The organism is Bifidobacterium phasiani, from assembly GCF_019331775.1.
GTDB classification, from domain to species: Bacteria; Actinomycetota; Actinomycetes; order Actinomycetales; family Bifidobacteriaceae; genus Bifidobacterium; species Bifidobacterium phasiani.
Genome location: NZ_JAHBBD010000006.1, coordinates 1 through 57,671 on the forward strand (window position 1 = coordinate 1; position 57,671 = coordinate 57,671).

The 57,671-nt window shown below is 69.7% G+C and carries 43 protein-coding genes and 2 tRNA genes (1 of these 45 running past the window's edge); 31 read left to right on the forward strand and 14 right to left on the reverse strand.

Annotated features, from left to right (window positions below; translation table 11 throughout):
* On the forward strand, window positions 1–81 hold an 81-nt coding region (locus tag KIH73_RS11090), incomplete at its 5' end, for an IS3 family transposase (RefSeq protein WP_338023950.1).
* A gap of 53 nt (window positions 82–134) precedes the next feature.
* On the opposite strand, the gene crgA is transcribed toward KIH73_RS11090, so the two are convergent.
* Window positions 135–563, reverse strand: coding sequence for a cell division protein CrgA (gene crgA, locus KIH73_RS03690; RefSeq protein WP_219080674.1), 429 nt, complete (start codon window positions 561–563; stop codon window positions 135–137).
* 96 nt (window positions 564–659) lie between these two features.
* Between crgA and KIH73_RS03695 the strand changes: the two genes are divergently transcribed.
* From KIH73_RS03695 to KIH73_RS03705, 3 genes are all read left to right on the forward strand, one after another.
* A complete protein-coding gene (locus tag KIH73_RS03695; protein ID WP_219080676.1) occupies window positions 660–1,418 on the forward strand; it encodes a DUF881 domain-containing protein in 759 nt (252 codons plus the stop codon).
* Complete coding sequence (locus KIH73_RS03700) at window positions 1,415–2,542, forward strand: class E sortase (protein WP_219080678.1); 1,128 nt, start codon at window positions 1,415–1,417, stop codon at window positions 2,540–2,542. Before KIH73_RS03695 ends, KIH73_RS03700 begins: the two co-directional genes overlap by 4 nt.
* 69 nt (window positions 2,543–2,611) lie before the next feature.
* Window positions 2,612–3,256, forward strand: a complete 645-nt coding sequence (locus tag KIH73_RS03705; protein ID WP_219080680.1) for an anthranilate synthase component II — start codon at window positions 2,612–2,614, stop codon at window positions 3,254–3,256.
* Window positions 3,257–3,535: 279 nt separating this feature from the next.
* On the opposite strand, the gene pknB is transcribed toward KIH73_RS03705, so the two are convergent.
* The 7 genes from pknB to KIH73_RS03740 are packed head-to-tail and all read right to left on the reverse strand — an operon-like array spanning window position 3,536 to window position 12,475.
* The gene (gene pknB / locus KIH73_RS03710; protein ID WP_219080682.1) at window positions 3,536–5,614 is read right to left on the reverse strand and encodes a Stk1 family PASTA domain-containing Ser/Thr kinase; all 2,079 of its coding nucleotides are present in this window, start codon (window positions 5,612–5,614) and stop codon (window positions 3,536–3,538) included.
* A complete protein-coding gene (locus tag KIH73_RS03715; RefSeq protein ID WP_219080684.1) occupies window positions 5,611–6,642 on the reverse strand; it encodes a serine/threonine-protein kinase in 1,032 nt (343 codons plus the stop codon). Before KIH73_RS03715 ends, pknB begins: the two co-directional genes overlap by 4 nt.
* Window positions 6,639–8,105, reverse strand: a complete 1,467-nt coding sequence (locus KIH73_RS03720) for a peptidoglycan D,D-transpeptidase FtsI family protein (protein ID WP_219080686.1) — start codon at window positions 8,103–8,105, stop codon at window positions 6,639–6,641. The genes KIH73_RS03715 and KIH73_RS03720 overlap by 4 nt, the downstream gene beginning before the upstream one ends.
* A complete protein-coding gene (locus tag KIH73_RS03725; RefSeq protein ID WP_219080688.1) occupies window positions 8,102–9,529 on the reverse strand; it encodes an FtsW/RodA/SpoVE family cell cycle protein in 1,428 nt (475 codons plus the stop codon). Before KIH73_RS03725 ends, KIH73_RS03720 begins: the two co-directional genes overlap by 4 nt.
* Complete coding sequence (locus KIH73_RS03730; RefSeq protein ID WP_219080690.1) at window positions 9,526–11,157, reverse strand: protein phosphatase 2C domain-containing protein; 1,632 nt, start codon at window positions 11,155–11,157, stop codon at window positions 9,526–9,528. The genes KIH73_RS03725 and KIH73_RS03730 overlap by 4 nt, the downstream gene beginning before the upstream one ends.
* A gap of 4 nt (window positions 11,158–11,161) precedes the next feature.
* The gene (locus KIH73_RS03735) at window positions 11,162–11,704 is read right to left on the reverse strand and encodes an FHA domain-containing protein FhaB/FipA (protein WP_219080692.1); all 543 of its coding nucleotides are present in this window, start codon (window positions 11,702–11,704) and stop codon (window positions 11,162–11,164) included.
* A gap of 27 nt (window positions 11,705–11,731) precedes the next feature.
* A complete protein-coding gene (locus KIH73_RS03740) occupies window positions 11,732–12,475 on the reverse strand; it encodes an FhaA domain-containing protein (RefSeq protein ID WP_219080694.1) in 744 nt (247 codons plus the stop codon).
* 318 nt (window positions 12,476–12,793) lie between these two features.
* Here KIH73_RS03740 and KIH73_RS03745 point away from each other — a divergent pair, with 318 nt between their 5' ends.
* Both KIH73_RS03745 and KIH73_RS03750 read left to right on the forward strand, forming a co-directional pair.
* Window positions 12,794–15,355, forward strand: coding sequence for a S9 family peptidase (locus KIH73_RS03745; RefSeq protein WP_219080696.1), 2,562 nt, complete (start codon window positions 12,794–12,796; stop codon window positions 15,353–15,355).
* Window positions 15,356–15,832: 477 nt separating this feature from the next.
* Complete coding sequence (locus KIH73_RS03750; RefSeq protein ID WP_219080698.1) at window positions 15,833–16,909, forward strand: alpha/beta fold hydrolase; 1,077 nt, start codon at window positions 15,833–15,835, stop codon at window positions 16,907–16,909.
* Here the strand turns inward: KIH73_RS03750 and KIH73_RS03755 are convergent.
* Window positions 16,906–18,129, reverse strand: coding sequence for an MFS transporter (locus KIH73_RS03755; RefSeq protein ID WP_219080700.1), 1,224 nt, complete (start codon window positions 18,127–18,129; stop codon window positions 16,906–16,908). The genes KIH73_RS03750 and KIH73_RS03755 overlap by 4 nt on opposite strands.
* Before the next feature lie 344 nt (window positions 18,130–18,473).
* Between KIH73_RS03755 and KIH73_RS03760 the strand changes: the two genes are divergently transcribed.
* The 13 genes from KIH73_RS03760 (at window position 18,474) to KIH73_RS03820 (ending at window position 31,522) form a co-directional block, all read left to right on the forward strand.
* On the forward strand, window positions 18,474–20,081 hold the full coding sequence (locus tag KIH73_RS03760; RefSeq protein ID WP_219080702.1) for a family 43 glycosylhydrolase: 1,608 nt from the start codon (window positions 18,474–18,476) through the stop codon (window positions 20,079–20,081).
* 94 nt (window positions 20,082–20,175) lie between these two features.
* Window positions 20,176–20,742, forward strand: a complete 567-nt coding sequence (gene mscL, locus KIH73_RS03765; protein ID WP_219080704.1) for a large conductance mechanosensitive channel protein MscL — start codon at window positions 20,176–20,178, stop codon at window positions 20,740–20,742.
* A 113-nt stretch (window positions 20,743–20,855) separates the two neighbouring features.
* Complete coding sequence (locus tag KIH73_RS03770) at window positions 20,856–21,233, forward strand: hypothetical protein (RefSeq protein WP_219080706.1); 378 nt, start codon at window positions 20,856–20,858, stop codon at window positions 21,231–21,233.
* A 162-nt stretch (window positions 21,234–21,395) separates the two neighbouring features.
* Window positions 21,396–22,487, forward strand: a complete 1,092-nt coding sequence (locus KIH73_RS03775; RefSeq protein WP_219080708.1) for a HAMP domain-containing sensor histidine kinase — start codon at window positions 21,396–21,398, stop codon at window positions 22,485–22,487.
* Between the two features lie 44 nt (window positions 22,488–22,531).
* Window positions 22,532–23,533, forward strand: a complete 1,002-nt coding sequence (locus KIH73_RS03780) for a hypothetical protein (RefSeq protein WP_219080710.1) — start codon at window positions 22,532–22,534, stop codon at window positions 23,531–23,533.
* A gap of 109 nt (window positions 23,534–23,642) precedes the next feature.
* Complete coding sequence (locus tag KIH73_RS03785; RefSeq protein WP_219080712.1) at window positions 23,643–24,023, forward strand: hypothetical protein; 381 nt, start codon at window positions 23,643–23,645, stop codon at window positions 24,021–24,023.
* Window positions 24,024–24,059: 36 nt separating this feature from the next.
* Window positions 24,060–24,731 (forward strand): response regulator transcription factor, encoded by a 672-nt coding sequence (locus tag KIH73_RS03790; RefSeq protein ID WP_219080714.1) that lies wholly within the window; start codon window positions 24,060–24,062, stop codon window positions 24,729–24,731.
* Window positions 24,732–24,879: 148 nt separating this feature from the next.
* Entirely contained in the window at window positions 24,880–25,596 is a 717-nt protein-coding gene (locus KIH73_RS03795; RefSeq protein ID WP_219080716.1) for a hypothetical protein, read from the forward strand.
* A 126-nt stretch (window positions 25,597–25,722) separates the two neighbouring features.
* Window positions 25,723–26,475, forward strand: a complete 753-nt coding sequence (locus KIH73_RS03800) for a class I SAM-dependent methyltransferase (protein ID WP_219080718.1) — start codon at window positions 25,723–25,725, stop codon at window positions 26,473–26,475.
* A gap of 149 nt (window positions 26,476–26,624) precedes the next feature.
* Window positions 26,625–27,527: a DMT family transporter gene (locus KIH73_RS03805; RefSeq protein ID WP_219080720.1), complete on the forward strand. Its 903-nt coding sequence runs from the start codon at window positions 26,625–26,627 to the stop codon at window positions 27,525–27,527.
* Window positions 27,528–27,808: 281 nt separating this feature from the next.
* Window positions 27,809–28,384 carry an isopentenyl transferase family protein gene (locus KIH73_RS03810; RefSeq protein WP_219080722.1) on the forward strand — a complete coding sequence of 192 codons (576 nt, stop codon included), beginning with the start codon at window positions 27,809–27,811 and terminating at the stop codon, window positions 28,382–28,384.
* Between the two features lie 93 nt (window positions 28,385–28,477).
* Window positions 28,478–31,087 (forward strand): MscL family protein, encoded by a 2,610-nt coding sequence (locus KIH73_RS03815; RefSeq protein WP_219080724.1) that lies wholly within the window; start codon window positions 28,478–28,480, stop codon window positions 31,085–31,087.
* A gap of 96 nt (window positions 31,088–31,183) precedes the next feature.
* Window positions 31,184–31,522, forward strand: coding sequence for an inorganic diphosphatase (locus KIH73_RS03820; protein WP_219080726.1), 339 nt, complete (start codon window positions 31,184–31,186; stop codon window positions 31,520–31,522).
* A 481-nt stretch (window positions 31,523–32,003) separates the two neighbouring features.
* Here KIH73_RS03820 and KIH73_RS03825 read toward each other — a convergent pair whose 3' ends face one another.
* From KIH73_RS03825 to tgt, 4 genes are all read right to left on the reverse strand, one after another.
* Entirely contained in the window at window positions 32,004–32,834 is an 831-nt protein-coding gene (locus KIH73_RS03825; RefSeq protein WP_219080728.1) for a Fic/DOC family protein, read from the reverse strand.
* A gap of 650 nt (window positions 32,835–33,484) precedes the next feature.
* A tRNA-Leu gene (locus KIH73_RS03830) sits at window positions 33,485–33,570 on the reverse strand.
* Window positions 33,571–33,646: 76 nt separating this feature from the next.
* Window positions 33,647–34,585, reverse strand: coding sequence for a nitroreductase family protein (locus tag KIH73_RS03835; RefSeq protein WP_219080730.1), 939 nt, complete (start codon window positions 34,583–34,585; stop codon window positions 33,647–33,649).
* 212 nt (window positions 34,586–34,797) lie between these two features.
* Window positions 34,798–36,099 (reverse strand): tRNA guanosine(34) transglycosylase Tgt, encoded by a 1,302-nt coding sequence (gene tgt / locus KIH73_RS03840; RefSeq protein ID WP_219080732.1) that lies wholly within the window; start codon window positions 36,097–36,099, stop codon window positions 34,798–34,800.
* Window positions 36,100–36,551: 452 nt separating this feature from the next.
* On the opposite strand from tgt, the gene KIH73_RS03845 reads away from it, so the two are divergent.
* The 8 genes from KIH73_RS03845 to KIH73_RS03880 all read left to right on the forward strand — a co-directional run bounded on the left by KIH73_RS03845 (window position 36,552) and on the right by KIH73_RS03880 (window position 51,039).
* The gene (locus KIH73_RS03845; RefSeq protein ID WP_219080734.1) at window positions 36,552–38,402 is read left to right on the forward strand and encodes a trypsin-like peptidase domain-containing protein; all 1,851 of its coding nucleotides are present in this window, start codon (window positions 36,552–36,554) and stop codon (window positions 38,400–38,402) included.
* Window positions 38,403–38,867: 465 nt separating this feature from the next.
* Complete coding sequence (locus KIH73_RS03850) at window positions 38,868–41,162, forward strand: heavy metal translocating P-type ATPase (protein WP_219080736.1); 2,295 nt, start codon at window positions 38,868–38,870, stop codon at window positions 41,160–41,162.
* 140 nt (window positions 41,163–41,302) lie between these two features.
* Window positions 41,303–42,754: an FAD-dependent oxidoreductase gene (locus KIH73_RS03855; RefSeq protein ID WP_219080786.1), complete on the forward strand. Its 1,452-nt coding sequence runs from the start codon at window positions 41,303–41,305 to the stop codon at window positions 42,752–42,754.
* 233 nt (window positions 42,755–42,987) lie between these two features.
* Window positions 42,988–43,932: a zinc metalloprotease HtpX gene (gene htpX, locus KIH73_RS03860; protein ID WP_219080788.1), complete on the forward strand. Its 945-nt coding sequence runs from the start codon at window positions 42,988–42,990 to the stop codon at window positions 43,930–43,932.
* Window positions 43,933–44,381: 449 nt separating this feature from the next.
* Window positions 44,382–44,455 (forward strand) — tRNA-Gly (locus KIH73_RS03865).
* Between the two features lie 496 nt (window positions 44,456–44,951).
* On the forward strand, window positions 44,952–47,882 hold the full coding sequence (locus KIH73_RS03870; RefSeq protein ID WP_219080790.1) for a right-handed parallel beta-helix repeat-containing protein: 2,931 nt from the start codon (window positions 44,952–44,954) through the stop codon (window positions 47,880–47,882).
* Window positions 47,883–48,550: 668 nt separating this feature from the next.
* Window positions 48,551–49,639, forward strand: a complete 1,089-nt coding sequence (fbaA, locus tag KIH73_RS03875) for a class II fructose-bisphosphate aldolase (RefSeq protein ID WP_219080792.1) — start codon at window positions 48,551–48,553, stop codon at window positions 49,637–49,639.
* 410 nt (window positions 49,640–50,049) lie between these two features.
* The gene (locus tag KIH73_RS03880) at window positions 50,050–51,039 is read left to right on the forward strand and encodes an alpha/beta hydrolase (RefSeq protein ID WP_219080794.1); all 990 of its coding nucleotides are present in this window, start codon (window positions 50,050–50,052) and stop codon (window positions 51,037–51,039) included.
* Window positions 51,040–51,442: 403 nt separating this feature from the next.
* Here KIH73_RS03880 and KIH73_RS03885 read toward each other — a convergent pair whose 3' ends face one another.
* A complete protein-coding gene (locus KIH73_RS03885) occupies window positions 51,443–52,411 on the reverse strand; it encodes a hypothetical protein (protein WP_219080796.1) in 969 nt (322 codons plus the stop codon).
* A 637-nt stretch (window positions 52,412–53,048) separates the two neighbouring features.
* Between KIH73_RS03885 and KIH73_RS03890 the strand changes: the two genes are divergently transcribed.
* The 4 genes from KIH73_RS03890 to KIH73_RS03905 all read left to right on the forward strand — a co-directional run.
* Window positions 53,049–54,350: an adenylosuccinate synthase gene (locus tag KIH73_RS03890; RefSeq protein WP_219080798.1), complete on the forward strand. Its 1,302-nt coding sequence runs from the start codon at window positions 53,049–53,051 to the stop codon at window positions 54,348–54,350.
* Between the two features lie 54 nt (window positions 54,351–54,404).
* Window positions 54,405–56,540 carry a CrcB family protein gene (locus KIH73_RS03895; RefSeq protein WP_219080800.1) on the forward strand — a complete coding sequence of 712 codons (2,136 nt, stop codon included), beginning with the start codon at window positions 54,405–54,407 and terminating at the stop codon, window positions 56,538–56,540.
* On the forward strand, window positions 56,540–56,935 hold the full coding sequence (locus KIH73_RS03900; protein ID WP_219080802.1) for a fluoride efflux transporter FluC: 396 nt from the start codon (window positions 56,540–56,542) through the stop codon (window positions 56,933–56,935). Before KIH73_RS03895 ends, KIH73_RS03900 begins: the two co-directional genes overlap by 1 nt.
* Window positions 56,936–57,178: 243 nt before the next feature.
* Window positions 57,179–57,671, forward strand: partial view of a LacI family DNA-binding transcriptional regulator gene (locus KIH73_RS03905; RefSeq protein ID WP_219080804.1) — the beginning only. The gene runs 704 nt beyond the window's last position; the window shows 493 of its 1,197 coding nt (coding positions 1–493); it begins with the start codon at window positions 57,179–57,181; its stop codon lies off the right edge, out of view.

Here is a 57,671-nt window from a genome sequence, read left to right on the forward strand (position 1 = left end):
CACTGGAACACCAAACGGCGCCAGATACGACTGGAGGGACACACCCCGGAGGAATACCGGAGCATGTCCCTCACAGCCTAGACCCTGTATCCTAATAAACAACGTCCAACAAACGGGACGCAGTTCAGACCGGCTCAGCGCCACCACATCGTCATGATGAAGCCCACCATGATGATGCCGAATGCGATGAGCAGGTTCCACGCGCCGATGCCCGGGATCGGGTAGTCGGAGGTGAGGTAGTACACCACCGCCCAGACCAGGCCGATGATCATCAGGACGCAGAACAGCGGCACGAACCAGCGCGGGTTCGACTTGGTGCCCTTGATGGACTCCTCCACGCGCTTGGTGTTCTCCGCCTGGCGCTGCATCATGCGCTGCATCTGCGGGGTCAGCATCGTCTTGTCGGCGGTGGCGTTGAGTACGGCCTCGACCTTGTCCATCGGCACGCCGTAGTCCTCGGCCTGCGGATCCGCGTCGCCGCCGGCGGCCTGGGCTTCGCCGTCGACGGCGGCCTGCCAGTCCTTCTGGTCTTCGTCGGTTTCGTGCAGCTCTTCGTCAGCCATCAGCATAGTCTCCATTCAATAGGCTAAAAGTCATCATAGTGGCTAGAATCGAAGACAGCTAACAGAGGGTCGAAAACATCCCGCTCCGGAGGAGATATGGCAAGACACACCGGCAAGCACGGCGTGCGTCGCACCTGGGTCGGCAGTGTCGCGGTCGTGGTCGTCGTGGCGTTGACCGTCTATCTGATGATGACGAACTTCCGTGTGAACCGCACCACGACGGTCTCCTCCGACACGGCCGACCTGATCGAGCAGCGCGTGGACCGCGCCGCCGAGCTGCAGGACGAGGTCAACGACCTCAGCTCGCGGATCGACACGCTCAACGAATTCGTCACCAAGGACACCGACAACGCCTCCGAGGACGCCGGTTCGGGCACGATGCTGCCGGAGGTGTGGGGCCCCGGCGTCACCGTCACGCTCGACGACTCCCCGCTGTGGGAGACGATGGTGGACGACTCCGGCTCGACCGCGAACATCAACGACTACGTGGTCCACCAGCAGGACGTGGAGGCCGTGGTCAACGCGCTGTGGGCGGGCGGCGCCGAGGCGATGATGATCCAGGACCAGCGCGTGCTGTTCAGCTCCGCGGTGATCTGCTCCGGCAACGTGCTGATGCTGCAGGGCCGCCAGTACTCGCCGCCGTTCACGGTGACGGCGATCGGCCCGGTCGATGGGCTGCTCGACGCGCTGGACGAATCCCAGGCCGTGAACACCTACAAGGAATATGTCAGTGCGTTCGGTCTAGGCTGGGACGTTGAGACATCCGACGACCTGCATTTCGAGGAGTCGGCCATGCTGCTCCAGCCGCTGCGCTATGCGTCGGCGAAGAGCCAGGACGAGGGGACGCAGGAATGAAACATGCTTCCAGCACCGGGCCCAGGAGCGCCGCCGGGCGCGCGCTCGCGACCTCCGAGCGCGGCGTCATGCGTTCGGTGCTCGGCGTCGTCATCGAGCTGCTGTTCACGCTGGCGGCCGTGTGCGCGCTGTACATCGTGTGGCAGATGTGGTGGACCGGCGTCGAGGCCGAGCACGCGCAGGTCGAGACCCGCCAGTCCGCCGACTGGGTGGATCCGGCGGCCGGCGGCGACGAGGTCGCGATCGCCCAGCCGCAGGAGGGCGATCCGCCGGTGCAGCCGGAAGGCGCCGCCGAGGGCGACCTGGTCGCGGAGATCTACATCCCGCGGTTCGGCGACCAGTGGGTGCGCAACATCGTGGAGGGCACGAGCCAGGAGCAGCTCAACCGCCACGGCATGGGCCACTATGAGACCTCGCAGATGCCCGGCGAGCTCGGCAACTTCGCGGTGGCCGGCCACCGCAACGGCTACGGGCAGCCGCTCGCCGACGTCGACCTGCTGCAGGAGGGCGACGCCATCGTCGTGCGCACGCAGGACTACTGGTACGTGTACCGCTACACTACTTTCACGATCGTCACGCCCGACCAGGTCGAGGTCGTGGCGGCGAACCCGGAGAATCCGGGCGCGGCGCCGACCAAGCGCATGATCACGCTGACCACCTGCGAGCCGAAGTACACGACCGCGACGAAGCGATGGATCAGCTACGGCGAGCTGGAGTACTGGGCCAGGGTCTCCGACGGCGTGCCCGCGGAGCTGACCAGCGTCGACGAGACGGGCGCCGTGCGCTTCATCAACAACGAACAGCCCTCGGTGGTCTCGCGGCTGGGGTCGTTGCAGCCGGTGGTGGTCGTCGCGCTGCTCGCCTACCTGGTGATCTTCATCGCGGCCGCGATCGTGTGGCGCTGGCCGGTGCTGCGCGAGATCCGCGAGGGTGCCCGCCCGAAGCCCGACGTGAGCATCTACGGCGGGCTGCTGCGCCACCAGCCCGGCGTGCTGCCGGTGCGCGTGCTGTTGCTGGCGCTGCTGCTGGTGGCCGCCGCCGCGGCGCTGCTGCAGTGGGGCTATCCGTGGCTGGCCGCGAACATACCGTTCCTGCAGGCCATGTCCAATTACGTGACCGTATAGCGGCTCAGACCGCGGCGGCGGGCGCCCGGAGCCGGCGCGCCCGCGGAACGATACGACAGGAGGACCGTGATGACCGATTCGGCGCGCATTCTGGTGGTGGACAACTACGATTCGTTCGTCTACACGATCGTCGGCTATCTGCAGACGCTCGGCGCGACGGTGGAGGTGGTGCGCAACGACGCCATCGACCCGTCCCGGCCGGGGCTGCTGGACGGCTACGACGGCGTGCTCGTCTCCCCCGGCCCGGGCGCCCCGGCGGACTCCGGCGCCAGCGAGGACGTGATCCGCCGCTGCGCCGCCGGGCGCACGCCGATGTTCGGCGTGTGCCTGGGCATGCAGGCGCTGGCGGAGGTGTACGGCTGCACGGTCGGCCATGCGCCGACGATCATGCACGGCAAGACCAGCCAGGTGGAGCATGTCGATGACGAGATCTTCGCCGGCGTGCCCAACCCGATGACCGCGACCCGCTACCACTCGCTGGCCGTGGATCCGGACTCCGTGCCGGACGAGATCGTGGTCACCGCCTGGACGCAGGGCGACCACATCGTGCAGGGCATCCGGCACCGCGACCTGCCGCTGTATGCGGTGCAGTTCCACCCGGAGTCGGTGATGACCGAGGGCGGCTACCGCCTGCTGGCGAACTGGCTGGCGGTGTGCGGCCAGACGAACGCCGTCGAGCGCTCGCTGGGATTGCGGCCCAAGGTGGCCGCGTAGGTCCGGTCCTGGGCGCTGTGCTGCCGGCGCCGGCAGCGGCGCCGGTGTTCTCATGACCGCCGTCGTGCGCGGCCGGAACGATGCCCGGCGGCGGTTTGCGGGCGCATGCGTTCGGTTCGCGGCCCACGCGGGGGCGTCGGGCCCGGGGCCCGGCAGGCGCGGGGTCGACCGGCCGGAACGCGATGGCGGGCCGCGGAATGGTTCCGCGGCCCGCCATCGTCATGCATGGGCATTGCCCGCGTGGCCGGGACCGGCCCGGATCCCGGCCACGCGGACCCGCTACTGCGAGTCGTCCGCCTTGTTGCCGTTCCCGTTGCCGTTGCCGGTGCCGGTGGTGCCGCCGTCGTCATCGCCCGAGCCCGGCGTCGTCGCCGCCTGCGTGGTGACGGTGATCGTCGAGCCGGCGTCGACCTGCTCGCCCATCGACGAGACGTCGGTGACGGTGGCGTAGTCGTCGTCCGGGCCGCTGACCGTGACGTTCAGCCCCAGCGCCGTCAGCTGCTGGCGCACGTACGACAGCGTCGTCGCACCGAGCGTGAAGCTCGGCACGGTCACCTGCTCGGGGCCGGTGGACACCCACACGGTCACCGAGGAGCCCCAGGCCACCACCTCGCCGGAGCCCGGCTCGATGCGCGTGACCGACCCCTCGGGCACGGTGCTGGAGGACTCGGTGCGCGTGTTGGTCAGCAGGCTGTTCTGGTTGAGCGTGCTGATGACGGCGTCCTGCGCCTGTCCGACCAGACCGTCCGGGATCTGCACCATGCCGGTGGCCACGATCAGCGTGACCAGCGTGCCCTCCTCGGCGGTCTCGCCGGCGGCCGGGTTGGTGCCGATGACCTGGTCGCGCTCGACGGTGCCGCTGTTCTGGCTGGTCACCGAGGTGTTGACCTTGAAGCCGGCGTCCTCGAGCATCTGCCGCGCCTCGTCCTGCGAACGGTTCGACACGTCGGGGATCGTCGTCGTGTCGGGGCCGTCGGAGAAGTAGCAGGTCACGGTCGAGCCGACCTCGACGGTCTCGCCGCTGTCCGGGTCGGAGCGCGTGAACGTGCCCTCCGGCTCGATCGACTCGGTGTCGGTCTCGCGTTCGAAGACGAGCCCGGCGTCCTCGATGGTCTTCCGGATCTGCGTCTCCGTCCACGACGCGTTGAGCTCGGGGACCGTGGTGGTCTGCGCGGCCGGCGTGCGCAGCACGAACCACCACACGCAGAACGCGGCCGCGGCCAGCACGATGACGGTCACGACCGAGGCGATGACGGTGTTGCGCTTGCGGCGCGCCTTGGCGGCCTCGGCGCGCTGCTCGGCGCGCGACTTGAGCTCGGCGCCCTGCGTGTTGGCGGGGATCTGCTCGAACTGGCCGGTCACCGGGTTGAACGCCTGCGTGGCGCCGGTCTCCGTCGGGTTCATCGCCACGGTGGCGGCGTCCTGCTCGGCCTGCTTGCGGGCCTTCATGTTCGTCAGGTCGGTGAGCGGGTTGAACGCGGCCGCCACCGGCACGCCGCCGTTCATGTACGTCAGGATGTCGTTCTTGAACTCCGCGGCCGTCGCGTAGCGGTTCTGGCGGTCCTTGGCCATCGCCTTCGCGCAGATCGAGTCCCACATCTTCGGCAGGCCGGGCACCACGGCGCTCGGCGGCGTGGCCACCTCGGAGACGTGCTGGTAGGCGATCGCCACGGCGGAGTCGCCGGTGAACGGCGGACGGCCCGTGAGCATCTCGTACAGCACGCAGCCGGCCGAGTACAGGTCGGAGCGCATGTCGACGGTCTCGCCGCGCGCCTGCTCCGGGGACAGGTACTGCGCGGTGCCGACCACGCCCTGCGACTGGGTCATCGTCGCGGCGGAGTCGTCGAGCGCGCGGGCGATGCCGAAGTCCATGACCTTGACCACGCCCTGCTCGGAGATCATGATGTTGCCGGGCTTGATGTCGCGGTGGATCACGCCCATGCGGTGCGAGTACTCGAGCGCGTTGAGCACGCCGAGCATCACCTGCTCGGCGTCGCGCTGGCTGAGCGCGCCGTTCGCCTTGATGATGTCGCGCAGCGTCTGGCCCTTGACGTACTCCATCACCAGGTACGGCAGGTGCTCGGTGACGCCGTTCTCGCGGGTGAACGCCTCCTCGCCCGAATCGTAGATGTTCACGATGTTCGGGTTGTTCATCTGCGCGACCGAATGCGCCTCGCGGCGGAAGCGGGACAGGAAGATCTGGTCGTTGGACAGCTCGGCGCGCATGATCTTGATCGCGACGGTGCGGCCAAGGCGCGTGTCGAGCCCCACGTAGACCTCGGCCATGCCCCCATGGCCGATGGACTGGCCCAGCTGGTAACGTCCGCCTGCCAGCGAGGTGGGCATGCTGCTGCTCATTGTTGTTCCCTCCCATTTCCCTGGGTCGGCGGGGTGGCGTTGCCGCCGACGGTGGAGCCATTGATGTGCGTCACATGCGGGCGCGGCGCCATCAGCGCCGAAAGCCGCACCACGGATTCGTTGACGTGCGGGGCGCTCATCACCCTGCGCGGCATGCGGCCCCCCGGCGCGACCGTGATCGTCTCGGCCTGCTGCGTCTGCTGGTCGAGCAGGCGGCGCTCGATCCTGGTCAGCGTGCGCGCGACCACGAGCGCGTCCTTCGGGCGGTCCAGCGGGTCCTTCTGCAGCATCGACATGACGAACTGCGACAGCTGCAGGTCCACCGTGTCGGGCAGCGGCGGCACCGGGTTGTTCACGTGCGCCGCGGCGATGTCGACCGGCGTGGCGCCGGTGAACGGGCGGTGGCCGCACAGGCCCTCGTAGGCGACGACGCCGAGCGAGTAGATGTCGGACTGCGGCGTGGCGTGCTTGCCCTGCGCCTGCTCGGGCGAGATGTACTGCGCGGTGCCGACGACCATGCCGTCCTGCGTGATCTGCTCCTGGTTGGTCGAGTAGGAGACGCCGAAGTCGGTGATCTTGACCTCGCCGGTGTCGGACACCATGATGTTGGCCGGCTTCACGTCGCGGTGGATGACCCCGTGCGAATGCGCGACGTACAGCCCGCGGGCCGTCTGCGCCAGGATCGGCAGCAGCTCGATCGGGTCCATCGCGCCCTTCTCGTGGTAGCGGTCGGCCAGCGACTTGCTGGGCACGTACTCCATGATGAGGAACCCGATGCCGTCGTGCTCGTAGTACTCGAACAGCGCGGCGATGTTCGGGTGCGCGAGGTTCGCCGAGTTGTGCGCCTCGGCGCGCAGCCGGCGCAGCTTGGCCTCGGAGTCGCCGGCGTCGCTGCGCAGCGCCTTGATGGCGACCGGGCGGCCGAGCTGGATGTCGTAGCCCTTCCAGACCTCGCCCATGCCGCCCTGGGCCAGCCTGCTGTCGAGGCGGTAGCGGCGGTGGATGAGCTGTCCCGCGATGAGTCTCATTGCTGCAACGCCTCCCTCATGATCTGGTTCATGATCGGCCCCGCCGCCGAAGCGCCGTAGGTGTTGACATTGTGGACCACGACGGAGACGGCGATCTGCGGGTCGTCGGCCGGGGCGAACCCGATCACCCAGGCGTCGTTGGCCTCGTTGTTCTCGCCGATCTGCGCGGTGCCGGTCTTCGCGGCCACGGACACGCCGTCGATCTGCAGGTTCGGCGCGTCGTAGGTGACCACCGACTCCATCATCTGCGTGAGCTTGTCGGCCGTGTCCTCGCCGAACACGCGGGTCAGCGTCTGCGGGCGCGTCTCGGCGATCACCGACAGGTCGCTGGCGCGCACGCGGTCCACCAGCGTCGGCTGCATGATCGTGCCGTCGTTGGCGACCGCCATCGCGACCAGCAGGTTCTGCAGCGGGGTGGACAGCACGTCGCCCTGGCCGATCGAGGCCAGCGCCAGCCGGTCGTCGCCGAGCGACCCGGGGAACTGCGAGGCCACCGCCTCGGTCGGCGTGCCGGTCGCCGTCGTGCCGTCGACGCGGATCGGCGAGCCGTAGCCGAACTTCTCGGCCATCTCGCGCAGCGTGTCGGCGCCCAGCGCGACGCCGAGCTGCGCGAACGCGGTGTTCGACGAGTAGGTGAGCGCGTCGTTCAGCGTCATCGTCCCGTTGGTGCCGTCGCCGGCGGAGGTGGCGTTGGTCAGCGCGGTCTCGGTGCCGGGCAGCGTGTAGCTGGCGCCGGCGGGGATCTGGGTGTCGATGTCGTAGTCGCCGCTTTCCAGCGCGGCGGCGGCCACGATGACCTTGAACGTCGATCCGGGCGGGTACAGCTGCGAGGTCGCGCGGTTCAGCATCGGGTTCGACTCGTCGGTCGCCAGCTGGGTGTAGGCGTCGTTGGCCTGCGTGCCGTCGTGCGTCGCCAGCTGGTTCGGGTCGTAGCTCGGGGTGCTGACCATCGCCAGGATGCGGCCGGTGGACGGCTCGCTGACGACCACCGAACCCTCGTAGCCGTCGAGCAGCTGGTAGGCGAGCGTCTGCAGCCCGGTGTCGATCGAGGTCTCGATCGAGGCGCCCTGGTTCTCCGAGCCGGTGAGCAGCGAGCGGAACTGCTGCCAGATCATCGAGCTGGCCTGGCCGTTGAGCTGCTCGTTGCGCGACGCCTCGATGCCGCGGTCCGCCGTGTGCGTGATCGAGAAGAAGCCGGTCACCGGCGCGTACACCGGACCGTTGCTGTAGGAGCGCTGGTAGGAGAACGAGTCGTTGACCGGGTCGGACTGCGCGAGCACCGTGCCGTCCGAGGCCAGGATCGCGCCGCGCGGCGCGCCGAGCGCCTGGTACAGCGCGCGGGAGTTGCGCGAGTCGGCGTTGAGCCGGTCGGCGAACACCGCCGAGATCGCGCTGGACGACAGCGCGAGGACCACGAACAGCACGACGACGGCGGTGAAGACCTGACGCAGGGACTTGTTCATGCCGCACCTCCCGTCACCGAACGGGGCCTGGCGATGGCCTGGGTCCTGGCCTCGCGCTCCTTGAGCTCGCGCTCGCGCAGCACCGCCAGCGCCTCGTACTGGAAGGTGTCGGTGCTGATCTCCGGTTCGGGCTTGTTCGCCGCGTTCGAGATGACGATGAGCAGCGCCGCGAGCAGGTAGTTCGCGATCAGCGAGGAGCCGCCGGCCGCCATGTAGGGCATCGTCAGGCCGGTCAGCGGGATGACCAGCGTGTTGCCGCCGGCGACCGTGAACACCTGGAAGGCCATCGTGAACACCAGGCCGCAGGCGAGCAGCTTGCCGAAGCCGTCCTTGATCTTCAGGGCCGTGAGCAGGCCCGAGCCGATGACCAGCAGGTACAGCATCAGCACCGCCAGGACGCCGACCAGGCCCATCTCCTCGCCGACCGAGTCGAAGATGAAGTCGGAGTTCGCGAACGGCGTGATGGTCGGGTGGCCCTGGCCCAGGCCGGTGCCGACCATGCCGCCCGAGGCCATGCCGAACACGCCGTTCACCGGCTGGTACGAGCCGCCGTAGTCGGCGTAGTACACGTCGTCGTCGAAGGCGTGCAGCCAGGCGTCGAGGCGCGCGTTGGCGTGGCCGAAGATGCCGAACAGCGCCACCGCGCCGACGGCGCCGGCGATGCCGCCGATCACCAGCCAGCTGGTGCGGCCGGTGGCCACGTACAGCATCGAGACGAACATCGCGAAGAACATCAGGCCGGTGCCCAGGTCGCGCTGCACGATGAGCACGAGCATCGACACGGCCCAGATCACCGCGATCGGCCCGAGGTCGCGGATGCGCGGCAGCTGCAGGCCGAGCACCTTCCTGCCGCCGACCGCGAGCTGGTCGCGGTGGTCGAACAGGTACGCGGCGAAGAAGAACGCGAGGAACAGCTTGGCGAACTCGCTGGGCTGGATCGTGCCCAGGCCGAAGACGTTGAGCCAGATGCGCGCGCCGTACTGCTCCACGCCGAGGCCCGGGATCATCGGCGACAGCAGCAGCGCCAGGCCGATCACCATGCTCACGTACGAGAAGCGGCGCAGAATGCGGTAGTCCTGCAGGAACACGACGATCAGCCCGCACGCCACCAGCGCCAGGCACAGCCAGACCAGCTGGCGGAACCCGACCGAGGTGTCCATCGACTGGTCGATGCGTGAGATCATCACGGTGCCGATGGAGGTGAGCATGAGCACGCACGGCAGGATCGACTGGCCGGCGTAGGGCTGGAACCTGACGATCAGGCCCCACAGCGCCAGGTAGAGCACGCCCGTCAGCGCGAGCATGCCCGCGTACTGCATCGGGAATCCGCCGGTGGTGCGCTCGAACATCTGGAAGAACGCGAGGAAGCTGATCGCCATCGCGAGCAGCAGCAGGCCGATCTGGCGCAGGCGTGTCCGCATCATCGCGCGTCACCGCCCTCCGCGTCCGACTGCCGGGCGTCCGACTGCTGGGCGTCCGCGTCGGACTGCCGCGCGTCGGACGCGTCGCCGTCGTCGGCCCCGTCGGAGCCCGTCGACCGGTCGGAGCCGGAGTCCGCGCCGGAACCCGAGCCGGACGACGAGCCGGAGGATCCGTGCGCGCCGCCCTCCAGCTCGAGCATCTGCTCCTCGATCAGCGTGGCGTGCTCGCGGGCCTGGTCCAGGCTGTCCACCAGGATGCCCTGCTCCACCTGCGTCCGCCAGGATTCCGGCAGATCGTCGAGGCGGATGTCGGTCTGCTCGACCTCGTGCGAGAGCTCGAAGCCGAACAGGTTCGTGGGCACGCCCTGGTAGATGGCGACCACGTCGCCGCTTTCGCCCAGATAGTACTTGCTTTGGCTCCAGGCGTACGCGAGGAACGTGCCGCAGGCCAGCGCGACCAGCAGGGCGACGACCCCGCACACGATGGCGATGAACGCTCGGCGGCTCTTCTTGCGCGACGCCTGCTGCTGCTCGGCCTGCTCGTCGCGGATGGCCCTGGCGACCTCGGGGTCGTTCGGATCGGCCGAAAGCCGGCCGTCCTGCTTCTGCACGATCGGGATCTCGCCGGTGTCCGGCTCCTTCAGGTCGCCGTTCTCCTCGCGGACCGCCGAGGGCTGCGCGACGCGCGGCGCCTCCTGGGGGCGGGTCTCCTGCGTCAGCGCCGCCGCGCGCTGCGCCGGCGAGTCCTTGCCGTCGCGCAGGGCGGGCGCCGACGAGACCGGCTCGTGGACGATGTCGGCGATCGGCTCCAGGCTGGCGCTCGCCGCGCCGCCGACCAGCGGGGTCTGGTGCGGCAGGTCGAACGCGTTCGCGTCCAGCGCGAGCGTGGCGTCGGCGACGACCACGGTGACGTTGTCGGTGCTGCCGGCGTTCAGCGCCATCGCCACCAGCCGCTGGGCGCACTCCCCCTGGTCGGTGACGCCCGACAGCGTCTCCTCCAGCGTGGAGTCCTCCAGCACGCCGCTCAGGCCGTCCGAGCACAGCAGCCAGCGGTCCGTCGGGTGCGCGGCGCAGATGGCGATGTCCGGGCGCGGGTCGATGTCGAAGTCGCCCAGCACGCGCATCACGACGTTGCGCTGCGGGTGGTTGCGCGCCTCGGCCTCGCTGATGCGGCCCGTGTCGATGAGGTGCTGCACGTAGCTATGGTCCTGCGTCATGCGCGTGAGCTTGCCGTCGCGCAGCAGGTACGCGCGCGAGTCGCCGATGTGGGCCAGCACCCACCAGCTGCCGACCAGCGCGACGGCCGTCACCGTCGTGCCCATGCCGGCGAGCTTGCGCTCGCGCTTGGCCTTGCCGACGATCGCGTCGTGCGCGGCCATGACCGAGGTCTCCAGCATGGTCGAGACGGTGCGGACGTCCGCATCCGCGTCGTCTCGCTCGATGTGGGCCAGCGAGCGGATCGCGATCGTCGAGGCGGTGTCGCCGCCGGCGTGGCCGCCCATGCCGTCGCAGATGGCGACCAGGCGCTCGCCCGCGAAGGACGAGTCCTGGTTGTTGCTGCGCACGGTGCCCACGTCGGAGACCGTCGTGGAGTACATGAACAGGGGTTGTGAGGATTCGGAGCCGGACATGGCGTCACCTCAACTCGAACGTGGTGGCTCCGATGCGGACCGGGACCCTGGGCGCCAGGATCGTCGGCGTGCCGATGCGCTGCTGGTTGACCACGGTGCCGTTCGTGCTGCCCAGATCCTCGATGGCCCACTGGCGGGACGCGGGGTCGGGGTAGACGCGGGCATGGTGCGAGGAGACGAACTCGTCGTCGAGCACCACCGAGTTCGACGCGGCGCGCCCCAGGGTGATCGAATCGTTGCCAAGTGGAATGGATGTGCCCGCCAGGGGGCCGTCGATGATGACGAGCAGCGAGGGGCCGGCCTTCGGCGTGCTCGGCATCTCGTGCGTCGGCGGCGGCGTGGCGGGTGTGCTTGGGCTCGCGGCCGGAGTCGGCGACTCCACGGCCTTGCGCGCCAGACGTTCCTTGCGACGGTGGGCCCGCGACTTGCGCGGGCTGAAGGTCTCGATGTCCTTGCGCAGCGAGCGCACCGTCAGGAAGACGAATACCCACAGCAGGATCAGGAACCCGTACTTGAGTATCGCGAAGGTAAGTTCGGTGAGCGTCATGTCGGAACTTCGGTTTCCGTGCTGGGGCTACTCCTGATCCTGCGAGGAAGCCCAGTACAGGATGCGGGTGCGGCCGATCGTGATCGTGTTGCCGTCGAGCAGCGTGGCGGCGGGCACCTGGTGGCCCTCCACGTACGTGCCGTTCGTGGAGCCGAGGTCGCGCGCGATCACGCCGTTGTCGGTGATGTCGATTTCCAGGTGCTTGCGGGAGATGCCCGGGTCGTCGATGACGATGTCGCAGCCGGATCCGCGCCCGATGACCGTCTTGTCCTTGGTCAGCAGGTACTGGCTGTTGTTGATCTCCAGCATCGGGCTGTCCTCGGTCTGGTCGTCGGTGGTGACGGGCACGGCGTTGCCCTGGACCGACTCGGACGAGAGGTTGAAGCTGCCCTTGTTCAGGTCGAGGTCCTCCTCGAAGATGACCACCACGGGGCCGACGAACGCGTAGTGCTGGCTCTTGGCGTACTGCGTCAGGTTGTCGGCGAGCTCGTTGGCCAGGGCCTCGGAGCCCCACTGTTCGATGCGATCAAAGTCAGGGGTGCTCAGCTTGAAGCGGTATTCGTTCGGCGCCACGGTACGGTCGCGCCCCACGGGCATGGCTTCGGCGTCGATCTCGCGCTCAAGCGCGCTGGAGAGGTCGACGGGCTGCAGGTCCTTGGACCCGATTTTGGCGAAGAGGCCGTTGACCTTGCTCTCCAGACCCTTTTCGAAGCGGTCGAGAAAGCTGCCATTCCTCTCTTCGTCCTTCCCGGAACGGTCGAGAACGCTCATGGTGATCCCTTTCTATTCTTCCCCTATCCTACGCAAGGTGGCGAACTGTGCCCAAACACGGCGGCAATACTTGCAAAACATGCTCACGAAAATCGGCCGCTGTGGGGAAGCGGTGCAGAGTAAAACGTTGTACTTGCGCGGCGCGCCCCATGTGCTCTCCCTGCGGCCGCGTCGTGCCCTCCCGCGGACGCCCCGTTCGCGCCCCTCCCCCGCCATCGGCGGCGGATGCTCGTGCCCCCCTTTCCCGGACGTCCGGTTCCGATGCCGGCGGCGGCGCGGGGCGGCCTCTCCCCCGTGTTTTCCTGATGGGTGGGTAGCGTGGGACGCATGAACGATATGACTGCATCACAGGCGATTGCCGAGTTCCCGCGCCGCAAGGCGCGCACGCTGCGTTTCACCTCCGGCGCCCCGCGTTCCGCGCAGGTCGTCGGCGACGGCTCGCGGGCGCTGTTCCTGCGCTCCGACGGCCCCGACGACCTGGTCACCGCGCTGTGGATGAGCGTGTGGGCCGCCGACGGCTCCGACCACCGCGAGGTGCCGCTCGCCGACCCGCGCGAGCTGCTCGCCGACGCCGACAACGAGGACGTCTCCGAGGAGGAGAAGGCCCGCCGCGAGCGCGCCCGCGAAGGCGGCCAGGGCATCGTCTCGTACTCGACGGACGCCGCCGGCCGCCGCGTCGTGTTCGTCATCAACGGCCAGCTGTTCCTCACCGAGATCGCCGGCGAGGGCCTCGACGTGACCGCGCGGACCCGCGAGGTCGGGCTGGCCGACCCGACGGCCTCCGTCATCATGCCGCGCATCTCCCCCGACGGCGAGCTCATCGCCTACACCACCGGCAGCGAGGTCCACGTCGTCGCGCTCGGCGCGTCCGCCGAGGAGGACGAGGACTGGCTGGTGATCGGCATCGACGAGGACGAGTGCACCTACCCCGACCAGTCGGTCGGCCTGGCCGAGTTCGTCGCCGGCGAGGAGATGGACCGGTACGAGGGCTTCTGGTGGTCGCCCGACTCGCGCGCGCTGCTCGTGCAGTCCACCGACGAGGAGCCGGAGCCCGTGTGGCACATCTGCGACCCGGCCGACCCGGAGAAGCCGGCCGCGGCGCGCCGCTACGCCCGCGCGCTGACGAGGAACGCCATCGTGTCGCTGGCCTACGTCGACTTCACCGTGCGCCCGGCCGGCGAGCCGGCCGCCGCGCCCGCCGACTCGGACGAGTACGGCGACTACGTCGAGCCGCGCGTGCAGGTGTGCAACGTCGCCGACGTCGACTGGGACCACGAGGCCTACGAATACCTGGCCGCCGTGAGCTGGAGCAAGGGGCGCGAGCCGCTGCTGCTGGTGCAGGACCGCCTGCAGGACCGCGACCAGGTGCTTGAGGTGCAGCTCGCCGCCGCCGGGTTCCGCGCCGGCGTCGACGCCGAGGCCGCCATCGGCGAGCCGATCGCCACGCGCGTGCTCGAGGAGCACGCCAACCCGCAGTGGCTCGACCTGATCCACGGCACGCCCGCGTTCACGCCGGACGGCCGCCTGGTGTGCGCGAGCAACGACATGGAGGCCGACACGAACCGGCTGACCGTCGACGGACGGGCGTTCACCCCGGCCAGCTGGCAGGTGCGCCAGGTGCTCGACGTGACCGACGACGACGTGCTGTGCGTCGTCTCGCGCACGCCCGAGACCGACGAGACGCACGGGCTCGGCTCCTGGGGCGATGACGCGCCGCTGCACGACGCGCGCAGCATGGACATCGTCAGCTTCGACTTCAACGGCGGCATCACCCCGCTCACCAGCCGGCCCGGCGTGTGGACCGCCTCTCGCGCGGGCTCCGGCATGGTCGTCTCCGGACGCGACATGAGCGGCGCCTATGCGCTGATGAGCCACAGCTGGCGCATGGAGGACCGCGGGACCACCGACGAGGGCGTGCCGTACACCTCGACCGCCGTCGCCGTCATCGAATCGCACGCCAGCGAGCCCGGCTTCACCCCGAACACCGTGTTCGTCACGCTGCCCGGCGAGCACCGGCTGCTCGCCGCCATCACCGCGCCGAGCGCGTCCAGCCCCTACGCGCACGCCGAGAAGCTGCCGGTGCTGCTCAAGCCGTACGGCGGCCCGGGCGCGCAGCAGGTGCTGTTCAGCCAGGCGTACTACTGGGATTCGCAGTGGTGGGCCGACCAGGGCTTCCTGGTCGTGACCGCCGACGGCCGTGGCACCCCCGGGCGCGGCCCCAGGTGGGATCGCGAGATCCACCTGGCCATGAAGGACGTGACGCTCGCCGACCAGGTCGAGGCCGTGCATTCGCTCGCGGCGCTGTGGGAGCCCGACGCCGACGCCGCGATCGCCGCGTGGGTGCCGGGCGCCGATCCGGCCAGGCTGTCGGCCGCGCAGGCGCGCGGCTCGCTCGCCGGGTTCACGCCCGCCGCGGACGGCGCCGGGGTGGCCGAGGTGTCGCTGCCCCGGCCCGACCTGGAGAAGGTCGCGATGATCGGCTGGTCGTACGGCGGGTTCCTCTCCGCGCTCGCCGTGCTGGACGCGCCCGATGTGGTGCACGCCGCCTGCGCCGGCGCCCCGCCCACCGACTGGACGCTGTACGACACGCATTACACCGAGCGCTACCTGGGCCTCGACCCCGAGACGTACCGCCGTAACGGCATCGTCGAGGACGCGCCGAAGCTGCGCCGCCCGCTGATGCTCATCCACGGGTTCGCCGACGACAACGTGACCATCGCGCATTCGCTGCGGCTCAGTCAGGCGTTGATGGCCGCGGGCCGGCCGCACACCTTCCTGCCGCTCACCGGGATCACGCATATGACCAACGACGAGACGGTGGCGGAGAACCTGCTCATCCTGCAGCGCGACTTCCTCTATGACGCGCTGGGACTGCGCTGAGCGGGTCGGGTTCGCCGGCCGCCGTCCGGAAGAGTCGTTCGGGGCGGTTCGCGGCTCGGACGCCTTGCCGGTGGCCGGGCGGCGGCCCGGGCGCGCATGCGTCGGGCGTCTCGGAGGCCGTGAACCGGTTTGCTCGCGTGGCATCGCCCGACGATGCGGGGGCGGATGGCGCATATATGGCCTAGGTGTAGCGGATTTCGGGGTCTGCCGACATCGAAGTCCACTACGTGAGGCATCAAAACCGGGAGAGGCCGGGTATCAGTGGCGGAATACCGCCATCGATACCCGGCCTCTCCCCGTCCGGGCACCTCACGTAATCGAGATGGGTGTCTGCAGTGGCCCAAATCCGCTACAGCTAAGGCAACAAGCCCAGCTGAGCGGGTTATCTCGTGGTCGAAATCCGGCCAAGACGCCTGTGCGTCCAGTCCCGAAGCGTCCGCGCCCGGCCGTGGCCCGGCATCGATTACAGTAACAACCATGCGGTTGACACTCATCGATGAAACCCGATACGCCGAGGAGATGGACGACGTCGTGGTGCCCGCGCTCGCCGCATGCTGCGATGAGGGGTGGATGGAGCCGGCGCAACGGCCCGGTCTGCCCGAACTCGACGATCCCGGGCGACTGCACTACCTGTGCTATGACGCCGGGCGCTTCGACGCCCTGCGCGAGGACGGCGCCACCGCGACGTTCCGCGGCACGATCGTGCTGTCCTACGGATTCACCGAATTCGCGCAGAAGTACTCGGAGATGATCTGGTACTTCCTGCTGTCCGGCTATTCGGTGTGCGTGCTGGAGCACCGCGGCCACGGCCACTCCGCGCGAGACGTGGACGATCCGGGCGTCGTGTGGATCGACGACTGGCGGCGTTACGCGGTCGATCTGGCGAAGTTCGCGGACACCGTGGCCCGCGAGCATGCCGACGGCTCGCCGCTGTACCTCTACGGCCATTCGATGGGCGGCGGCGTCGGCGCCGCCGTGCTGGAGCAGTACCCCTCGCTGTTCGACAAGGCCGTGCTCTCCAGCCCGATGATCGCCCCGATCACGGCGTTCATTCCCAACGGCGTCGCCGCCGCGCTCGCCGAGCTGGCGTGCGGCCTGGGACTCGGCAAGCTGCCGGTGGCCGGGCAGACCGCGTTCTGCGAGGATCTGGACCTGACCGACTATCGCGAGGCGAGCGAGCCGCGCGTGCGCTGGTACCATCGCCAGCGCTGCGCCGACCCGGCCTGCCGGACGAACATGCCCAGCTACAACTGGGTGCGCGAGGCGCTGCGGCTGTCGCGCGCGGTGCTGCGCCCCGAGTCGTGCGCGAACGTGGAGACCCCGATGCTGATCTGCCAGGCCGGCCACGACATCTGGGTGCGCAACAGGCCGCAGGAGACCTTCGCGGCGCGGGTGCGCGAGGGCGGCGGCGACGTGCGCCTGCGCCGCTTCCCGGAGTCGCTGCACGAGATCTTCTCGATGCCGAACGACACGCTGGGGCGGTACCTCGACTGCGTGCTCGACTTCCTGGACGAGCCGGTTCTCGCGGCCGGCGCGGAGGACGACGCCGACTAGACGGTCCGGCTCGGGGCGTCGGAGGCGTCGGAGGCGCCGCGCCGCCGCAGCCGCCGCATCGCGAGCATGCCGGCCAGCAGTATGACCGGGAAGACCGCCCCGGCCAGCAGCCCGGCGTGCAGGTCGTCGCCGTGCCCGGCCGCGACCATGCCGACCAGTGCCGGGCCGGCCGCGCAGCCGAGGTCGCCGGCGACCGCGAACAGCGCGAACATCAGCGTGCCGCCTCCGGGCATCGCCTCCGCGGCCAGCGCGAACGTGCCCGGCCACATGATGCCGACGGCGAACCCGGTCAGCGCGCACCCGACCAGCCCGACCGCCGGGATCGGGCAGAGCGCCGCCAGCAGGTAGGTCGCCACGCACAGCGTCGCGCTGCAGCCGATGAACGCGACGAGGTCGATCCGGTCTCCGACCACGCCGTAGATGGTGCGGCTCAGCCCCATGAACAGCGCGAAGGCGGCTGGACCGGCCAGGTCGCCCACGGTCTTCGCCACGCCCAGGCCGGTCTCGGCGAACGTGCTGGCCCACTGGCTCATGCCCAGCTCGCAGGCGCCCGCGCACAGCATCATGACGAGGAACACCGCGAACAGCGGGCTGCGCGCCAGCTCGCCGAACCGCATCGCGGCGGTGCCTTCCGGCACGATGCGCGGCATCGGCGCGCCCGCGAACAGCACGACGCCGGCGATGGGCACCAGCGCCCACAGGCAGGCCATCACCGGCCAGGCGTCGCGGCCGGCGACGGCGAAGAACAGCGTGGACAGCGCCACCGTGGCCAGCTGGCCCCAGCAGTAGAACGAGTGCAGCAAGCTCATCGCCTTGGCCTTGTGCCGGGACGGGCAGGTGTTGACGATCGGCGAGACCATCACCTCGATCAGCCCGCCGCCGACGGCGTAGAGCATCACCGAGACGACCAGCGCCGGGTACGGATCGGCGAGGCGCGGCGGCAGCAGGCCGAGCGTCAGCAGCCCCGCGGCCGAGGCGACGTGCGCGGCGATGATGCAGGGCCGGTAGCCGATGCGGTCCACGTACTTGCCGGCGAGCACGTCGACGACGAGCTGCGTGACGAAGTTGACGCCGATCAGCGCCGACAGCTGCGCCATGCCGAGGCCGAGCGCCGCGGAGAACGTGACGAACAGCAGCGGCATGAAGTTGTTGACGATGGCCTGCGTGACGTAGCCGTTGAAGCAGGCGACGACGGTGCGGTCGTAGTTCGGTGTGCTCATGGTGGTGTCGCTTGTGGTGGTGTCGGTGCGGCGCGGTCGGGGGGCAGCGGTGGGCGGCCGGGTGCGGCCGACTCGTGCGGGCCGTCGGCGGGTTCGGTCGGTTCGTGCGGCCCGACACGGCGATGGAGGAATCGGATGATGCCAGTGTGGCATGGGGGAGCGTCAACGCCCTCGGGGCGCCGCGCTCGCCATCGTCCGGCCTTTGCCTGACGGGTGCCGCGCTCGCCATCGCCCGACGGGCGCGCCGGCGGCGTGTCGTGCGGATATCGGGGCAATCGGTGCGCGCCCCGCGCCGTTTCGCGGCGGCGGGCGCTAATACTGAAGGTAAGGCAAGGAGGGATGCGATGGCGCAGATGTTCAATCCATATCTTCCGGGAGGGGAGTACGTTCCGGACGGCGAGCCCCACGTGTTCGGCGACCGCGTGTACGTGTACGGCTCGCACGACCGGTTCGGCGCGCCGATGTTCTGCATGAACGACTACGTGTGCTGGTCGGCGCCGATCCTGCCGGACGACGACCCGGCCGCGTCCGATGCCGCGGGCGGGCCGGTCTACGGGCCGTGGCCCGCACAACCCGCGCGGCCCCGCCGGAACCGCCGGCGGCTGGGGGAGTGGCGGTACGAGGGCGTGATCTACCGGAAAAACCAGGACCCGCGGAACAGGCTCGGCCTGCGCCTGCTGTTCGCCCCGGACGTCGCGCTCGGCCCGGACGGCCGCTACTACCTGTACTACGCATTCGACTTCATGGGCGTGATGGGCGTCGCGGTGGCGGACGATCCGGCCGGCCCGTTCGAGTTCCACGGCCACGTGCATTACGCCGACGGCACGTTGTGGGGACGCCGCGAGGGTGACTCGTTCCCGTTCGACCCGGGCGTGCTGGTGGACGACGACGGCCGCGTCTACCTGTACTCCGGTTTCTCCGTCCTGGTGCCCCCGGCCGTGACCGGCGGCGTGCGGCTCGGGCATGACGGCGGCGTCATGGTCGAGCTCGAGCCCGACATGCTCACCATCGCCGCGCCGGAGCGGCTGGTGTTCCCCAACCGCGGCGAGGGCTCCTTCCCGGGCCATGAGTTCTTCGAGGCCAGCTCGATTCGCAAGTACGACGGCATGTACTACTTCGTGTACTCCTCGCGGCTGAACCACGAGCTGTGCTACGCGGTCTCCGACCGGCCGGACGGCGGCTTCCGCTACGGCGGCACGCTGGTCAGCAACGGCGACATCGGCCTGCCGGGCGTGCCCGACGAGCGCCACGCGCGCAACTACACCGGCAACAACCACGGCGGCCTGCTGCGTCTGGGCGACGACTTCTACGTCTTCTACCACCGGCAGACCAACCGCAGCTCGTATGCGCGGCAGGCCTGCGCCGAACGGCTCGACTGGCACCGCGGCGGCGGCGCGATCTGGTTCGCGCAGGCCGAGATGACCAGCTGCGGCCTGAACGGCGGGCCGCTGGCCGCCGAAGGCACCTACGAGGCGCGCATCGCCTGCGACCTGTGGAGCGATCGGGGCACCGGGCGGTACGACGGCGCGCATCCGAAGCGCACGCTGCGCATGCACCCCTACTTCACGCAGGACGAGCCGGACGGTTCGCCGTCCGCGCGGCAGTACGTGGCGAACATGGGCGACGGCGCGACCGCCGGATACAAGTACTTCGATTTCGGTGGCGACGGTGACGGCGGCGACGCGGCTGGGCGGTCCGGCCGCCTGAGCGTCGCCGTGCTCGTACGCGCGCACCGCGGCGACGGCGTGCGCGGCGACGCCCGCGGCACGATCACCGTCGGCACGGACCCGGAGGGCGGCGACCCGATCATGCGGATCCCCGTGTCCGTCGGCCAGCGGCACCGCGCGATGGCCTGCGGCGCCGGCGAACGGCCCAGGGGCGTGCGCCCGCTGTACCTGACCTACCGCGGCAGCGGCGCCATCGACATGCTGAGCTTTACGCTGGGGCGGTGAGCGGCGGCCCTCCATGGGGTGGGCTGGCGCCCCGGGCCGGCGGCCGGGCTGGTAGCGTGGAAGCTGCCGCAGACCAGGCAGCAAGGAGGAACCCATGGTCGCCAACATCGTCAACAACGTCAACGCCACCGCCCAGAGCGCGCTGAAGGCCACCGGCACGGCCGCGCGCAACGTCGCCGCCCTGACCGACAAGGGCCCGCTGGCCGGATTCAAGAAGTTCATCTCGCGCGGCTCGATGATCGACATGGCCGTCGGCGTGGTGATGGGCTCCGCGGTCACCACCGTCGTCAACTCGGTCGTCGACAACCTGATCAGCCCGCTGATCGGCATGATCGGCGGCGTGCCCGACCTCTCGGGCGTGCTGGCGTTCACGTTCAACGGCGCCACCGTCTCGTTCGGCGCGATCCTCAACGCCGTGATCAACTTCCTGCTCGTCGGCGTGGCCGTGTACTTCTGCATCATCCTGCCGATCAACAAGGTGCGCGACCTGTCGGCCGCGGCGCTCGCCAAGGAGCAGGCCGACGAGGAGGCCGCGGCCGGCCCGAGCGCGCAGGAGCAGACGCTCGAGGTGCTGCGCGAGATTCGCGACGAGCTGAAGCGCTCCGGCGCCGAAGGGGCCGCGGCCGGGGCGAATCCGGCCGCGGACGGGCCGACGGCTTAACGTTTCGCCAACAATTCGCCGACGGCTCGCCAACACCGCCGCCGTACCGTAGGCGTTGTCAGGCGGGATACCGCCAGGAAAACAACGTATGGAGCCGTGGAGGTGTATCGGCGATGGAGAAGAAGAATTTCGTGTCGATGATCATGGGCGTGATCGGCGGCATCCTGTTCGCGCTGGGCATGTGCATGTGCCTGGTCGCGGAGTGGGGCGCGTTCGACCAGGGCGTCGTGGTCGCGGTCGTCGGCCTGGTGGCGCTGGTGGCGCTGCCGATGGTCCGCCGCAAGATGGAGGGCAAGTCGCTGGTCGTCCGCCTGAGCGCCAAGACGATCGGCACCGCGGCGCTGGCCGTCGTCGGCACGCTGACGCTGGGCATCGGCATGTGCATGACGATGGTCTGGGGCGCCGTGCTGATGGTTCCGGGCATCGTGGTCGGCCTGCTCGGCATCGTGCTGCTGCTGTGCCTGATCCCGCTGTGCAAGGGGCTGCGCTGACGGCGGCCGGGCGGCCGTGCGGATGCTGACCGCCCGCCGCCGAGCGTTCCAGGTCCGGGGCCAGGGGCTCCGGGCCTGTTCGCGTGCGCGGCGGGTAGGCTGGTTCCAGGGCCGCCGGCCGGGCCGGAGGCCCCGGACCATCGAGAGAACGGGGGAGACGACATGGACGCCGGTGCATCGGCGCACGCCGGCCGCGGCCGCAGGTGGCTGCTGGTCCTGAGGCGCTTCGTTCTGCTGTTCGCGTTGATCGCGTTCATCCTGACCTGCTGCATGCTGCTGTTCCTCGACACGCTGGCCGGCACGACGGGCGTGACGTGGGACCGCGACCAGCTGGAGGCGGCGGCGAAGCTCACCTTCGCCAACGTGGTGGCGCTCAGCGCCGTCGGGGCGGTCGCCGACGAGGTCCGGCGCCGCCTGCTGGTCGACCGGCCGATCCGGCGCATCACCCAGGCGGCCGACCGCATCGCGCGGGGCGACTTCTCCGCGCGGGTGCCGGTCCGCTCCGACCCGTGGGGCATGGACGGCTTCAACGTCATCGGGGAGCGCATCAACGGCATGGCCGAGGAGCTGGCCGGCATGGAGACGCTGCGCACCGACTTCATCGCCAGCGTGTCCCACGAGCTCAAGACCCCGCTGTCGGTCATCCAGAGCTACGGCAGGCTGCTGCAGCGGCCGGGGCTGAGCGAGGAGCGGCGGACCGAGTGCGCCCGGGCCATCACCGAGGCCTCCGGCGGGCTCGCCGCGCTCATCACGAACATCCTGCGGCTCAACAAGCTGGAGAACCAGCAGATCTACCCGGCGGCGAAGCCGTACGACCTCGGCGAGCAGCTGCGCGAATGCCTGCTCAGCTTCGAGCGGGCGTGGGAGGACAAGGCGCTGGACATCGACGTGGACGTGGAGGACGGCGTGCGCGTCAACGCCGACGCCGAACTGCTCACGCTGGTATGGAACAACCTGCTGTCCAACGCCATCAAGTTCACCGAGCCGCGCGGCCGCGTCACGCTGAGCATGCACGCCGACGGCGACCGCGCCGTCGTGCGCGTGGCGGACACCGGCTGCGGCATCGACCCGGAGACCGGGCGGCACATCTTCGAGAAGTTCTATCAGGGCGACACCTCGCACGCCACGCAGGGCAACGGGCTCGGCCTCGCGCTGGTCAAGCGCGTCATCGACATCGTCGGCGGCGACATCACGGTGACCAGTGAGGTGGGCGTGGGCAGTACGTTCACGGTGTCGCTGCGACGGGAGGCATGATGGTCCGCGACGATCGCGGGCGCGTCGATCGCCCGCAAGGCGCCGTGGCCGGACGGACGGCGTCGCCCGATGCGCCGGACCGGCCGAACCCGTCGACCCCGCGGAACCGCAGGCTCGCGGCGGCCCGGCGGATCGCGCTGCGGATCCTGAGGCCCGGCCCCGCCGTGACCGCCGTCAGCGTCGTGGCCGGCGTGGCGCTGCTGGTCCTGGCGTTCACGGTGTTCGGCGACGGGCATCCGCTGTCGATCGTGGCGTACCTCGTCTCCGCGTACGCGCTGGTCGTGGTGTGCGCCGGCATCGTGCCGCTGGTGCGGCGCGGCAACGACCGGCTGCGCCGCAACGCCTACGTGCGGCGCTTCCAGGACGACCTGCCGTTCAAGCTGCGGCTGTCGCTGCTCGGCTCGCTGGCCATCAACCTGCTGTACTCGGCCACGAACGCGCTGTCCGGGTTCTACTACCATTCGGTGTGGTTCGGCACGCTGGCGGCCTACTACATCCTGCTGTCGGTGACGCGGTTCTCGCTGGTGCGGTACGCGCGGCTGCACGGCTTCGGCCGGAACCTGGGCGCCGAGCTGCGCCGCTACCGGTTGTGCGGCATCGTGCTGCTGGCGATGAACATGGTCCTGATCGGCCTGGTGGTGCTGGTGCTGAGCAAGAACGAGGGGTTCGAGTACGCGGGGACGCTGATCTACGTCATGGCCCTGTACACGTTCTACAGCACGATCGCGGCCGTCGTGAACGTGGTGCGCTACCGGCGGCTCGACAGCCCGGCCATCGCGGCGGCGGGCCATGTGAACCTGGTCTCCGCGCTGGTCTCGATGCTGTCGCTGGAGATCGCGATGCTCGGCCAGTTCGGATCGGAGCGCGACGACCCGTACTTCCGGCCGCTGATGATCGCGCTGTCGGGCGCGGCGATCTGCCTGACCGTCACCGTCCTGGGCGTGTACATGATCGTGCGCGCGACGCGGCGGCTGCGCCGGCTGCCCGCCGCAGGCGCCGCGGCAACCGGTCGGAGGCCGGACGGCGTGTCGGGGCGCGCATCCTAACAATTGCACAACATCGCCGAGGTACGGTGCGGGCGGACGCCGGCATCGGCGCCCGCGCCGACCGGGCGCGCCCGGCGCGGGGCATGCGGGCATGACGAAAGGTGGAGGCATGAGCGACGACACGACATTCAACTACACGTATTCGGCCACGCGGCAGGATGAGATCGACGCGATCCGCAGGAAGTACCTGCCCGAGGACGAGGACGCGATGGAACGGCTGCGGCGGCTGGACCGGGGCACCGCGAAGCGCGGCACCGCCGTGGCCATCGCCCTGGGCGCTGTGGGCTGCCTGCTGCTGGGGGTGGGCATGTCCTGCACGCTGGCGTACGGCGGTCCGTGGTTCGTCCCGGGCATCGTCGTCGGCGCGGTCGGCATCATGATGATGGCGGCGGCGTACCCGGTGTACCGGTGGCTGACCGCCCGCGACCGGGCGAAGGCCGCGCCGGAGATCCTGCGCCTCGCCGAGGAGCTGTCCGGTCCCCGGGAGTAGCCGGGCCGTCCGGGGAACGGAAGGAAGGAGAACGATATGGTCGCCGTACTGGTCGTCGAGGACGACAGGCAGCTCAACGACATCACCTGCATGTACCTGCGCGACAGCGGGTACGACGTGACCGGCGTGACCGGCGTGCGCGAGGCGTCCGAGGCGATGCGCGGCCGCTTGTTCGACGTGGTGATCTCCGACATCATGATGCCCGGCGTCGACGGCTTCCGGTTCGCCGAGCAGCTGCGCCGCATCGACCCGAACCTGCCGATCATCTTCGTCACCGCGCGCGACGACATCGCCGCCAAGCGCCACGGCTTCCGCAGCGGCGTGGACGACTACATGGTCAAGCCGATCGACTACGACGAGCTGGTGCTGCGCATCGAGGCGCTGCTGCGCCGCTCGCACATCATGGAGGACGGCCGGCTGACCGTCGGCGGCTTCACGATGGACGCCGACCAGGTCTCCGTCACGCTCGACGGCAGGGAGATTCCGCTGACCGCCCGCGAGTTCAAGATTCTGTACCACCTGCTCAGCTACCCGAAGCAGGCGTTCACGCGCGCCCAGCTCATGGAGGAGTTCTGGGACGACTACGGCGAGACCAGCCCGCGCGCGGTCGACGTGCACATCGCCAATCTGCGCAAGAAGCTGGGCGACTGCCCGTACTTCGACATCGTGACCATCCACGGGCTGGGGTACAAGGCCGTGCCGAGGTAGTCGCGCCGCGGTAGTCGCGCCGCGGCGGCCCGCTGCGGTGACCGTGCCGTGGTGGCCGCCCCGCCCCGCATCGCGTCGCCGGCGCGCCGGCCGCGCGGCCGTGGCATCATGGCCGCAGGGCGCTCGGCAGTCGGAAGGAGGCGCGGCGATGGACGGACCGCTGGTGTTCCTCGATTTCGACGGCGTGCTCAACGCCTTCCCGGACGGCGCGGTCATGCGCCGCGGCGGCGTCGGGCGCACGGACTGGCTGGCGGACGGCGACCCGCGCAAGCCGTTGTACGACGCCGGCCACGCCTTCGCGCTCGACCGGCGCGCCGACGTGCGCCCGGACGGCATACGCTACCGGCTGCGCTGGTCGTCGCAATTGGCGGACGGCATGATCGCGCTCGCGACGTCCGGCGCCGTGGAGCTGTGCTGGCTGTCCACCTGGCAGCCGTACACCGGACTGCTGAATCACCACCTCGGCTGGCCGGAGGGCGCGGTCCGCACCATCAACTGGTACGACCCGTTCAGCGGGTACGGCCGGATGGACGGCAAGCTCAGGGAGGTGTCGCTCGCGGTGCGCGAACAGCGCGAACGGACCGCAGGCGGCGGGCCGGCCCGGCCGATCGTCTGGATCGACGACGACGAATGCCACGCCGCCGCGCGCGACCATATCGAGTCGCTGCGCCCGGCCGCGCCGGTGCTGATGGTGCGGCCGGACTGGCATATCGGCATCAGCCGCCCGCAGTGGGCGCGGATCCGCGACTTCGTGGCCGCGCCGCCCGCCGACGCCGCGGTGATCCTCGATGACGGCACGGGCGGGCCCGCGGCCCGCTCCGGCGCCGACGGCGGGGATGGGGCGGGCACCCACCACGGGCTGTGACCCGCACGGCGGGGGGTTGACGGGCCGCCCGGCGGTGTGCGACCATCGTGACGGCATGCCGCCGCGGCCGCAACCGGAGCTGGCCACGCGGCGAGGACAGCGGACGAATGAACGGACGGAGCCGTCATGGAGTATCAGGACATCAACGCGGCGGCGATCACGCAGTGGATCGCCGAGGGCTGGGAATGGGGCCGGCCCGTCGACCATGAGACCTACGAGCGGGCGCTCGCCGGCGAATGGGACATCGTGCTCACGCCCACCCGACCGGTGCCGCACGAGTGGTTCCCGGACCTGCGCGGGCGGCACGTGCTCGGCCTCGCGGCCGGCGGCGGCCAGCAGATGCCGATCCTGACCGCGCTGGGCGCGCGGTGCACGGTCCTCGACTACACGCCGGCGCAGCTCGACGCCGACCGGATGGTCGCCGAACGCGAGCACTACATCATCGACGTGGTCCGAGCCGACATGTCCAAGCCGCTGCCGTTCGACGATGGCTCGTTCGACCTGATCGTCCACCCCGTCGCGAACTGCTACATCGAGGAGGTGCTGCCGCTGTGGCGTGAGTGCTTCCGCGTCCTGCGCCCCGGCGGACGGCTCATGGCCGGGCTGGACAACGGGTTCAACTACGCGTTCGGCGACGACGAGGAGCGCGTGGTCAACCACCTGCCGTTCAATCCGCTGAAGAACCCCGACCAGATGGCGCAGCTCGACCGGGTCAACGACGGCGTGCAGTTCTCGCACACCCTGGACGAGCAGATCCGCGGGCAGATCCAGGCCGGGTTCCGCATCGTCGACCTGTACGAGGACACCAACGGCGCGGGGCGTCTGCACGAGCTCGGCATCCCCACGTTCTGGGCGACGCTGGCGCAGAAGCCGGAGTAGCCGGCAGTCCGCTCGGCGCGCGGGGCCGGCGGTTCGGCGGGAATTCGGCCGGTTTCATGGTTCCTTCGCCACGCGGGCGCGGCGGCGTCGCCCACGCTGTAGAATCGCACGCGGAGATTTTACGGACGAGAGAGAAGAAGGAACCGGCGATGCGTCGTGCGACGTTTGAACGGACTCCGAAAAGCCTGCTGATCGGCATCGGCGTGACGCTGTTGGGCGGCGCGCTGTGGGGCGTCAATGCGACGGTGTCGAAGATCCTGATGTCCGAGTACGGCGCCGACCCGCTGTGGATCGCCAGCATCCGGCAGATCTGCGCGGGCGTGCTGTTCCTGGTCGCGGCCGGCGCGACGAAGCCGAAGCTGCTGTCCGGCGCCGTGCGCGACGTGCGCTCCTACCCGGTCTACGTGCTCGGCGCGCTGATCTGCGTGATGGCCACCCAGGTCACCTACCTCAACGCCATCAAATGGACGAACTCCGGCACCGCGACCGTGCTGCAGACGCTGAACCTGCTGTTCGTGCTGGCCTGGGTGTGCCTGCGCGGCCGCCGGCTGCCCGGCAAACGCGAGGCGCTGGGCGTGGCGCTCGCCTTCGCCGGCACCGTGCTCATCGCCACCGGCGGCGACCTGACGACGCTCGCCCTGCCGCTGGCCGGTCTGGCTTGGGGCCTGAGCGATGCGCTCGCCACGGCCACGATGTCGATCCTACCGGTCAAGGTGATGAACCGGTGGGGCAACTTCACGGTCAACGGGCTGATGTTCTTCATCTCGGGCCTGCTGCTGTGCGCGGCCGTGCGGCCGTGGTCGCACGCGCCGGCGCTCGACGCGACCGGCGTGGGGCTGATGGTGTTCACCGTGGTGTGCGGCACGTTCGGCGCCTACTGGCTGTATATGTCCGGCGTGATGCGGATCGGCGCGATGCGCGCCACGATGCTCGGCACCAGCGAGCCGGTGCTGGCCACGGTCTCGGCGGTCGTGCTGACCGGCGCGGTGTTCACCCCGGTCGATCTGGTCGGGTTCGCGATGATTCTGGCCATGGTGTTCCTGATCAGGTGAGCGTGCCGGCCGACCGGCGGTCGGTTTCGATGGTGGTCGGCTTTGGCGGCGGTCGGTGCCCGCGGCGGATCGGCCTTACCGGCGGTCGGTTGGTCGACGGGCCGGTGCTCCGGTGGTCCGTTCTGGCTGCGGAACCGGTTCGACGCCGGTTCGTGGGCGCAATCGGGTGGGGTTCCGTCGATAGGCCGGTTCACAGGATGCTCGTCGATCATCCTGTGAACCGGCCATGCCGACAGGCATCGGGTCCGGACGGGTCCTGGACGGAAAACAGGAGACGGACCATGAAGATCAGCCTGCTCGGATACAGCGGCAGTGGCAAATCCACGCTGGCCGCCGCGCTCGGGGCGCGGTACGGCCTGCCGGTGCTGCACCTTGACCGCGTGCAGTTCGCACCCGGCTGGGTGGAACGCCCGATGGAGGATAAGCTCGCCGACGTACGCCGCTTCCTCGACGCCCACGCCGACGGCGGCTGGGTCATCGACGGCAACTACACCGCGCTGCTGCAGGAGCGGCGGCTCGCGGAAAGCGACCGCATCGTGATCCTCGCGTTCGGACGTTGGGCGTGCCTGCGCCGCGTCGTGTCGCGCTACCTGCGCCACCGTGGCCGTTCCCGCGCCTCGATGACCGAGGGGTGCCCGGAGAAGCTCGACGCGGAGTTCATCTGGTGGATCCTGCACGAGGGGCGCAGCCGCAGCCATCGGAGGCGGTTCCGCCACATCCGCGACACGTGGCCGGGCACGACCGTGGTGGTGCGCAACCAGCGGCAGCTCGACGCCCTGTACCGCGCCGCCGGCGTGCGGAACGAGGGGGAGCCGCGCGCCGTCGCGTCCGAGCCGGACAATGGCTCAAGACGCTGACGATGCACGGCTGAGATGACCGCCTGGGAGGGCGGCCGCGCGGGGCCGGACGGCAGCGGGCAGTACGAGAGACCTACCAGGGGAGAACGAACTATGGCGAACACGTGGACCGGTGGACCCGCTCCGTCGACGATGGGGGCGTCGGGTGTGCGGAGCGGCGCCGGCGGGGGAGCCTCCGGCGGAACGGGTCATGGCGCGTCCAATGCCGCCGGTGCGGCCGGAGACGCGAAGACGGCCCCCGGCGGCAAGCCGTCGTCCGGCGCCGGGCGTGGCCCGCTGTCCGGTCTCCGGGAGTCCCTGTCGCGCAGGACTGCCGTCGATACGGCGGTCGGCGTGACGGCGGCCATCGCCATCGCGATCGCCGTGCACGCGGTCGTGGCGCATCTGATCGACCCGCTGATCGCGATGATCGGCGGCAAGGCGGACATGGCGGGCATGCTCGCGTTCACGGTCCAGGGGGCCACGGTGTCGTTCGGCGCGCTGCTGAGCGCCGCCATCGACGTGCTGCTGATCGTCGTGGCCGTGTACTGCTGCGTCATCCTGCCGGGTGGACGGCGCGGCGACGCCTCCTCGGAGCGCGCGCGGGGCGATGCGGACGCCAGCGATCGGGCGGCCGCGGACCACGCGGTCAGGGTGCTGGAGGACATTCGCGATGAACTGCGTTATGCGCGTCTGGCTGGTGCCGGTGCGGGTGTCGTTGGAGACGCAGGGCGTGCCGGGGCAGGCGGGCGTGCCGGGGCGGTCGCGGGGGCCGCTCGGCAGGGCGGCGTTGTGGGAGATGCCCTGGATGATGTCTTGGCCGGCGTCGCCGGTGGTATCTCCGGCGGTGCTTTCGGCGGCGCCTCCGGATGGGACGGCGCTGCTGGCCCGGCCGGTGGCGGCGGTTCCGTCGACGCCGATTGGGCCGATGTCTTCGATGCCACGTGGGCTGGCACGGCCGGTCGGGCCGATGCGGCCGGCACCGGTGCCGGCGAGGGCATCGGTGGTGGCCGATCCCATGCGGCCGACGGATTCGGTGCCGCTCGCTCCGGTGCCGCCGCCGGCAGTGGCGCGCGTGGTCGGTCCGGCGGTGTTGGTGGCGGTCGGCCTTATACGGCTGGTGGAACCGACACGGATCGGTCTGCCACGGCTGTTGACGGTGGTGCGCGAGGCCGGACTGGCGCGGCCGGTGCCGGTACCAGTCGGTCTGCCGCTGTTAGTGGTGTGCGCGGTCGGTCCCGTGCGGCTGATGGGGCCGCCGTGGATTGGTCCGCCGCAGCTGCTCCCGCGGGGCCGACCGGCGCGACATCGCCCGATCGCACGGCCGTGATGCCGGAACGTCGCGCCGACGCCACCGCCGCGATGCGTGGGAATCCTGGCGGCGTCGAGGGCTTTGGCCGCGCCGCGGGCTATCCGGGCGTCTATCCGGTCGGGGACGTCTCTGAACCGGATGTCGCGGCGGACGGAATCGTGACGGAGACGGGGGAGCCGCGAACGATCACCCTGTCGGACCTGCTCACCACCGAAATGGACACCAGGCCGATTTCGTCGACGCCGCAGGGCGTGCGCATGCCGAAACCCGCCGCGCCGCCCACCACGGTGCTGGCTGCGGAACCGGGTGCGCAACCCGCCGCGGCGCCGGAGACGCAGCCGGTCGGGGCGACTGTGGCGCAGTCGGAGACGCCGGCGCGGTCGAGGGCGACGGCAGCCTTGCCGGTGGACGCTGCGGCGAATGGAGTGGCGGGTACCGCGGAACAGCCGGCGGAGGCCGCAACCGGGGGCAAGGCCCTGGCCGGTGCTGTGTCTGGCGCGGCATCCGGTGCTGCGGCCGGGGAACGCACTGCGTCGGGGCTCGCGTCGGGTCGCCCGGCTGCGAGCCGCTCGACGGGGATGGATTCGGCGGAGCATCGTGGAGAGGAAGGCGTCTCGGTGGAGGGCCGCCCAACCGCGGGCCGTTTGGTAGGGATGATGGGCTTGGCGGATCGCCGCCGGGCGGAAGATGCCCCGGCGACAGGGCGCCCGGCGGAGGAGCGCGTGACGGACGAGCGGCCGGTGCCGACCTCGGAGTTCATTCTGCCGCCGGTCACGGTCGAGCCGCTGGGGACCGCGGAGATTCCGGCGTTCCTGCGCCCGGCCTCCGAGATCGTGGGGCCGGCCGCGCCGCTGGACGGTGTCCGGTCCACGGCGCCGGATGACCTCCGATCCGCATCGCCGGCTGGCACTCGGCCCGCGCCGCCGGCTGGCACCCGCCCCGCGCCACCGGATAGCGCAAGGCCGGCGCCGCCGGCCCCTCCGGCTGGTGCGGGTGCTTCGGCCGCTCCGGCCTCGTCGGCCGCATCGGCCGCGTCGACATCGTCGGAGTCGCCTGGGCCTGAGGTCGCCGTGGCGCCATCGGAGCCGCTTGCGCCCAAGGCTGCCGATGCGTCGCCGGAACCGTCTGCGTCCAGGGTCGCCGATGCGTCGCCGCTCCCGTCCGTCGAGTCGGACGAGAGCGCAACCGTGGCCGCGAGCGTTGCTTCGGCCGCGGACGTTCCCGCGCCGACGGCTCGGACCGCGCGGATGGATGTTCCCGCACCGCCGGTTCGGTCCGTGCAGTCGGCCGCTCCTGCGCCGTCGGACCAGGCTGCACGTCCGGAGTCGGACCAGGTTACACGTCCGGACGTTTCCACACCGCCGATGCCGCCTGCGCCACCGGCCGATCCGCAGCGTGGCGAGGACGCGTAGCCGCGCCGTTGCCGCCCGGGAACGGCGCGGGCGCTATGCCTGCGGGCGGTCGGCGTGCCGTTTCGCCGCAGACCAGGAGATACGTAAGGAGTCGCAATGGCCGATGACGCGATCGGGCGCACGGTGACGGTCACGGTCGACCGTCCGCTGGGCAGCCGCCACCCCGAACACGCGGATCTGGTGTACCCCGTCAACTACGGGTACGTCGAGGGCGTGCCGGCGGCGGACGGCGACGACCAGGACGCCTATATCCTCGGCGTCGACGAGCCGGTCGGGGCGTTCGCCGGGCGTGTCATCGCCGTCATCCACCGGTTCGACGACGTGGAGGAGAAATGGGTCGTGGCGCCGGAGGGCATGTCGTATACGCCGGACGAGATCGCCCGGCAGGTGTGGTTCCAGGAGCGGTTCTTCGATACCGAAATCCGGATGGGCTAGGCGCCCGGTTCGGGTGTGGATGGGCCAAACTGGGGCGCTCACGGTCGCGTTTGGGTGTGAGTCGACTCGGTTGTGTCGGAGACTGGTGACTTTGGCGGGTTACGGTGGTTGTTTGGGTGATGGCAGGCGGTCAGTCGCAGTGTATATGCGCTAGCTGTAGTGGATTTGAGGGTCTGTGGACATCGAAACGCATTACGTGAGGCTGCTTTGTAGCCATGCCCCGAGTATGATCCGCGGAATATCACCGTTCGTATTCCGGGTTTCGGGGAACGGGTGCCTCACATAATGCGTATGGATGCCTGCAGACCCTCAAATCCACTACAGCTAGTGAAGAAACAGGCGCGCTGCTTTGCGGGAGACGGTATGCGTGGTTATCCCATGGCGGACTGTGCCGTGGTTCATCGCATCGCCGTGCCGTGCCGGACATTCACCGCCATCGGTTGCCGTTCAACGATGCCGATGATGGCGGTCCGCCACGGCGTCACCGCGTATCGTTGCCGGAATTGCCGCGCAGGCTGTCCAAAGGCGTGTTCGGTTCAAACAACGCCGCGTCGACGAATCGCCGGAGCGGCTCATCGGTGCGCAGCTCGCGGTCGCTGGCGTTGGCGAGAACGAGGGCGTCGCGGAAATACTGGCTATGTTCGGCAAACGGCGTGTTGTCAATGGCGAACCCGAGGTGACGCAGATACAGGATGCCGAACACGGCGGTCGTACGCGTGTTGCCCTCGCGGAACGGGTGGATTTGCCAGATGCCGGAGAGGAACGCGAACACGTCGTTGGCGACCTGTCGCTCATCGATCCGCTGGTAGGCGCCCTGGCGTCTGCGCTCCTCACCGAAGTCGTAGTCGAGCGTGGGCTCGATCCACATGAAATCGGAGTATTGGACGCTTTCGCCGTGCAGTACGGGTTCGTTTTTGGTGATGTTCTCCGTGCGCCATACCCCGACCCAGTCGTTGCGTGTCTTTCCGTCGACGTCTTGGAGCACGTCGCGGAAGAGTCTGGCATGGATGGCCTTGAGTGTACCGGGGCTGAACGCGAACCCGGGCGTTTGAAGCGTTTCACTGATTCTCTGGGAAACGATGTCGGCCTCCCGATGCCCGGCCTGATCGGGATGCGTGGCATGATACCGTTCCAGCAGGTCTGCCGCCTGACGGTAGCCGATGTCGCCATCGATCTGCTGCCTGGCGACCGTGTAGGCGTATGCGGACGGTGTCAGCCCGTCCGCGGCCTGCAGTCCGAAGCCGACGCTCCACCCGTATTCGCGCGATTCCTTGGTGCCGTTGGGATCGGCGACTTTGTAGCTGTCGATCATGCCTGCCCTCCGTGTTCCTGCTGCCTTCCATCATGGCATACTGCCCGTGGTTGTACTGGTGGTTGTGGGTGCGATTGGACTGGCGGCGGGATGGATGAGGAAGTGTCGTTCGACGTGCCGGAGGTGCGGCGGTGGAGGTGGGCGCTGGTTCGAGTACGCGTGTTGTGTATGGGTGGGGCAGTTTGGGCGATTGGCATGTTGCAGTCGTGCGGTTCTGCGCGTGATTGCGTAGGAGTTCTGAGTGTATATGCGTTATCTGTGGAAGATTTGGGGGTCTGCGGACATCCATATGCCTTACGTGAGGCTTCTTTTCCGGAAGACCGCGAGTATCAATGGCGGTATTCCGCGCCTGATACTCGGGGTATGGCGTTCCGGGTGCCTCACGTAATGGAGTTGGATGTCTGCAGACCCGCCAATCCGCTACAGCTAATGCAGAAGCACTCGTCGGCGCCCCTGATTGTCGTCTTTGCCGGTATGCATTGTCTTCGGCGCTGTAAGAACCGATTTGGGCCTACAACCCATAGGCCCCGATTCGCGTGGCTGGATGCCGAGCACGAGCCCTGTTGCAGACAGGCGGCTCGACAGCTGCCGCCGTGCAACTGAATCGGAAAGCAAAAGGGCCGGAACCCTTGGGTTCCAGCCCTTTTCGCTGGTGCGAGTGGGGGGAGTTGAACCCCCACGAGCATACACTCACTGCCACCTGAAGACAGCGCGTCTACCATTCCGCCACACTCGCAGACAGTCAGTTAACTTACCACGGCCATACGGAAGTGTGCAAGCCCGGCGTGTCTCGCGTGTCGCGGCCGCCCCGCTCACCGCCACACGACGTTGTCGCGCCCGGCCCCGATCTCGAAGTGGCACTTCGCGCATCCCAATCCCACATGCGCGAACAGGCCGCTCGTCGCCTCGGCGCTCACCGTGCCGTCCTCGTGCAGCGTGAACAGGAACGGCTGCTGGCTCAGCGACGTGGGCGCGAGCATCGCGGCCTCCATGCCGGCGCGGAACCAGTCGGGCATGGCCATGCCCTCGGGGATGCGGCACAACTGCTCCATCGGCTTGGTGCGGCGTCGTCCGGCCGGTCGGGCACCATGCCCGAACGCCAGCACCCACACGATCCTCTCGCCGGGATGCAGGCACCACCACGGGTGTTCCGCCTTGTCCGCGTCGTCCAGCACGGCCCAGCAGGTCTCCAGTCCGAGCTGCACGGCGCGCAACGCCAGCTGCTCGCCGTAGTAGCCGACCTTCTCCTGCAGCGCCGCCTCGCCGGGGTCGATGCCGGCTTGCGCGGCGGCTTCGTCGGTATTGTCGGCCTTGGACCAGCCCGCCTGCGCCGGCGGCTGCGTCGACGCGGGGGCCGCGTCGGCATCGCCGTGCTCCCCGGGTTCCCTGGACCCGTCGGATGCGGCGCGCTCCCCGGCGGCCCCGGCATTCCCAGCGTCCTCGGTATCCCCGGCGTCTCCGGATTCCCCGATGCCCTCGGACGTCCCCGTATCCGCGACGCCGTCCGCGGCCGGCGCCTGCGGCCGCCCGATCAGCGCGATGGCGTTGTGCACGCCGGTGAACCGTCCGTAATGCGTCTTCAATCCAAGAAACGCGTCCTCCAACCCGGACGCCATCTGGACGTGCAAACCGCTTTCCATGTTGCAGGAGCAGATCTCGGCCTTCAGGATCGCGAGCACGTCGGCGGCCACGGGCTCGTCGGTGTACGCGCGGATCGCATGCCTCTGTTCCATCGCTTCGAGCAGATTCATGTGCGCTATCCTATCGCTCTCAGCTGATTTCGGGCCGCTCCGCCCCGCACCGGCACCGCGTGTTGCCATGCGAATCAGGCCTCTTGGGCCGTCGCGTGACGTGTCGCATGGCGGCCCGTGCAAGGCGGGACGCCGGCGTGGCGGTCAGGGCCGCCTCGTGCCGGGCGGCGTGCATGCCGCCTACCGGCTCTGCCCGCGCCCCTACCCTCGCTCTACCCGCGCGACCCGTTGGCGTAGAACCGCGCCAGCGTCGCGTCGCGGAACTCGTCGAAGTACCCGCCGTCGATCGAGGCGCGGATGTCGTCGAGCAGCTTGACGAAGAAGTGCTCGTTGTGGATCGTCGCCAACGTGAACCCGTTGAACTCGCGCGCCCGCAGCAGGTGGTCGACGTACGCGCGCGAGTAGTGCGTGCAGGTGTAGCAGTCGCAGCCCTCCTCGAGCGGCCCGAAGTCGTGCTTGAACTCGGCGCGCTTGACGTTGTAGCGCCCGTCACGCGTGAAGATCGCGCCGTTGCGCCCGCAGCGCGCGGGGGCCACGCAGTCGAAGGTGTCGCCGCCGTTCTCCACGCACGCGAAGATGTCGTCGACCGCGGCGATGCCGAGGACGTGCCGCGGCCGGTCCTCCGGCATCTCGTCGCAGATCCACGCGCAGATGTCGCCGATGATGCGCTTCTCCATCGCGCCGCCGATGCCGACGCCGTCGAAGTCGAGCGAGGCGATCTGCGAGGCCGCGCGCCGGCGCAGGTCCTCGTAGTTCGCGCCCTGCACCACGCCGTACAGCGCCTGGTACGGCTTGCCGAGGCGCTCCTCGGTGAGCCGCCTGTGCTCGGCGACGCAGCGCTGCGCCCATCGGTAGGTGCGCTCGACCGACCGCTCCTGGTAGGCGCGCGTGTTCATCAGCGTGGTCAGTTCGTCGAACGCGAACATGATGTCCGCGCCGATCTTGTGCTGGATGCCCATCGAGATCTCGGCGCTGAACCGGTGCAGCGAGCCGTTGAGCGGCGACTTGAACGTCACGCCGTCCTCGTCGACGAACGCGAGGCGCTCCTTGCCCTCGGCGATCACGTCGTCCGACTTCATGCCGGTGACGTCCATCGCGAGCGTCTTCTTGAAGCCCGCGCCGAGGGAGAGCACCTGGAAGCCGCCGGAGTCGGTGAACGTCGGGCCGTCCCAGTTCATGAACCGCGCCAGGCCGCCCGCCTCGTCGAGCACGTCCTCGCCGGGGCGCTCGTACAGGTGGAACGCGTTCGACAGCAGGCACTGCGCGCCGAGGTCCTTTATCGTCTCGGGCAGCACGGCCTTCATCGCGGCCTGCGTGGCGACCGGCACGAACGCCGGCGTGCGGATGTCGCCGTGCGGCGTGTGGATGATGCCGGTGCGGCCGTAGCGCGCGCCGTCGCGGCCCTTGCCGTCGGCCGCGTGCGGCAGCCGCGTCACGGTTTCGAACGAGAATGCGTGGCGGTCGCCGGGCTTGCCGGGCTCCGCGCCTCGAGGGTGCTCAAGCAGACTGGTCATGGGTTTCACTCTAGGCTAAGCTCTGCCGAAGGGCATGTGTGAGCTGCGTCACGTCGCCATGCGCCGCGCGGCTCCGTGGCGGCCTCGCGCCGGTGCGTGCGCCCGGTCGTCGGGTGGTCGTCGGGTGGTGCGCGGACGGCGCCGCGGGCGGGTGCCGGCAGCGTCGGAAGCCCTGGAAATCATGGGTTCCGTGCCGCCGCCGGCAACGGCGCTCCGACCGTGCCGTGGCGTCGCCGGCCGTGGCCGTGCGATGCCGGACGGGGGCGTCGCGCCGCTCGCCGACGCCGGGGCCGGGGCGACGTCGCGCATTACCTCACATCTTTCAAGCAACATTCAGGAAACTTCCAGAGCAGGTTTCTTTACTCATAGATAGCGATTCAGGCGGCAGATAACCGAGATACGGTAGCGGCCGCACGACAACGACAGTAGTAACGAACCAACAAGGAGCAGCAATGGCTGAAGAGAACAACGGCGGCTGGGGCACCCGGTCCGGGCAGCCGCAGGGCGCCCCGCAGGCGACCCCCGCCCCCTCCGTCGACGAGACCGCCGCGAACCCGGGCGTTCCCGCGGACGCGGCGGCCGAGGCGCAGGGCGCCTCCGCCCCGTCGGAGACGCCGACCGTGCAGGGCGACCAGTTCACGATGACGCTGCACGACGACGGCGCCACACAGACCATCCCGGCCGCGACGCCGGCCGACGACACCGACACGGCCGTGCACCCGGCGCAGCCGTCCGCCGGCGAGGCCCCGACCTCGCAGTACCGCCCGGCGCCCGAGTACGGCGCCTACGGCCCGACGCCGGCCCAGCCGGCCGAGACCCGGACCCAGCAGCCCACGCCGAGCCCGCAGGCCCCGCAGGGCGACCGCAACCCGTACTCCGGCAACCCGTTCCTGGCCCAGCTGGGGCAGCAGGGGCAGGCCGGCCAGTCCGGCGCCGCGCAGAACGCCGGCCAGCAGCCCGGGCCGAACAACCCGTATGCCCCCCAGGGCCCGAACGCCCCGCAGGGCCCCGGCTTCCCGCCGGCCCCGGGCGCGCACAACCGCCCGAACCGCGGCGGCACCCGGACCGTCAGCGGCGTGATCATCGCGGTGGTGGCCGCGCTGGTCTCCGCGGCGCTGTGCCTGGGCGTCGGCTACCTTGCGCTGACCGAGGGCTGGGTGCGCGTGCCCACGACCAGCTCGCTGCAGAACGTGAACTCGAACCAGTCCGGCTCCGGCAGCGCCACCGTCGAGGGCGGCGACGCGGTCGACTGGACCGACGTGGCGGCCAACGTCTCCGACTCCGTGGTCTCCATCCAGACCCAGGTCCAGGGCGGCACGGCGGCGGGATCCGGCGCGATCCTCGACACGGACGGCCACATCGTGACCAACAACCACGTGATCTCCGGCGCGCAGAGCATCCAGGTCACGCTGTCCAACGGCCAGATGTACACCGCGCAGGTGGTCGGCACCGACACCACCACCGACATCGCGGTCATCCAGCTGGACAACGCGCCCGACGGCCTGACCCCGGTCGAGTTCGCCGACTCCGACCAGCTCGCGGTCGGCGAGCCGGTGATGGCCATCGGCAATCCGCTCGGCTACGACGACACCGCCACCACCGGCATCGTCTCGGCGCTCAACCGCCCGGTCTCGGTGATGGACGACAACAACTCCGAGGTCGTGACCAACGCGGTGCAGATCGACGCGGCCATCAACCCGGGCAACTCCGGCGGCCCGACGTTCAACGCGGCCGGCCAGGTCATCGGCATCAACTCGTCGATCGCCTCGACGGCCAGCTCCAGCAGCGAGGCCGGCTCGATCGGCATCGGCTTCGCGATCCCGGCGAACCTCGTCAAGCGCATCGCCAACGAGATCATCAGCGACGGCTCGGCCACGCACGTCGCGCTCGGCGTGACCATCACGAGCTCGACGGTCGAGGCCGACGGCGTGACCCGCGGCGGCGCCCGCATCACCACCCCGTCGACCGGCGGCAGCGCCGTGGTCTCCGGCAGCCCCGCCGACAAGGCCGGCCTGCGCGCCGAGGACACGATCGTGGCCTACAACGGCAACGCGGTGAACAACAACTACTCGCTGCTCGGCTACATCCGCGCGGCGGCCCTGGGCGACACGGCGACGCTGACGATCGTGCGCAGCGGCCAGACCATGGACATCGACGTGACCCTCGACCAGGAGGAGGCCTCGGTGAACGGCTCGTCCGGCAGCGGCCAGGACGATTCCGGCCAGAGCGACGGCCAGCAGAACCAGGACGGCGGCGACGGCTACGGCGACGGCGGCTTCTACGACCCGTTCGGCCTGTGGTAAACCGACGGGCCCGGCCCTGACCGACTGACGGCGAAAGGCCCCGGCATGTGCCGGGGCCTTTCGCATGCCTGCGTCGCGGTGTCGCGGCGCCGCGCGGGCGTGGCGCATGGGGCCGTGCGCCGCCTTGTCGCGTGCCACGGCGGGCGGGGCCTGACCGAGGCGAGCGTCGTCCCGCCGTCTCCCGGCCGGGGGCGGGCGCCGCGCCTCGTCGCCGGGAGGGGGTGTCGCGCGGGCTCCGGCGGCCGCGCGCCCGGGCCGCGCCGCGCCGGGGATGAGTTTGTGTCGGGGAGCTGTTAAGGTAGGAGGGCGGTCGCCGAGGCGGCCGGATAACCGAATACCGAATGTTGATCTTTACGCCGTGTGTCGTGCGAAGCATTTCGTCGATGGGCTAACAAGGCGTGAGTGCAGCACCGACCGTAGGGGTGGTCCATACGGCCGATACCGATGCGAGCGTAAGGAGAGACGATGAGATCCATCGTTGCCATCTGCCACAAGATTCTCAATGTGTGCAAACTTGTCCCCATGCTGCCGATCGTCATCGTGGCGGTCCTTCCCATCGCCCTGACCTGGAATCTGCGTCCGTGGGACACGTCGTTCTGGTTCGTCGACCCCAGCATCGGGCAGTGGATCGTCATCCTGCTGGTCGCCTACACGATCGTCGACACGATCCGCGGCATGATCGACGACATCCGCCACGGCCACGTCGGCGTGGACGTCCTCGCCGTCGTCGCGCTGCTGTCGACGGTCGCCGTCGAGGAGTACTGGGCCGCCTGGGTGATCGTCGTCATGGTCCACTCCGGCTCGGCCATCGAGGCCTACGCCGAGGCGAAGGCCGAAAGCAGCCTGACCGCGCTGATGCAGGCCGCGCCGCAGATCGCGCACGTCGCCGAGCTGCCGGGCGTCGGCCCGGAGGCGCGGGGCGGCGAGGGCGGCGCCCGCCGCGACCGCGCCGCCGACGGGTTCCGCGGCCTGCCCGAGGGCGAGACGCTGTCGAAGTCGTCCGCGGCCGCGCTCGACGAACAGGCCGCCCACGCGCATTTCGCCACCGTTCCGGTCGAGCAGGTGCGGCTGGGCGACGTGCTCATCGTCCTGCCCGGCGAGACCGTCCCGGTCGACGGCGAGCTGCTCAGCGGCTCCGCGACGCTCGACCTGAGCAACATCAACGGCGAGCCGGTGCCGCGCGAGGTGTTCGCCGGCGCCCGCGTGATGTCCGGCGCGATCAACGGCTCGACGACGCTGACGATGCGCGCCACCCAGCTCGCCCGCGATTCGCAGTACCAGCGCATCCTCGAGCTCGTGGCCTCGGCGCAGAGCTCCCGGGCGACCGTCGTCAGGACCGCTGACCTGCTGGCGGTGCCGTTCACCGTGATCTCGTTCGTGATCGCCGGCCTGGCGTGGATCGTCTCGGCCGACCCGACGCGCTTCGCGCAGGTGCTGGTGCTCGCGACCCCCTGCCCGCTGCTGATCGCCGCGCCGGTGGCGTACATCGCCGGCACGGGCCGCCTGGCGAAGGCCGGCATCCTGATCAAGACGCAGGAGGTGCTGGAGAACCTCGGCCGCATCTCGCACATCTTCTTCGACAAGACCGGCACGCTGACCGTCAAGAAGCCGCAGGTCGTGCGCGTGGAGACGCCGTCGGACGCCGCCCCCGCCGCGCTGGACGCCGACCACATCCTGATGTACGCGGGCGTCGTCGAGTCCTATTCGGTGCACATCCTCGCCAAGGGCATCGCCACCGCGGGCACGGCCGTCATCGAGCGGCTGAAGAAGCGCGCGGACGCCGGCGAGGCCATGCCGCCGGAGGACGACTGGCTGACGGCCGTGCGCGCCCACCCGGTGGTGCGCAACGTCGCCGAGGACTCCGGCAAGGGCGTCGTCGGCGAGGTGAACGGGCATGAGATCAAGGTCGGGCGGTTCGCGTTCGTCACCGGGCAGCCGGCGGAGACCCCGGCCGGGCCGGCCGCTTCCGCGGATCGCCGCCGCGACCCCGACGGGTTCCGGCTCACGGCCGGCGCGCGGGCGGCCGCGCGGTCCGCGGCCGGCGCCGCATCGCGCGACATCGACTCGCCGGCGCGGCATTTCGGCGCGATGGCCGCCGACGAGATGGCCACGTATGTGGCGGTCGACGGCGTGCTCGCCGCCCGGATCGTGCTCAAGGACGTGCCGCGCGCCAACGCCAAGGAGTCGCTGGCCAGGCTGCGCGCGATGGGCGTGGAGCGGCTGACGATGCTCACCGGCGACAAGCGCGCCTCGGCCGACATCATCGCCGCCGAGGTGGGCATCGACGACGTGCACGCCGAGCTGCTGCCCGAGGGCAAGGTGCAGGCGATCAAGGACGCGGCGCAGGAGAGGCCCGAGGACCGCCCGTGGTGGGACGCGATGCTGTCGCGCTTCGTGGGCGACTCGCTGACGCGCTCGGTCACGATGATGGTGGGCGACGGCGTCAACGACGCCCCGGTGCTGGCGGCCGCGGACATCGGCATGGCCATCACCGACGGCACGTCGACCGCCGCGTCCGAGTCCGCGCAGGTCGTCATCATGAACGACGACATCGCCGCCGTGCCGCGCGCCATCGCGATCTCCCGGCGCACCAAGCGCGTGATGCTGCAGGCCGTGTGCCTCGGCCTCGGCCTGGCGCTGGTCGGCATGGTGGCCGCCGCGTTCAACCTGATTCCGGCCGTGATCGGCGCGGTCATGCAGGAGGCCATCGACGTGGTGTCGATCGGCTGGGCGCTGACGGCGCTGCTCGACCGGGACTGACCCGTCGGGCCGTTCCCGGCCGGCCGGTTGCGGCGGGCCGCCCGCCGGCGGCCCCCGGAACGGCCCCCGAGCGCGCCGCCGGCCCGCGGAAATTCGTGCCGCCCCGCCCCTGTTGCGATTCGAGGCTTTGCGCTAGGCTGGTGCGCGTGAGTGAGAATACCGAACTTCGTATTGCTGTGATCGGCGCCGGCCCGGCCGGCGTCTATTCCTCCGACATCTTCCTGCGCCAGCTCAGGAAGGTCGGCGCCGAACTGGGTCTCGGCGAGAACGCCCGCATCGACCTGTTCGAGAAGCTGCCCGTGCCGTTCGGCCTGGTCCGCTACGGCGTGGCCCCGGACCACCCGTCCATCAAGTTCATCGCCGACGCGCTCGAGAAGACGCTCGACAACCCGAACATCCACCTGTACTGCGACGTGGAGTTCGGCAAGGACGTGACCCTGGACGACCTGCTCGCCCGCTACGACGCCGTGCTGTTCGCGACCGGCGCCGTGGAGGACAAGCCGCTCGGCCTGCCGGGCTCCGACCTGGACGGCGTGTACGGCGCGGCCAAGTTCGTCGAATGGTACGACGGCTATCCGACCGGCGCCCGCACGTGGCCGCTCGAGGCCGAGGAGGTCGCCGTGATCGGCGGCGGCAACGTGGCGATGGATGTCGCCCGCGAGCTGATGCGCAACGCCGACGACCTCAAGGCCCGCACCGACATCCCCGACAACGTGTACGAGGGCATCAAGGCCAACAAGGCCCGCGTGCTGCACCTGTTCATCCGCCGCGGCGTGGCCCAGGCGAAGTTCTCGGTGCAGGAGCTGCGCGAGATGGAGAAGTTGCCCGGCGTGCAGCTGATCATCAACGAGGACGACTTCGAGCTCGACGACGACACGATCGAGGAGGCCGGCAAGGACAAGCTCACCCGCCAGATGGTCGAGGAGCTGTTCGCGATCCGCGAGATGGCCGAGGACATGGAGGACGACGGCGACGTCGACTTCGAGGGCAACCCCGCCGACCGCAAGTACTACATCCACTTCAACGCCGCGCCGACCGAGGTGCTGGGCGAGGACGGCAAGGTGGTCGGCATCCGCGTCGAGCGCACCGAAACCGGCGCCGACGGCGTGATGCACCGCACCGGCGAGTTCGAGGACTACACGGTGCAGGCCGTGTACCACGCCATCGGCTACAAGCCGGCCTCGGCGCCCGGCATCGCGTACGACGACCGTCGCGCCCACCTGGCCAACGCGAACGGCGACGGCCGCATCACGACCGAGGCGGACGGCGGCGACGTGCGCGACCGCCTGTACGCGACGGGCTGGGCCAAGCGAGGCCCGGTCGGCCTGATCGGCTCGACCAAGTCCGACGCGCTGATGATCGTCACCAACATGCTGGAGGACCTCTCCAAGGCCGCCGAGGGCGGCCGCGTGGCCGAGGACCGCGACCCCGAATCGATCGACCGCCTGCTCGCCGAGCGCGGGGTCAAGCCGATCGACTTCGCCGGCTGGAAGAAGATCGACGCGTTCGAGCGCGCCGAGGGCGCCAAGGAGGGCCGCGAGCACAAGAAGGTCATCGACCCCGACCAGATGCGCGAGCTCGCCCACGCCTGAGCGCCCGTTGCCGCGGTCGCTGCGACGTCGCCTGCGGCGGGCGTCGCGCCGGCCGCGGCCTGTCCGGGCCGGTGGCGCGCCGCGGCATGATGCATGACGACCGGTGTGTTGCCGGCTGCTCATCGGCAGCCGACAACACACCGGTCGTTGTCGTTCCGGTCGTTGCCGGGGGGCATTTCGCGTAAAGCAGTTACCCAGCAAACGTTCAGCCATGCTCCTTACGCTGGTGCCCTATGGATGGCAAACTGCGCGTGCATGGCCACTACAACGGGTTGAAGACCACGCTGCTCTTCGCCCTGATGTGGGCCGTGATCATGCTGATCTGGTGGCTGACCGGCGGCAGCCGCGGCACACTGGGCATATTCATCGTCATCGGCCTGGCGACCACGTTCGGCTCGTACTGGTTCTCCGACAAGCTGGCGATCGCGTCGATGCGCGCCCGCGAGGTCTCCGAGCAGGAGGCGCCGATGCTCTACCGCATCGTCCGCGAGCTGTCCGCCAAGGCCGGCAAGCCGATGCCCCGCATCTACATCGCGCCGACGATGAGCCCCAACGCCTTCGCCACCGGCCGCAACGAGCGCCACGCCGCCGTCTGCTGCACCCAGGGCATCCTGCAGATCCTCAACGAGCGTGAGATCCGCGGCGTGCTCGGCCACGAGCTCATGCACGTGTACAACCACGACATCCTCACCTCGGCGGTGGCCTCCGCGATGGCGACCGTGATCAGCTACCTGGGCTATTCGCTGATGTACTTCGGCTCGCCGCGCTCCAACGACCGCGACGGCGACGGAGCCGGCGCCTTCGGCCTGATCGGCGTGCTGCTGAGTTCGATCCTCGCGCCGATCGCCGCGTCGCTGATCCAGATGGCGATCTCGCGCACCCGCGAATACGACGCCGACGAGGACGGCAGCCGGCTCACCGGCGACCCCGAGGCGCTCGCCTCCGCCCTGAACAAGATCTCGTACGGCGCGCAGACCAACCGCATGCGCAAGACCGCGGCCACCCAGGCCGTGTCGTCGATGATGATCGCCAACCCGTTCTCCGCCGTCGGCTTCAGCAAGCTGTTCTCCACCCATCCGCCGACCGAGGACCGCATCGCGCGGCTGATGCGGATGGCCCAGGAGATGCGCGCCTCCGGCATCTACGGCGCCGGCGGCGACGCGCAGATCCGGTACTGACGCGATCCGCGGCATGCGGCATGAAGCCATTCGGCATGAAGCCATTCGGCATGAAGCCATTCGGCATGCCTTCATGCATGGCTCGCCTCATGCGCCGGATGCCGCTCCGCGCACAATGTGCATTGACCGTCGCGGCGATTTCGGCATCATGCCAATGACCACCCGCGCCGTTCCACGCGCACAATGTGTCTTGGAGGAGGTGGCGGTTTTGGCGTCATTGCAATGGGCGTCCATGCTTTTCGACGCGCACAATGTGTCGGTGGGATGAGCGTATGCCGGCGATGCGATGCCATGCCGTGCCGGTGGTACCGGGCTTGTGCGGTTGCGCGCGGCGTCCGTGCCGCCGTGCCCGCGTCATCGTGCGTCGCCGTCATGCGTGTTGTCTGTTTCCCATTGCGGGGCGGACGTGGTAGGCTATGGTTTTGTGCCTGCCACAAGCGGGCCGGTTTGCGGGCGTAGTTCATCGGTAGAATGAAAGCTTCCCAAGCTTTAGAGGCGGGTTCGACTCCCGTCGCCCGCTCCACTTCCCTGCTTATCCGCCGCACGCCCCTAGGCGTCTGGCGCGCTGTTTTCTCTTGTCGTTCCGGTTCCATTCGCAATTGCCAGTCGCGTCTGCTGGCGGCATATGTTCGCCTGTTCCGCCGCTCTCGCGCCGTCGCCCCCGCTCCGCCGCGCCATGCCGCTGTTCCCGAGCCGCTCGCCTGGCCGGTTCCGGTTCTCGGGGCGCTTGGGCGGAAGTCGGAACCGGACGGAGCGTGGGCGGCTCCGACGTGCGGAGAGATGGGTTTCGGCGTGTTTGGATGAGTGCATGACATGACCGCGGTGCGGCTCCGGCATGCGGGGGCGCGGGGGTAGGGGTTTCGGGTCCCAAGCCGTTGTTCGGTAGTCTTTCAGCCATACGCAAGCCTATATGCCTATATACAGGCGGCTTGCCTGGCGGATCACACCACTCGGGAAAGACACGGTATATGACACGGAAACGCCCAGCACACAAAGCGCATCACACGCGCATCAGGCCGTTGGCATGCATCGTCGCCATGGCGTTGTGCGGTTCGCTCGGCCTCGCGGCGTTCGGCGGCACGGCCCTCGCCGACACCGCCGACGCCGCCGGCGGCACGGCGGCGGTCACGACGGTATCCACGGCGGATGCCCCGGCGGCCCCCGACGGCGCGACGCCGGGAACCGACGGCGGCGCGCTGCCCGACGGGGACGCGCCCGTCGGCGATACGGGCACGCCGGGAGCCGGCACGGCGGCGCAGCCCGCGACCGGTGACGCCGGCGCGGCGGACGGCACCGGCGCCGCCGCGGATGACGGCGCAACAGCCGGCGCCGACGATACGCCGGCGAACGGCGGCAACGCCGATACGGCGACAAACGGCGCCCCCGACCCCGCGCCCGTCGCGGACCCCGTCGCCGGCATCGGCGACACGACGTACGCCACGCTGGCCGACGCATTGGCGCACGCGCAGCCCGACGACACCATCGTCCTGCTGAAGGACGCCTCGCTGGACGCCACCGTCGTCGTCGCCGACAACCTCACGATTGAACTGGACCAGCACGAGATCCAGGTCAGCCTGCCGGCGGCCAATGGCACCGCGAACGCATTCGACGTCCGATCCGGCGCCGTCCTGACCGTGCGCAACGGCTCGATCTACGGCACGCCCGCGCAGGACTCGCGCGCGGTGCTCGCGCACGCCGGATCCGGCGTCGTGGTCGACCACGCGCGCATCGCCGACTTCCGCGCCACGAGCGGCAACGGCGGCGCCATCAGCGCACAGGGCGCGTCGCTGACGTTCGATAATGCGGAGTTCGGCTTCGTCGACATGGCCGACGGCGGCGGCGTCGCCCGCTGGGGCTACAACGAGGCGCTGTCCGGCGGCGCCGTGTACGCCAAGGACTGCACGATACGCGCCGTCAAGACCGCGCTGTACTACAACAACGCCACCGCCGCGCCGCAGATGTCCGACGCCGCGGTCGGCAGCGGCGGCGCGATGCTGCTGGAGGGCGACGCGACCGACGCCGTCATCGCCGACTCGTACTGCCTGAGCAACACCGCGGGCGCGAACGGCGGCGCGCTGTACCTCACCGGCAAGGGCCGGCTGTCCGTGTCCAACGTCTGGTTCGACTACAACGCCAGCGGCGCGAAGTCCAACGGCGGCGCCATCGCCGCGTCGGGCGGCGCGGTCACGATCGAGGGGTCGAAGTTCCAGGAGAACATCGCCAAGGTCGCCGGCGGCGCGCTGTATCAGCGCGGCGGCTCGCTGACCGTCTCCGGCACGCAGTTCCTGAGCAACGAGTCGCAGGCCAAGAACACCGAGGGCGACGGGCTGCAGTCCGGCGGCGCGATCTACCTGGCGAGCGGGGCGGACTTCGCGGTGACGGACAGCGAGTTCACCGGCAACAAGGCGCCCGACGCCTCCGGCGGCGCCATCGTGGCGTTCTACCCGAAGGACTTCTCGGTGCGTACCAGCACGTTCAAGGACAACAGCGTGTTCACCGGCAACTTCCTGCTGAGCACGGGCACCGGCGGCCTCGGCGGCGCGATCTTCGCGATCATCACCGGCGACGGGCTGCTGGAGGGCAACACGTTCGAGGGCAACGAGGCCAGCGCCGGCGGCGCGCTGTGCGCGTACAACCTGTTCGGCGGCATGAAGAGCTTCGTGATGCGCGACAACGTGATGCGCGGCAACACCGCCACGGTGCGCGGCGGCGCGATCCGCCTGCTCGACCGCGAGGCGGCCGGCGACTTCACTCTCGAATCGGGGCTGATCGAGGGGAACAAGGCCGTCATCGGCGGCGGCATCGACCTGACCGCCCGCGACCCGGGCGACACCCAGGTCGACCTGGCGCTCAGGAACGTGCTGATCACCGGCAACCGGGCCGGCGCCGGCGGCGGCATCTGGTCGTGCCCGTCCAGCCAGCTGCGCATGTACCCGACGATGGGCGGCGCGGTGTACGGCAACACCGCCGGCATGGACGAGAACCCCGGGGGCATGGCCGTCGTCGGCGACGACATCCAGTACGAGGGCCTGGACACCAACGGGGACAAGACCTTCCTGCCGCTGGAGTCCGCGCCGACGACCTTCATGGCGCTGTCCGGGCGCGCGCTCGGCGGCGGCCGGGTCGACTGGTACGAGGACGCCGCCTCGCGGTACGCGGACGGTCCCGTGCTCAAGGACCCCGCCGTCTGGGGCGGCACCAACCTGACGACCGGCCTGCACGCGGAGCTCGGCGCCGACGCGATCGCGGCCGCGACGGCCGAGGCGCGGCTCGTCATCCGCGACAACGAGGCGGACCTGGTCGGCGGCGGCATCGCCTCCAACAGCATCGTCGAGATCGGCGTGCCGACCGGCACCGTCGATGTGCCGGTCTCCAAGAGCTGGGCGGACGGCGCGGCGGGCGCCGATTCGGTCGTCGCCGTGCTCTACCGCGTCGCCGACGACGGCAGCCGGCTGCGGCTCGACGAGGCGACGCTCGACCAGGACGGCGGCTGGAGCCACACCTTCGACGCGCTGCCCGCGACCTACCTCGCCGCGGACGGCGTCGAACGCGACGTCGTCTACACGGTCGCCGAGGAGGGCGCGGACGGGTCCGGGCGCGTCACCATCGGCGGGACGACCTACGAATCCGTGGTTTCCGGCGACGCCGCGGGCGGGTTCACGATCACCAACACCGCGGTGGCGGATCCCGAGCCGGATCCGGATGGGGACCCCGATCCGGGCGAGATGCCGGGCGGCGGCGATCCCAAGGGCGATCCCGACCCGGGCACGCCGGAGCCGGACGACCACGGGACGGGCGAAGGCAAGCAGGCCGCGTCGACGGACGACGCCGCGAAGCCGAAGCGGCTCGCCGCGACCTCGGGCGCATCGATGCCGATGGCGCTGGCGGCCGCGCTCATGCTGGGCGCCGCCGTGCTGACGGCGGTGTGCCGCAGGGCGATGCGCCGGTAGCCGTGCTCCGCGACGGCGGCATCCGGCCGCCGCCGACGCCGAAACGCAACCGAGGGGCGTCCGCCAATGCCAGGCGGGCGCCCCTCCGGCGTTGCGGGGACGCGGCAGGCCGGGTGACGGGCCGCCCCATGCCTATCGCCAATGGGTCTTCCGGCGTTTCAGGGCGCCGCGGGCCGGGATGCGGGAACGAATGCGGAGGCGGGCGCTCCTTTCGTGCCGAAGAGCAGGCGCGCCGCCTGGCGCGAACATGCGTGCAGTGGCGTCTCGGCGTCTCGAGGGCGCCCGCTCTGTCGGAGTCGACTGTTGTCGGGGCGCCGCGTGCCGTTCCGTCGGGCGTTGCCGCGCCGTTCGACCGCCAACGACGTGCGGCCTGCCGGGCGTCGCCGCTGTTCGTCAGCCGTTGACGTTCCGTGCCCGCCGTGAGTCCGTAGGACATGCCGCTACATGGCGGCGTGGCGTTGTGCCGCCCACGCTCGGTGGAGACCGCCGCCCGGTCCAAAAGCCGTAAGACGCCCGCCTGCCGCTCCGCGCCCGTGCGGTGCCGCAGTCAGTCGCATGCCCCGCTGCGCAGGTCCGCCGCCCGACGCCGCGGCCGACTGTGACCAAACGCACACGGCGCCGGGCCGCAAAACGGGGCGGGGTCGCGGAAATGGCGCGATAATGGCAGTATGACCATTGCAACTCCAGAACGTTATGCCGAGATGCTGGATGCCGCACGCCATGGGGGATACGCGTATCCGGCGATCAACGTGACCAGCTCGCAGACGCTCAACGCCGCGCTGCAGGGCTTCGCCGAAGCCGAATCCGACGGCATCATCCAGGTGTCGGTCGGCGGCTCCGCCTACTTCTCCGGACAGGGCGTCAGGGACCGCGTGGTCGGCTCGCTCGCGTTCGCCGCGTTCGCGCACGAGGTCGCCGCGCATTACCCGAACATCACGGTCGCGCTGCACACCGACCACTGCGCCAAGCAGTACCTCGACGAGTGGGTGCGACCGCTGCTCGACCACGAGATCGCGCAGGTCCGGCGCGGCGAGGAGCCGACGTTCCAGTCGCATATGTGGGACGGCTCCACCGTGCCGCTGGAGGAGAACCTCGACATCGCCGAGGAGCTGCTGGAGAAGTCCGTGCGCGCCCATACCGTGCTCGAGATTGAGATCGGCGCGGTCGGCGGCGAGGAGGACGGCCACTCCGCCGAGATCAACGAGAAGCTGTATTCGACGCCGGCCGACGGCCTGCGCGTGGCCGAGCGGCTGGGGCTGGGCGAACACGGCCGCTATATGGCCGCGTTCACGTTCGGCAACGTGCACGGCGCCTACAAGCCGGGTGTGGTCAAGCTGCGCCCCGAGCTGCTGCGCGACATCCAGACCGAGGTGTGGGACGCGATGCGCGACGGCCGGCTCGGCAGCCTGGGCGCCTCGACCGTGTCGTCCTGCGCGATCCCGGACCTGCCGGAGGGCAAGCCCTTCGCGCTGGTGTTCCACGGCGGGTCGGGGTCCACGCCCGAGGAGATCGCCGCGGCCGTCTCCTACGGCGTGGTCAAGATGAACATCGACACCGACACCCAGTACGCGTTCTCGCGTGCGATCGCCGGGCACATGTTCCGCAACTACGACGCCGTGCTGAAGGTCGACGGCGAGGTGGGCGACAAGAAGATGTACGATCCGCGCTCCTGGGGCCGCGAGGCCGAGGACGCGATGGCCGCGCGCGTGGTCGAGGCCTGCGTGCAGCTCGGCTCCGCCGGTCGCGCGCTGAAATAGCGCCCGCGCCCGGGCCTGCGCTTGCCGCCCGGATGGCCGCCGCCGCTCGGATTGATTCCTCGCCCCGTGCTGCCTGGGCCCGCTCCGCATGGCCCAGGCTCTGCATCGCCTGGGCTCCGCAAGGCCAGGACCGCATCGCTCGGGCCTCGCATGGCCAAGGCTTCGCATCGCTTGAGCTCTGCATCGCTTGAGCTCTGCATTGCTTGGGCTCTGCATCGCTCAGGTCCCGCGCCCCGCCCGCTTTGCCGGTCATCCGCCCCCTTTCTCCCCGCGCACAATGTGCAATTCTTCACGCTGAGCGCGTCAAAATCGCAGCTCAGCGTGAAGAACTGCACATTGTGCATTTGGGGAGGGGCGGATTCCTCCGATGCCGGGGCTTATCATCGAAAGCATCGACGAAGGAGACAGCCATGCCCGACAACGAAGCCGCCGCCAATATCGCTGCGCCTCCGGCCCAATCGCCGATGGAGCCGCTGCTCGGATACACCGCCGCGACCTTCCCGCGGTCCGACGAAGCCCCGGAAGGCTGCCGGGTCATCGACGATTGGGAGGAGGACGACTTCGGCCATCCGGTGGATATCACCGAGGAGACCTATGTGACGCGACGGCTATCCGATGGATCCGCGGTCGACCTGCCGATGTGGATCTACTCGCCCGCCGGCGTGCGGCCGCCCGATGAGGGCTGGCCGGTGGTCGTATTCGTGCGCGGCTCGGCGTTCCATGAGCAGAACGTGCTGGGGTTCACGGACTGCTGCGTGCGAATCGCCGCGCGCGGGTACCTGGTTGCCGCCCCGAAGTATCGGCATAGCGACATCGCGCCGTTCCCCGCGCAGATGCAGGACTGCAAAACCGCGGTGCGATACGTCCGTGCGCATGCCGGCCGGCTGCACGCCGATCCCGAGCGCGTGGCGCTGTGGGGTGAGTCGTCCGGCGCGCATACGGTGCTGATGGCCGGGTTCACCGGCGATACGGGGCCCGACACCGAGGATTACCAGGAGTTCAGCGCCGAGGTGCGGTGCATCGTGGACTGGTATGGGCCGACCGATTTCGCGATGATGAACTATTACCCCAGCGCGCAGAATCATCATGACCCGGACAGCCCGGAAGGCTGGGAGCTGGGGCATGTCGACGTGCTCGAGCGGCTCGAGGACAGCCGTCTTGCATCGCCGATGACGTATCTTGTCGCCGAGCGTCCCACCCCGCCGACGCTGATCATGCATGGCGGGCGCGACATGCTGGTTCCGTTCAATCAGAGCTGCAGGCTTTATGCGCGAATGCGCGAGCTGGGCAAGGACGTGACGTTCATCAAGCTCGCCGAAGCGGGGCATGGCTGCCGGGGCTTCCGCAGCGAGCGGGCGCTGGGATGCGTCGCCGATTTCCTGGCCGCTCATATGGGATGATCGGATCGCGCTGCGCCTTTCGGCGGCGGGAAGCGCTGGCGCGCCGGCGCCGCGCCGATCCGCCTTGCCGGGCATTCCTTTCCTATATCCCTATATCCCTATATATCCCTATATCCCTTTTGGATATATCCCTTTTGGATAATCCCATGCGCACAATGTGCAGTTCTTCACGCTGAGCGGGAATTATCAGGCTCTCAGCGTGAAGAACTGCACATTGTGCGCATGGGGAAAGAGGCGCGCCCTGGCTGAGGGGAGCGGCAGGATGGGCTATGGGCTATGGGCTATGGGCTATGGGCTATGGGCTATGGGCTATGGGCTATGGGCTATGGGCATGGCGTGCAGGGCGGCCGCTTGGCGATCGCCCGGTGGCCGGAATCAAAGCGGTCGGGCAGGATGCCCGGCGTCAGGAGGATTGCCGGCGAAGCGGAACCCCCGCGAGCTTGAGCTTCTGCCGGACGTTCTGCGGATGCTTGATGAGCTCCATATAGGTGAACCGTACGATTACGACGTTCCCGGACAATCCGAGGTTGGTCTCGCGCTCGCGTTCCCTGAGCACGGTGTCCACCACGTCCTGCCCCTGGATCATCTCCGGGTTGATGTACTTCTCCCTGCCGTCGAGCTCGCCGATGATCATGCGCCCGTCGGGCAGCCGCCACAGAAAATCGACGCGCGCGGATGCGTTGGTGACCGGGTTGCGGAACCAGGCCTGCAGCTCCGGGGCCTCGAATCCCCATTCGATGAAATGGCCGCGCGCCTTCGACTCCCCTCCGTTTTCGCTGCGTCCGTCCGCGAAGCCGATGACGCTGCGCGCCTGCTGTATGCCCGCGCAGCGTTTGTTGCGCTCGCAGAAGGCGATGAGGTCGTCCTTGGTAAGCAGGTGCTTGCGTAAGGCGGCATCGCAGATCGCCAACCCGTCCGGGAACTCGCACATCCGGGCGCAGTCGAACACCGTCTGCAGCAGACCGGTGACAAGGACCCCGTGTCTGGTCGTTGCCGCCGGTTCGGGAATGTGGTGGAAGGTGAAGCATTCGCTGTTTCTGGTGCGGTTGCCGTACTGCTTGGCTATATGGATGGTGCCGTGGAGATACATGTTTTCCGTCAGTCCCCAGACCGCCGCCGCGCTGACGAGGCACAGCACCCAGGTCTTGCGCATGGCGGCCACGGTGCGCATCATATGCATGATGCGTTCATGGTAGCTGAGTCGGTTCCAGTAGTCGCGGCGGGCGAAGAAGCGGGGCAGTGGGCGCACCAGTTCATTGACGGCGGCGCGACGCATGAGTTTGTTGCGCTGCGCTGAGCCGGTGCTCCAGACGCAGCGGCGTTCGCGCTGGGCCTTGTCGAATAGCTGGTCGATGTCGTTGTCCCGTTTCATGGTTGCACGATATCGGCGGCGCCCCGGGGGATGGAAGCGGACCGGGGCATTGTGGTCGAACGATTATGGGTTATCCACAATTCGGCGTGTTGCGGAGCCGTTCGCCGTCTATCGTTCGTCTTGCGTCGGATTCGTCTGCATGCTGTTCGATTCGGATCCGTCGGTTTACCGCCGAGATGCTGCTTGATCTGCCGGTTTTCGCGCCTGGCCCGCATCCCCTGCGCGCACAATGTGCAGTTTTTCACGCTGAGCGGCCGCGAATGGGGCCTCAGCGTGAAAAACTGCACATTGTGCGCGGGAGGTTGGCGGCTGCGGGGATTCGGGATTGGGCATCGAGAATCGGGCATTGGGAATTAGGCATTGGGAATTAGGGATTGGAATTGGAGATTTGGAATCGGGAATCGGACGGCCCGGGCGCTTGGGGATTGAAGGATCCGGGCGCCGGAGGCATCCCGCGGCCGCCGGCCTTCGCAACGAAGGCATCCCCCAGCCGCCGGCCCTCGCGCGGCGGGCATGCGCGGCCAGGCGGCCCGCCGCGAGGTTTAGGGCTCACGGTACGCTACTTGTGTCGAAAATGTGTCGGCCGCCGCCCAGAAGAGACCGCAGGCGGCGCGCGATGCATAAGGAGGTGCTGGCAATGCCTGGAATCGTGCTGATCGGCGCCCAGTGGGGCGATGAGGGCAAGGGCAAGGTGACCGATCTGATCGGCACCAAGGTCGATTACGTCGCCCGCTTCAACGGCGGCAACAACGCGGGCCACACGGTCGTGGTCGGCGACGAGTCCTACGCGCTGCACCTGCTGCCCAGCGGCATCATCAGCCCGAACGTCACGCCGGTGATCGGCAACGGCGTCGTGGTGGACCCGGAGGTGCTGTTCGAGGAGATCGACGGCCTGGAATCCCGCGGCGTGGACTGCTCGCGCCTGCTGGTCAGCGAGTCCGCGCAGGTCATCGCCCCGTACCACCGCGTCATCGACAAGGTGACCGAGCGCTTCCTGGGCAAGCGCAAGATCGGCACCACCGGCCGCGGCATCGGCCCGGCGTACGCGGACAAGATCAACCGCGTCGGCATCCGCGTGCACGACCTGTTCAACGCCGAGCATCTGCACGACAAGGTGGAGGCGAGCCTGCACCAGAAGAACCAGATGCTGGTCAAGCTGTACAACCGCCGCGCCATCGACGTGGACCGCACCACCGACGAGCTGCTCAAGCTCGGCGAGCGGCTGCGCCCGTACGTGGCCAACACGAGCCTGGTGCTGAACCGCGCGCTCGACGCCGGCAAGACCGTGCTGTTCGAGGGCGGCCAGGCCACGATGCTGGACGTCGACCACGGCACCTACCCGTTCGTGACCAGCTCGAACCCGACCGCGGGCGGCGCGTGCACCGGCACCGGCGTCGGCCCGACCCGCATCGACCGCGTGATCGGCGTGTCGAAGGCGTATGTGACGCGCGTCGGCGAGGGCCCGTTCCCGACCGAGCTGTTCGACGAGCAGGGCGAGTGGCTGCAGCGCCAGGGCCACGAGTTCGGCGTGACCACCGGCCGCGCGCGCCGCTGCGGCTGGTTCGACGCGGTGGTGAACCGCTACGCCGTGCAGGTCAACGGCCTGACCGACATCGTGCTGACCAAGCTCGACGTGCTCACCGGCCTCAAGGAGATCCCGATCTGCGTGGCCTACGACGTGGAGAACCCCGACGGCACGCACACCCGCTACGACGACATGCCGTGCGACCAGGCCGCGTTCGCCGCGGCGAAGCCGGTCTACGAGACCATGCCCGGCTGGGATGAGGACATCTCGCGGGTGCACGACTTCGACGACCTGCCGAAGACGACCCAGGCGTACGTGAAGCGTCTGGAGGAGCTGTCGGGCTGCCGCATCTCGGTGATCGGCACCGGCCCGCAGCGCGACCATGTCATCTCCGTCCACTCGCTGCTGGACTAGCCGCCTGGGCGATGACGTCGTGAGTGGCCGCAGGTATTGGGCAGGAGTGCAGTTATGTCGGATTCATTGCAGGAGGCGGAGAACGAAGCCAATCCTACGCTGATGCTCGTCGACCCGGAGCGGCTGGCGGGGCCGGAGCCGGAGGTGCGGCCGTTGTTCCCGTCGATGCCGTCGAATGCGGCGAATCTGCCGGATGCGGTCGATCTGAAGCCGTCGGTGGAGCTGTCGGTGCCGGACCTGGGGCCGGTGTCGATGGCCCAGGTGCGGCCCGAGCCGTCGCCGGCGTCCGATGATGCGGCGTCCGCCGTCCCGCCGCTGATCGCCGTGCCGCCGCGGGCTGCCGGCGTCGCGCAGACCCCGGCGGCGCAGGCCGACGAGGCCGTGCCCTTCCACGGCAAGGCCACGGCGGCCCCGCCGATGCCGGCGGGCGATGCGGCGTTCGGCGATCCCGCGGGCCCGCGGCCCGTGCTGCCTCCGCTGGTGCCGGAACCTTCGGCCGATTCCACGCCGTCCGTGCCGCTGATGGCCCCCGTGCCGTCGCAGCCGGCATCCCCTCCGGTCGTTCCTCTGCCGTTCGCGTCCACCCCGGACGCCGCTCCGGATTCCGCCGCGGCGCTTGGCGCGCGGGCCGATTCCGCGCGGTCCGCCGTGGGGCCTGCCGCCGCCGAGCCGATTCCCGACGCCGCGGCGTCCGTCGCCCCATCCTCCGCCGGTTCGGTGTGGACCGCCCCGACTTCCGCGGCTCCGGCCGCCGTTGGCCCGGCGTCCGCGGACGAGACTCCCGACGCTCCGGTCTTCCCCGCTTCCGTCCCCGCGTCCGCCATGCCGGCGTCCGTCGCCTCCGCTCATACGGAATCGCCGGTCGGCGCGTCGGCGGCGAACGCGGCGCCGTCTTTGGTCGGTTCCGCGGCTGTCGCCGGCACTCCGGATGCTGCCGGCGTTCCGGTCTCCAGCGGCGTCACGGCCTCGCTCGACGCGCTTGCGGCCGCCGCCGGTACCGCAGCTTCCGCCGATGCGCCGACCGTCACAGGCACTTTGATCGCCGCCGACGGTCCCGCCGACACCGTTGCCGAGGCCGCCGTCACCGCCGCTCCGGCCGACGCCGCGGTTTCCGCCGATGCCGATGCCCTTCCCGACGCCATCTGCGCCCCGGCCCCAGCCGGCGTCGCGGTCCCCGCCGCCGAGGAGCCGTCCGGTGCCGCGGCTTCCGTAGGCGCCCCCGCCGGCGTTCCCGCCGCCGCGACGTCCGCCGACGCTCTTGCCGGTGCCGCCGATGCCGCCGGCACCGTGACCCCCGCCGCTTCCTCCGCCGAAGCCGATGCGCCCGCCGAAACCGGTTCCCCTGACGGCGCCGCCGATGCCGATTCCGCCGATGCCGCTTCCGCCGCCCCGGCCCCGGCGCCGCCGAAGATCCCGCTCGCCCCGATGAAGACCGTGCAGGCCAAGTTCAACCCGCTGGCCGACGTGATGCTGTATATCGTCGTGTTCGTCGGCGGCTGCATCGGCACCGCGCTGCGCTTCGGCCTGTCGCTGGCCATTCCCGGCGACGTGACCGGCGGTGTCGCGCCGTCGTTCCATGTCGCGACGTTCACGGCGAACATGCTCGCCTGCTTCGTCTACGCGATGCTGACCACGTACATGTCGCAGGCCTCGTGGGTGCGCAAGCGCGTGCGGCAGCTGACGAGCCGCGGCGTCGGCATGGGCATGTGCGGCGGCTTCTCCACGCTGTCGGCGATGGTGGTCGAGGAGCTGGAGTCGCTGCGTGACGGCGATGTCGTCGGATTCGTCGTGTATACGCTGGCGTCGTTCGTCGTCGGCCTGGCCGTGGCGTGGCTCGGCACGCGGCTGGCGATCCGCATCGGCGCCAAGCGCGAGGCGAGGGTCATCGCCGACGCGTTCGCCGCGATGCAGCAGGAGCAGGCGGCCGCGGCGCAGTCGTCCGCCGGCGGTCAGAACCGTCAGACGCCGACGGTGGCGTCGCCGGGCATCGCCATCAGCGCATCGCTCGCCTTGGGCGACGGCGAGACGCCGGCGGTCGTGGCCCCCGGCGCGATCGCGTTGTCGGAGGACGGCGCGTCGCCGGTCGTGGCGGTGCCGCTGCCCGCCGCCTGGCGCCGCCACGAGGACCCGAAGCCGGACACCGCGGAGATCGCGGCGGTGCCCGATCCGATCACGGGGGAGGTGCGCTGATGAGCGGGACCCTGGTGCTTGGCGCGCCGCTGACCTTTCTGCTGGTGTGCCTGTGCGGCGGTCTGGGCGCGACCGCGCGGTTCGTGCTCAACACCTCGATCCAGCGCTGGTGGAACCGGGCGTTCCCGCTGGCCACGTTCGTGATCAACGTGATCGCCACCTTCTGCGCCGGCATCGCGGCGGCCGCGTTCTTCCACGAGACCGTCGACCAGAGCACCTATCTGCTGTTCGTGACGGGGTTCCTCGGCGGGTTCTCGACGTTCTCGACCGCGATCAACGAGATGGTCTCGCTGGCCCGCGGCGGGCGGTACGCCGTGGCGGCGTGGTACTTCGCGGCGACGGTCGTGGTGCCGGTCGGGTGCGTGGCGCTCGGCTGGATGGTCGGGTCCATCTGACGGGGGTGGCGGCGCGACGGCGACGGGGCGCGCCGGCTATGCCCGGTGCCGTGTATCGAACCCGTTTGGTACGGTTATCCCTGATTTTTCTAGGCAGATCTTCGCATTTCCCAGCCGTGTCTATGTGTTAACCCAGTAAACTGACACTCAGAGCATATGCAATCATTCGGAGTGCCGAGGCATGCCCATCAAGTTGCGGGCCGGCACGATCGCAGAGGAACGCAGGCGAAGGAGGCTGTCGAGATGGTCGGAATGCGCGACGTCGCGAAAAGCGCGGGGGTGTCGCTGAGCACGGTGTCGCTGGTGGTCAACGGCACCGGCTACGTGTCGGCGGAGATGCGCGAACGCGTCGAGGCCGCGATGCGCGCGCTCGACTACATCCCCAACGAGCTCGCCCGCAACCTGTACAAGGGGCGCACCGATCTGATCGGCGTCATCGTGCCGACGATCCGGCACCCGTTCTTCTCCACGCTCACCGCATGCGTCCAGCATGCGCTGGCGGACCGCGGGCTGCGCACGATGCTGTGCTCGACCGCCGACGTGGCCGCTGGCGAGGCCGAGTACGTGGACATGCTGCGCCGCCACATGATGGACGGCATCGTGATGGGTGCGCACACCACGCACGACCTCGACTACTGGACGTCGATCGGGCGGCCGGTGGTGGCCTTCGACCGCTACCTCGGCAAGGGGATCGCGTCGATCGGCTCCGACCACGAGCAGGGCGGCCTGCTGGTGG

What these genes read in the sequence shown, in the direction of transcription:
- KIH73_RS03880 (WP_219080794.1), top strand. Translation starts at nt 50,050, where the DNA reads ATGCCCGACAACGAAGCCGCCGCCAATATCGCTGCGCCTCCGGCCCAA.
- KIH73_RS03825 (WP_219080728.1), bottom strand. Translation starts at nt 32,834, where the DNA reads ATGATCGACAGCTACAAAGTCGCCGATCCCAACGGCACCAAGGAATCG.
- crgA (WP_219080674.1), bottom strand. Translation starts at nt 563, where the DNA reads ATGGCTGACGAAGAGCTGCACGAAACCGACGAAGACCAGAAGGACTGG.
- htpX (WP_219080788.1), top strand. Translation starts at nt 42,988, where the DNA reads ATGGATGGCAAACTGCGCGTGCATGGCCACTACAACGGGTTGAAGACC.
- KIH73_RS03845 (WP_219080734.1), top strand. Translation starts at nt 36,552, where the DNA reads ATGGCTGAAGAGAACAACGGCGGCTGGGGCACCCGGTCCGGGCAGCCG.
- KIH73_RS03750 (WP_219080698.1), top strand. Translation starts at nt 15,833, where the DNA reads ATGCGGTTGACACTCATCGATGAAACCCGATACGCCGAGGAGATGGAC.
- KIH73_RS03820 (WP_219080726.1), top strand. Translation starts at nt 31,184, where the DNA reads ATGGCCGATGACGCGATCGGGCGCACGGTGACGGTCACGGTCGACCGT.
- KIH73_RS03895 (WP_219080800.1), top strand. Translation starts at nt 54,405, where the DNA reads ATGTCGGATTCATTGCAGGAGGCGGAGAACGAAGCCAATCCTACGCTG.
- KIH73_RS03715 (WP_219080684.1), bottom strand. Translation starts at nt 6,642, where the DNA reads ATGAGACTCATCGCGGGACAGCTCATCCACCGCCGCTACCGCCTCGAC.
- KIH73_RS03775 (WP_219080708.1), top strand. Translation starts at nt 21,396, where the DNA reads ATGGACGCCGGTGCATCGGCGCACGCCGGCCGCGGCCGCAGGTGGCTG.
- KIH73_RS03705 (WP_219080680.1), top strand. Translation starts at nt 2,612, where the DNA reads ATGACCGATTCGGCGCGCATTCTGGTGGTGGACAACTACGATTCGTTC.
- KIH73_RS03815 (WP_219080724.1), top strand. Translation starts at nt 28,478, where the DNA reads ATGGCGAACACGTGGACCGGTGGACCCGCTCCGTCGACGATGGGGGCG.
- KIH73_RS03850 (WP_219080736.1), top strand. Translation starts at nt 38,868, where the DNA reads ATGAGATCCATCGTTGCCATCTGCCACAAGATTCTCAATGTGTGCAAA.
- KIH73_RS03785 (WP_219080712.1), top strand. Translation starts at nt 23,643, where the DNA reads ATGAGCGACGACACGACATTCAACTACACGTATTCGGCCACGCGGCAG.
- KIH73_RS03700 (WP_219080678.1), top strand. Translation starts at nt 1,415, where the DNA reads ATGAAACATGCTTCCAGCACCGGGCCCAGGAGCGCCGCCGGGCGCGCG.
- KIH73_RS03810 (WP_219080722.1), top strand. Translation starts at nt 27,809, where the DNA reads ATGAAGATCAGCCTGCTCGGATACAGCGGCAGTGGCAAATCCACGCTG.
- KIH73_RS03795 (WP_219080716.1), top strand. Translation starts at nt 24,880, where the DNA reads ATGGACGGACCGCTGGTGTTCCTCGATTTCGACGGCGTGCTCAACGCC.
- KIH73_RS03770 (WP_219080706.1), top strand. Translation starts at nt 20,856, where the DNA reads ATGGAGAAGAAGAATTTCGTGTCGATGATCATGGGCGTGATCGGCGGC.
- KIH73_RS03760 (WP_219080702.1), top strand. Translation starts at nt 18,474, where the DNA reads ATGGCGCAGATGTTCAATCCATATCTTCCGGGAGGGGAGTACGTTCCG.
- KIH73_RS03800 (WP_219080718.1), top strand. Translation starts at nt 25,723, where the DNA reads ATGGAGTATCAGGACATCAACGCGGCGGCGATCACGCAGTGGATCGCC.
- fbaA (WP_219080792.1), top strand. Translation starts at nt 48,551, where the DNA reads ATGACCATTGCAACTCCAGAACGTTATGCCGAGATGCTGGATGCCGCA.
- KIH73_RS03695 (WP_219080676.1), top strand. Translation starts at nt 660, where the DNA reads ATGGCAAGACACACCGGCAAGCACGGCGTGCGTCGCACCTGGGTCGGC.
- mscL (WP_219080704.1), top strand. Translation starts at nt 20,176, where the DNA reads ATGGTCGCCAACATCGTCAACAACGTCAACGCCACCGCCCAGAGCGCG.
- KIH73_RS03890 (WP_219080798.1), top strand. Translation starts at nt 53,049, where the DNA reads ATGCCTGGAATCGTGCTGATCGGCGCCCAGTGGGGCGATGAGGGCAAG.
- KIH73_RS03730 (WP_219080690.1), bottom strand. Translation starts at nt 11,157, where the DNA reads ATGTCCGGCTCCGAATCCTCACAACCCCTGTTCATGTACTCCACGACG.
- KIH73_RS03885 (WP_219080796.1), bottom strand. Translation starts at nt 52,411, where the DNA reads ATGAAACGGGACAACGACATCGACCAGCTATTCGACAAGGCCCAGCGC.
- KIH73_RS03735 (WP_219080692.1), bottom strand. Translation starts at nt 11,704, where the DNA reads ATGACGCTCACCGAACTTACCTTCGCGATACTCAAGTACGGGTTCCTG.
- KIH73_RS03740 (WP_219080694.1), bottom strand. Translation starts at nt 12,475, where the DNA reads ATGAGCGTTCTCGACCGTTCCGGGAAGGACGAAGAGAGGAATGGCAGC.
- tgt (WP_219080732.1), bottom strand. Translation starts at nt 36,099, where the DNA reads ATGACCAGTCTGCTTGAGCACCCTCGAGGCGCGGAGCCCGGCAAGCCC.
- pknB (WP_219080682.1), bottom strand. Translation starts at nt 5,614, where the DNA reads ATGAGCAGCAGCATGCCCACCTCGCTGGCAGGCGGACGTTACCAGCTG.
- KIH73_RS03720 (WP_219080686.1), bottom strand. Translation starts at nt 8,105, where the DNA reads ATGAACAAGTCCCTGCGTCAGGTCTTCACCGCCGTCGTCGTGCTGTTC.
- KIH73_RS03755 (WP_219080700.1), bottom strand. Translation starts at nt 18,129, where the DNA reads ATGAGCACACCGAACTACGACCGCACCGTCGTCGCCTGCTTCAACGGC.
- KIH73_RS03805 (WP_219080720.1), top strand. Translation starts at nt 26,625, where the DNA reads ATGCGTCGTGCGACGTTTGAACGGACTCCGAAAAGCCTGCTGATCGGC.
- KIH73_RS03900 (WP_219080802.1), top strand. Translation starts at nt 56,540, where the DNA reads ATGAGCGGGACCCTGGTGCTTGGCGCGCCGCTGACCTTTCTGCTGGTG.
- KIH73_RS03790 (WP_219080714.1), top strand. Translation starts at nt 24,060, where the DNA reads ATGGTCGCCGTACTGGTCGTCGAGGACGACAGGCAGCTCAACGACATC.
- KIH73_RS03835 (WP_219080730.1), bottom strand. Translation starts at nt 34,585, where the DNA reads ATGAATCTGCTCGAAGCGATGGAACAGAGGCATGCGATCCGCGCGTAC.
- KIH73_RS03725 (WP_219080688.1), bottom strand. Translation starts at nt 9,529, where the DNA reads ATGATGCGGACACGCCTGCGCCAGATCGGCCTGCTGCTGCTCGCGATG.